At 59.7% G+C, this 56249-nt stretch carries 53 protein-coding genes, 2 tRNA genes and 1 pseudogene (2 of these 56 cut by a window edge); 21 read left to right on the plus strand and 35 right to left on the minus strand.

The genetic code is table 11. From position 1 onward, the window contains the following. A protein-coding gene (locus tag BSF44_RS03385) for a hypothetical protein (protein WP_095942280.1) crosses the window boundary here: on the minus strand, positions 1-38 show its 5' portion. 625 nt of this gene lie to the left of the window's left edge; 38 of the gene's 663 nt are visible here — the first part of the coding sequence; its start codon is at positions 36-38; its stop codon lies off the left edge, out of view. A gap of 34 nt (positions 39-72) precedes the next feature. Between BSF44_RS03385 and BSF44_RS03390 the strand changes: the two genes are divergently transcribed. Further along, positions 73-1107 (plus strand): phospholipase D family protein, encoded by a 1035-nt coding sequence (locus tag BSF44_RS03390; protein WP_095942281.1) that lies wholly within the window; start codon positions 73-75, stop codon positions 1105-1107. Between the two features lie 158 nt (positions 1108-1265). Here BSF44_RS03390 and BSF44_RS03395 read toward each other — a convergent pair whose 3' ends face one another. The 10 genes from BSF44_RS03395 to BSF44_RS03445 all read right to left on the minus strand — a co-directional run bounded on the left by BSF44_RS03395 (position 1266) and on the right by BSF44_RS03445 (position 10437). Then, entirely contained in the window at positions 1266-1541 is a 276-nt protein-coding gene (locus BSF44_RS03395; RefSeq protein ID WP_095942282.1) for a hypothetical protein, read from the minus strand. Then, entirely contained in the window at positions 1538-2518 is a 981-nt protein-coding gene (locus tag BSF44_RS03400; RefSeq protein WP_095942283.1) for an integrase domain-containing protein, read from the minus strand. Before BSF44_RS03400 ends, BSF44_RS03395 begins: the two co-directional genes overlap by 4 nt. Positions 2519-3424: 906 nt before the next feature. Further along, complete coding sequence (locus BSF44_RS03410; RefSeq protein ID WP_095942285.1) at positions 3425-4753, minus strand: integrase arm-type DNA-binding domain-containing protein; 1329 nt, start codon at positions 4751-4753, stop codon at positions 3425-3427. Positions 4754-4917: 164 nt separating this feature from the next. Next, positions 4918-4993: transfer RNA gene (locus tag BSF44_RS03415), tRNA-Thr, on the minus strand. 78 nt (positions 4994-5071) lie between these two features. After that, positions 5072-5896 (minus strand): FkbM family methyltransferase, encoded by an 825-nt coding sequence (locus BSF44_RS03420; RefSeq protein ID WP_095942286.1) that lies wholly within the window; start codon positions 5894-5896, stop codon positions 5072-5074. A gap of 343 nt (positions 5897-6239) precedes the next feature. Continuing rightward, the gene (locus tag BSF44_RS03425) at positions 6240-7469 is read right to left on the minus strand and encodes a methyltransferase (RefSeq protein ID WP_095942287.1); all 1230 of its coding nucleotides are present in this window, start codon (positions 7467-7469) and stop codon (positions 6240-6242) included. Beyond that, entirely contained in the window at positions 7450-8139 is a 690-nt protein-coding gene (locus tag BSF44_RS03430; RefSeq protein WP_056725836.1) for an ABC transporter permease, read from the minus strand. The genes BSF44_RS03425 and BSF44_RS03430 overlap by 20 nt, the downstream gene beginning before the upstream one ends. Further along, entirely contained in the window at positions 8136-8831 is a 696-nt protein-coding gene (locus BSF44_RS03435; RefSeq protein ID WP_057712425.1) for an ABC transporter permease, read from the minus strand. The genes BSF44_RS03430 and BSF44_RS03435 overlap by 4 nt, the downstream gene beginning before the upstream one ends. Before the next feature lie 72 nt (positions 8832-8903). Further along, the gene (locus tag BSF44_RS03440) at positions 8904-9650 is read right to left on the minus strand and encodes an ABC transporter substrate-binding protein (RefSeq protein WP_095942288.1); all 747 of its coding nucleotides are present in this window, start codon (positions 9648-9650) and stop codon (positions 8904-8906) included. Positions 9651-9663: 13 nt separating this feature from the next. Further along, entirely contained in the window at positions 9664-10437 is a 774-nt protein-coding gene (locus BSF44_RS03445) for an ABC transporter ATP-binding protein (protein WP_007972784.1), read from the minus strand. A 563-nt stretch (positions 10438-11000) separates the two neighbouring features. Here BSF44_RS03445 and gabP point away from each other — a divergent pair. Further along, positions 11001-12392: a GABA permease gene (gene gabP / locus BSF44_RS03450; RefSeq protein ID WP_057712424.1), complete on the plus strand. Its 1392-nt coding sequence runs from the start codon at positions 11001-11003 to the stop codon at positions 12390-12392. A gap of 77 nt (positions 12393-12469) precedes the next feature. On the opposite strand, the gene vapC is transcribed toward gabP, so the two are convergent. The 6 genes from vapC to BSF44_RS03480 form a co-directional block, all read right to left on the minus strand. After that, positions 12470-12877: a tRNA(fMet)-specific endonuclease VapC gene (gene vapC, locus BSF44_RS03455; RefSeq protein ID WP_095942289.1), complete on the minus strand. Its 408-nt coding sequence runs from the start codon at positions 12875-12877 to the stop codon at positions 12470-12472. Then, the gene (gene vapB, locus BSF44_RS03460) at positions 12877-13107 is read right to left on the minus strand and encodes a type II toxin-antitoxin system VapB family antitoxin (RefSeq protein WP_095942290.1); all 231 of its coding nucleotides are present in this window, start codon (positions 13105-13107) and stop codon (positions 12877-12879) included. The genes vapC and vapB overlap by 1 nt, the downstream gene beginning before the upstream one ends. Positions 13108-13277: 170 nt before the next feature. Continuing rightward, on the minus strand, positions 13278-13730 hold the full coding sequence (locus BSF44_RS03465; protein WP_095942291.1) for a hypothetical protein: 453 nt from the start codon (positions 13728-13730) through the stop codon (positions 13278-13280). Between the two features lie 6 nt (positions 13731-13736). Further along, a complete protein-coding gene (locus BSF44_RS03470; protein WP_095942292.1) occupies positions 13737-14153 on the minus strand; it encodes a hypothetical protein in 417 nt (138 codons plus the stop codon). Between the two features lie 36 nt (positions 14154-14189). Then, positions 14190-15164, minus strand: coding sequence for an alpha/beta fold hydrolase (locus BSF44_RS03475; protein WP_095942293.1), 975 nt, complete (start codon positions 15162-15164; stop codon positions 14190-14192). A gap of 68 nt (positions 15165-15232) precedes the next feature. Beyond that, positions 15233-16312, minus strand: a complete 1080-nt coding sequence (locus BSF44_RS03480; protein WP_371918214.1) for a YhcG family protein — start codon at positions 16310-16312, stop codon at positions 15233-15235. A 216-nt stretch (positions 16313-16528) separates the two neighbouring features. On the opposite strand from BSF44_RS03480, the gene BSF44_RS03485 reads away from it, so the two are divergent. Then, the gene (locus BSF44_RS03485) at positions 16529-16978 is read left to right on the plus strand and encodes a hypothetical protein (RefSeq protein WP_095942295.1); all 450 of its coding nucleotides are present in this window, start codon (positions 16529-16531) and stop codon (positions 16976-16978) included. Between the two features lie 140 nt (positions 16979-17118). Here the strand turns inward: BSF44_RS03485 and BSF44_RS03490 are convergent, their stop codons facing one another. From BSF44_RS03490 to BSF44_RS03515, 6 genes are all read right to left on the minus strand, one after another. Beyond that, positions 17119-17556, minus strand: a complete 438-nt coding sequence (locus BSF44_RS03490; RefSeq protein ID WP_095942296.1) for a hypothetical protein — start codon at positions 17554-17556, stop codon at positions 17119-17121. Positions 17557-17788: 232 nt separating this feature from the next. Then, positions 17789-17864, minus strand: a tRNA-Phe gene (locus BSF44_RS03495). Between the two features lie 103 nt (positions 17865-17967). Further along, positions 17968-18240 (minus strand): oxidative damage protection protein, encoded by a 273-nt coding sequence (locus BSF44_RS03500; RefSeq protein ID WP_007989188.1) that lies wholly within the window; start codon positions 18238-18240, stop codon positions 17968-17970. Next, the gene (gene mutY / locus BSF44_RS03505; protein ID WP_095942297.1) at positions 18237-19304 is read right to left on the minus strand and encodes an A/G-specific adenine glycosylase; all 1068 of its coding nucleotides are present in this window, start codon (positions 19302-19304) and stop codon (positions 18237-18239) included. Before mutY ends, BSF44_RS03500 begins: the two co-directional genes overlap by 4 nt. Next, complete coding sequence (locus BSF44_RS03510) at positions 19301-21532, minus strand: AsmA family protein (protein WP_095942298.1); 2232 nt, start codon at positions 21530-21532, stop codon at positions 19301-19303. The genes mutY and BSF44_RS03510 overlap by 4 nt, the downstream gene beginning before the upstream one ends. Positions 21533-21610: 78 nt before the next feature. Then, entirely contained in the window at positions 21611-22015 is a 405-nt protein-coding gene (locus tag BSF44_RS03515) for an acetyl-CoA sensor PanZ family protein (protein ID WP_095942299.1), read from the minus strand. Positions 22016-22246: 231 nt separating this feature from the next. Between BSF44_RS03515 and BSF44_RS03520 the strand changes: the two genes are divergently transcribed. From BSF44_RS03520 to BSF44_RS03550, 7 genes are all read left to right on the plus strand, one after another. Beyond that, on the plus strand, positions 22247-23911 hold the full coding sequence (locus BSF44_RS03520) for an OFA family MFS transporter (RefSeq protein ID WP_095942300.1): 1665 nt from the start codon (positions 22247-22249) through the stop codon (positions 23909-23911). 263 nt (positions 23912-24174) lie between these two features. Further along, positions 24175-24768: an imidazoleglycerol-phosphate dehydratase HisB gene (gene hisB, locus BSF44_RS03525; protein WP_003218037.1), complete on the plus strand. Its 594-nt coding sequence runs from the start codon at positions 24175-24177 to the stop codon at positions 24766-24768. After that, a complete protein-coding gene (gene hisH, locus BSF44_RS03530; RefSeq protein WP_008047713.1) occupies positions 24768-25406 on the plus strand; it encodes an imidazole glycerol phosphate synthase subunit HisH in 639 nt (212 codons plus the stop codon). Before hisB ends, hisH begins: the two co-directional genes overlap by 1 nt. After that, positions 25407-25667, plus strand: a complete 261-nt coding sequence (locus tag BSF44_RS03535) for a DUF2164 domain-containing protein (RefSeq protein ID WP_095942301.1) — start codon at positions 25407-25409, stop codon at positions 25665-25667. Between the two features lie 42 nt (positions 25668-25709). Further along, positions 25710-26447, plus strand: a complete 738-nt coding sequence (gene hisA / locus BSF44_RS03540) for a 1-(5-phosphoribosyl)-5-[(5-phosphoribosylamino)methylideneamino]imidazole-4-carboxamide isomerase (RefSeq protein ID WP_095942302.1) — start codon at positions 25710-25712, stop codon at positions 26445-26447. A 9-nt stretch (positions 26448-26456) separates the two neighbouring features. After that, a complete protein-coding gene (gene hisF / locus BSF44_RS03545; RefSeq protein ID WP_007972752.1) occupies positions 26457-27227 on the plus strand; it encodes an imidazole glycerol phosphate synthase subunit HisF in 771 nt (256 codons plus the stop codon). 71 nt (positions 27228-27298) lie between these two features. Continuing rightward, on the plus strand, positions 27299-28054 hold the full coding sequence (locus BSF44_RS03550; RefSeq protein WP_095942303.1) for an ABC transporter substrate-binding protein: 756 nt from the start codon (positions 27299-27301) through the stop codon (positions 28052-28054). A gap of 127 nt (positions 28055-28181) precedes the next feature. On the opposite strand, the gene BSF44_RS03555 is transcribed toward BSF44_RS03550, so the two are convergent. The 4 genes from BSF44_RS03555 to gpmI all read right to left on the minus strand — a co-directional run bounded on the left by BSF44_RS03555 (position 28182) and on the right by gpmI (position 33366). Further along, the gene (locus BSF44_RS03555) at positions 28182-28958 is read right to left on the minus strand and encodes a divergent polysaccharide deacetylase family protein (RefSeq protein ID WP_095942304.1); all 777 of its coding nucleotides are present in this window, start codon (positions 28956-28958) and stop codon (positions 28182-28184) included. 1 nt (position 28959) lies between these two features. Next, on the minus strand, positions 28960-30279 hold the full coding sequence (locus BSF44_RS03560) for a S41 family peptidase (protein WP_095942305.1): 1320 nt from the start codon (positions 30277-30279) through the stop codon (positions 28960-28962). Between the two features lie 31 nt (positions 30280-30310). After that, positions 30311-31606, minus strand: a complete 1296-nt coding sequence (locus tag BSF44_RS03565; RefSeq protein WP_095942306.1) for a murein hydrolase activator EnvC — start codon at positions 31604-31606, stop codon at positions 30311-30313. 230 nt (positions 31607-31836) lie between these two features. Then, positions 31837-33366, minus strand: coding sequence for a 2,3-bisphosphoglycerate-independent phosphoglycerate mutase (gene gpmI, locus BSF44_RS03570; protein ID WP_095942307.1), 1530 nt, complete (start codon positions 33364-33366; stop codon positions 31837-31839). Between the two features lie 152 nt (positions 33367-33518). On the opposite strand from gpmI, the gene BSF44_RS03575 reads away from it, so the two are divergent. Genes BSF44_RS03575 through secB form a run of 3 tightly spaced genes read left to right on the plus strand, consistent with a single transcriptional unit; the run spans position 33519 to position 34730 of the window. Beyond that, complete coding sequence (locus tag BSF44_RS03575; RefSeq protein ID WP_095942308.1) at positions 33519-33932, plus strand: rhodanese-like domain-containing protein; 414 nt, start codon at positions 33519-33521, stop codon at positions 33930-33932. Between the two features lies 1 nt (position 33933). Continuing rightward, positions 33934-34188 carry a glutaredoxin 3 gene (gene grxC, locus BSF44_RS03580; protein ID WP_008047737.1) on the plus strand — a complete coding sequence of 85 codons (255 nt, stop codon included), beginning with the start codon at positions 33934-33936 and terminating at the stop codon, positions 34186-34188. Positions 34189-34244: 56 nt separating this feature from the next. Then, positions 34245-34730, plus strand: a complete 486-nt coding sequence (gene secB, locus BSF44_RS03585; protein ID WP_008047739.1) for a protein-export chaperone SecB — start codon at positions 34245-34247, stop codon at positions 34728-34730. Positions 34731-34861: 131 nt separating this feature from the next. Here the strand turns inward: secB and trmL are convergent, their stop codons facing one another. Then, positions 34862-35317 carry a tRNA (uridine(34)/cytosine(34)/5-carboxymethylaminomethyluridine(34)-2'-O)-methyltransferase TrmL gene (trmL, locus tag BSF44_RS03590; RefSeq protein WP_095942309.1) on the minus strand — a complete coding sequence of 152 codons (456 nt, stop codon included), beginning with the start codon at positions 35315-35317 and terminating at the stop codon, positions 34862-34864. On the opposite strand from trmL, the gene BSF44_RS03595 reads away from it, so the two are divergent. Beyond that, on the plus strand, positions 35316-35756 hold the full coding sequence (locus BSF44_RS03595; protein ID WP_095942310.1) for a hypothetical protein: 441 nt from the start codon (positions 35316-35318) through the stop codon (positions 35754-35756). The genes trmL and BSF44_RS03595 overlap by 2 nt on opposite strands. Before the next feature lie 526 nt (positions 35757-36282). Here the strand turns inward: BSF44_RS03595 and ntrC are convergent. From ntrC to glnA, 4 genes are all read right to left on the minus strand, one after another. Next, on the minus strand, positions 36283-37719 hold the full coding sequence (gene ntrC, locus BSF44_RS03600; protein WP_046040882.1) for a nitrogen regulation protein NR(I): 1437 nt from the start codon (positions 37717-37719) through the stop codon (positions 36283-36285). Then, a complete protein-coding gene (gene glnL / locus BSF44_RS03605) occupies positions 37716-38801 on the minus strand; it encodes a nitrogen regulation protein NR(II) (RefSeq protein WP_056725787.1) in 1086 nt (361 codons plus the stop codon). Before glnL ends, ntrC begins: the two co-directional genes overlap by 4 nt. Positions 38802-39074: 273 nt before the next feature. Beyond that, entirely contained in the window at positions 39075-39590 is a 516-nt protein-coding gene (locus BSF44_RS03610; protein WP_095942311.1) for a DUF4124 domain-containing protein, read from the minus strand. Positions 39591-39733: 143 nt separating this feature from the next. Further along, the gene (glnA, locus tag BSF44_RS03615; protein ID WP_008002929.1) at positions 39734-41140 is read right to left on the minus strand and encodes a type I glutamate--ammonia ligase; all 1407 of its coding nucleotides are present in this window, start codon (positions 41138-41140) and stop codon (positions 39734-39736) included. A gap of 328 nt (positions 41141-41468) precedes the next feature. Here glnA and thiI point away from each other — a divergent pair, with 328 nt between their 5' ends. Both thiI and typA read left to right on the plus strand, forming a co-directional pair. Next, positions 41469-42923 (plus strand): tRNA uracil 4-sulfurtransferase ThiI, encoded by a 1455-nt coding sequence (gene thiI / locus BSF44_RS03625; protein WP_095942313.1) that lies wholly within the window; start codon positions 41469-41471, stop codon positions 42921-42923. Positions 42924-43062: 139 nt separating this feature from the next. Then, on the plus strand, positions 43063-44883 hold the full coding sequence (typA, locus tag BSF44_RS03630) for a translational GTPase TypA (RefSeq protein WP_095942314.1): 1821 nt from the start codon (positions 43063-43065) through the stop codon (positions 44881-44883). A gap of 201 nt (positions 44884-45084) precedes the next feature. Here typA and BSF44_RS03635 read toward each other — a convergent pair whose 3' ends face one another. Beyond that, positions 45085-45522: a YkgJ family cysteine cluster protein gene (locus BSF44_RS03635; protein WP_095942315.1), complete on the minus strand. Its 438-nt coding sequence runs from the start codon at positions 45520-45522 to the stop codon at positions 45085-45087. 256 nt (positions 45523-45778) lie between these two features. On the opposite strand from BSF44_RS03635, the gene BSF44_RS03640 reads away from it, so the two are divergent. The 5 genes from BSF44_RS03640 to BSF44_RS03660 all read left to right on the plus strand — a co-directional run bounded on the left by BSF44_RS03640 (position 45779) and on the right by BSF44_RS03660 (position 54860). Next, entirely contained in the window at positions 45779-48229 is a 2451-nt protein-coding gene (locus BSF44_RS03640) for a glycogen/starch/alpha-glucan phosphorylase (protein ID WP_095942316.1), read from the plus strand. Between the two features lie 165 nt (positions 48230-48394). Continuing rightward, positions 48395-51601 carry a DUF2339 domain-containing protein gene (locus BSF44_RS03645; RefSeq protein ID WP_095942317.1) on the plus strand — a complete coding sequence of 1069 codons (3207 nt, stop codon included), beginning with the start codon at positions 48395-48397 and terminating at the stop codon, positions 51599-51601. Next, on the plus strand, positions 51598-52971 hold the full coding sequence (locus BSF44_RS03650) for a DUF3999 domain-containing protein (RefSeq protein ID WP_095942318.1): 1374 nt from the start codon (positions 51598-51600) through the stop codon (positions 52969-52971). Before BSF44_RS03645 ends, BSF44_RS03650 begins: the two co-directional genes overlap by 4 nt. Positions 52972-53243: 272 nt before the next feature. Further along, on the plus strand, positions 53244-54254 hold the full coding sequence (locus BSF44_RS03655; RefSeq protein ID WP_095942319.1) for a class 1 fructose-bisphosphatase: 1011 nt from the start codon (positions 53244-53246) through the stop codon (positions 54252-54254). Positions 54255-54257: 3 nt separating this feature from the next. Then, positions 54258-54860 carry a DUF924 family protein gene (locus BSF44_RS03660; protein ID WP_095942320.1) on the plus strand — a complete coding sequence of 201 codons (603 nt, stop codon included), beginning with the start codon at positions 54258-54260 and terminating at the stop codon, positions 54858-54860. A 117-nt stretch (positions 54861-54977) separates the two neighbouring features. Here BSF44_RS03660 and BSF44_RS30970 read toward each other — a convergent pair whose 3' ends face one another. Continuing rightward, complete coding sequence (locus BSF44_RS30970; RefSeq protein WP_371918215.1) at positions 54978-55742, minus strand: methyl-accepting chemotaxis protein; 765 nt, start codon at positions 55740-55742, stop codon at positions 54978-54980. Positions 55743-55835: 93 nt separating this feature from the next. Further along, a pseudogene (locus BSF44_RS30975) lies at positions 55836-56249 on the minus strand (cache and HAMP domain-containing protein) (its annotated part continues 621 nt past the right edge of the window); the annotation flags it as partial.

The following is a 56249-nucleotide window of genomic DNA, read 5'->3' on the forward strand; positions in this document are numbered from 1 at the left end:
AGAGCGGAATCATCATGTGTCCGCCGCTCGATTCCCATGATGCACCTCTGACTGCTAGGAAAGGAGTACTTGATGTTCATTGGTCCGGAGCAGTACCCAAAGGCTCTTCGCGCGATCGTCGCCCAAGAAGCTTCGTTGGATGTGGCTGTAGCATTCTGGGGCGATGGCGCAGATGCAACCATCCATCCTGACGACGGAAAGCCGTTGAGAGTCATTTGCAATCTCAGAAGCGGGGGGACGAACCCTTCGGTGATCAAACTGCTAGTTGATCGAGCAAAGGCAATGGCTCATGTCCAGATCCGCCAGTGCGACCGGCTACACGCGAAACTGGTGGTAGGACCCACCTCAGCAATCATCGGCTCAGCAAACGTATCCGCGAATGGGTTGGGATTTGAAGGGGTTGAAGTTGCGCACTGGCTCGAAGCGGCAATTCAAACCGTCGACAGAGATGAAGTCGAGTCAGCACAGGAGTGGTTTAATCGGCTGTGGTTGTCGACCGACAGCAGGCCAATCACAGACCAAGACCTAGCCGACGCAACCGAGGCTTATGAGAAGAATCGGGATGGCCGCCCTGATTACAGCCGGAAGGGGCCGTTCGCTTTCGACAACTATTCAGTGGCCGATCTAGAAGGTCGGAACGCCTACGCCCTTCTATACACTTCAAGGCCTGGACCTGAGGCCGAAGCCCGGGCCAAGCAGCACGAAGACGAAGAGCTCATTGAGCATGGAAGCAACGGGCAGGGCGGTGAGGGCGTAGAGCGCTGGTCGTTTGAGACTTGGCCAGACTCTCTCGATACTACAGAGAAGAATGAATACCTCTGCATTATCTGGAACGAGAACGGTGGGGTCGCCGTTGACGGTGCATGTCGTATGACAGGTACAAAACTAAATTTCATTTATGAGGACAGCAATAAGGATGGTTGGGTGGATCTCGCCAAACCATTAACTACGCTGCTTGGTCGGCGGCTTCTCCAGGTGGATCGTCAGCGGATCGCGAAGTCAGTGAGGCCAAAGATCGAAGCGATTTGGAACGCTGCTGATGAACTTGATCCCGATGCCAGGCGCATCCACCTTTCCGAGCTTAGACGAATCCTTCAAGCGCCATAAACATTAGTTAAGCGGCGAGGCGGGCGGAGGCTGGATCCGATCATCGCCTTGCTTATTTAGGCAGGCAACGTCCTCCATGACTCCATTGAGGTCTCGCTGCATCTGGCCGATGGCTGCCCTCAGCGAGAGGCTACTTTTGGCCGTTTTCTGACCTTCGTCTAGCGGTTGAACTGCCAGGGTTTTCCTAAGCGATGAGTGAGTAATTGCATGGTCAGCAAATAGTAATAGCGCGTCGATTCAGTGTGCTGGTTTAGGTGGTGATTCAAAAACCACGCAAGGTGTTTTCTCTGCCAAGTCCATGGATTGTCGCGTTGCCAGCGCTCAGCGATTGCTGTTTGGATAGCCTTCGCCTGACGCAGGTGGCGTTGACGCGTGGTGTACGACCCGGTCAGGACGCTCACCAGGAACAGCTCCATATCGAATGGCTTGCTCATGCTCGGCCACCGATGTACGCCGATACCACGTCGATACGGCCGTGTCCGAGCTCATAGCTGATTTGTAAGCGTGCTTCTCGATCAAGGCGTGGATTGAGGCGCCAGCACCTGCCACCGTTGATGGGGGCGAGATGATGGGTGATTTGCTCATAGCGTTCGCAAGCATAGGCTGCCCGCAATTCGTGGAAGCCTTTGAGGTCGTGCTTATGGATGATGTCCCGTGCGGGGCTGACGATTCCCTGCAAGAAATCGAGGTAGCGTTCGTTCGGTGCAAGTAGGTTGCGGCTACCGTCGGGCGAGACCTGTTCGGCAAACCTCAGTGCGTCACGAATATGATCATTTACCGTAATCCAACGAGGTGCTGATGCGCCTGAACGGCCACCTTTGGTGCCGTCCTGGATGTTGATCTTTCCGAATTGCTTGGCTTCACGTTTTAGACGGGGAAGGTCGGCCAAAATCGCCTCGCGCAAGCGCATACCGGTGGCTCGCGCTAACTGAGCGATGGCCGCGGCGCGCGGCTGCTGGTTTTCGCAAAGCACCTCTACGATCCGCTTCACCTGTTCGCGGTCCTGGCCTTGCGGCACTGAACGACGAACACTGGTGCGCTGCATTCCCAGCGCCTTACTCGGGCTCGGCACTTTCACATACGGATCACCGCGAAGCGCGGCCATGGTCCGATTCACACTGCACAACCGGTTTTGCGCAGTCGCGATGGCCAGCTCATCTCGTTCAACTTGTTGGCGCAGATGTCCGGCGTAGTCCAGCAAGGTCTGCCAATTAATCTGCCGCGCATCGTTAAATCCTGGTCCATCCTCCGACCGACACCACCGAACAAACGCCTGCCAGCGATCACTGTGCGCTTTGACCGTCCCGTAATGCCCACCGCCAAACAGATCTTTCAGCGCTTGCGGCCCCGCATAGCTCAATTGCCGGCCATAGCCAAAATTGCGCCCATCCCGTCTACCGACCAATGCCATGATCGAACTCCTCTCGAAGCCAAAACTTTTAAAACCTTCCTCACGTCATCCCGCCAAGAATGTTGAGTGTTATCAGGGATCAAGGCCCCTGCGACCTGTGAGGGTTGTCCACTAACGCGGGACTGGCGGCTCTTTACGACCGGGAGCATGGGCATCTCATGATCTGGCCTCCTGAGCACTTCCGAGGAAGTGGGCGGGTGGAGACTGCGCTGGCTGACGAGACCGACGCCGCGAGATCCTGAGTCAGGTGAAGGCAGTGAGGCGATGACCGGGGCATACCTGACTGTCAGTCAGGTGCAGTCCATTCCGTGGGCTGCGGCACCATCATCTGCATCGCTGTTGCTGGTGACTTCGGTGTTTGTCACGCCGATTGTCACGAGGGGGAATGCCGCAAAGCCTTGTACGAGGTGGGCTGCAGCAGTGGTAGGAGCGCCCGTCTCTTTCCGGGAGAAAGAGACGGGCGCAGGTTGGCGCAAGGAAATAGCCAAGCGGATAGGTTGCTGCAGGGCAGCTATGAAAGGGTATGAGTTGCCGCAGTGGGCACACTGATAAAAGTAGGCATCCATCACATCGCGGTGACCGTGCGAGCCGCCGGATGCTAATCGCACTTTGGGAGAACCACCACGGTGTGGCGTAGCCTTAAAGGTTCTGGCTACCTGGGGTTGCTGTCAACGACAGCGCTTTGCCCGATCTTTTCTACGCCTGTGGATAATTCGGGTCAAGGCTCGAATTTTTGGGAGTTCTACGGCTGTGGATGAAATTATCCACCGGTGGAAATCAGTGGTTTTCCACAGACAGTTGCGTGGGCTTTAGATTTTTTAAATGAGGTCCATCCAAGCAGGGCGGCTTTGCAGCCCCGCTTGGATGGACCCGCATGGAAGGGCGGACTGCGGTGATTTCACACGTTTACCCACGTTTGAATGCGCCACGGCTTTTTTGCAGGGCAGTGATGTTGTCGCCGACCGGGTGAGCGAATTCGTGGGGCGTCACATGCCCATGGCGGTTAGCGTCGATGTAGTTGCTCCACCACGCCATGATCAGCCTGCGCTGTTCGAGGAATTCAGCCTTGTGGATATACGCGGCGCGCACGCGGTTGCGTTCCTTGTGGCTCATTTGTCTTTCGATGGCTGCGTCGGTCCATAACCCGGACTCCAGCAGAGCGCTACAGGCCATGGTCCTGAAGCCGTGGCCGCACACGTCCTTGCTGGTGTCATAGCCGACGTTGCGGAGCATGGTGTTCACCGTATTCTCGGACATGGGCTTCCAGTACTTGTGGTCGCCCGGTAGCACTAACTCTGAAAAGCGACTGAGGCTGCGCAGGCGCTCCAGTATTTCGATGACCTGCGGCGATAGCGGAACCATTTGAATGTCGCCGTTCATCTTGGTCCCGCGTGTGGAGTTGCGTACCCCTTCAATCGGTGCGCGCGTATCGGGGATTTCCCACATGGCGCGTTGGAAGTCGAACTCACTCCATCGAGCGAAGCGCAACTCGCTGGAGCGGACGAACACATGCAGAGTCAGCAGCACGGCAAGGCGCGTCAGCTCGCGGCCGTTGTAGTTGTCGATACGGTGTAGCAGTTCGGGTAGGCGGTTGAGGGAGAGGGCCGGGCGATGGACTGTGCGCGGCGCGTGAATCGAGCCTGCCAGATCCAGTGCAGGATTCATGGTGATCTGCCGAGCCCTTTTGGCCCCGCGCATGATGGTGGATAAGTAGTTCTGTACCCTTAACGCCACATCCATGGTGCCGCGTTCCTTGATGCGCTGGGTGATCTCTAGCAGGTCGTGGGTATCGAGTTCTGCGATAGGGCGTTGGCCGATCAGCGGGAAGACGTGGGTGCGCAGTCGGCTCATTACGGTTTTTGCGTGGCCTTCGGTCCAGCGGCGAGACATATCAGCGTGCCACTCCAGAGCAACGGTTTCGAAAAGCAGTGCCGCCCGCTGGGCTACGATCTTGGCCTTCTTCTTTTCTTCCATTGGGTCGAGGTTGTCGAGCAGCAACGCTTTGGCTTCGTCTCGCTTACGTCGTGCGACGGAAAGGGTAACGATGGGGTAATTGCCGATGATGAGCGTACCTTCCTTGCCGTTGGGCTTGGTGTACTTCAAGCGCCAGGTCTTCACGCCATTGGGTTTGACGAAAAGGTACATGCCGCCACCGTCGAACAGTTTGTAGGCGCGCTCGCGGGTTTTGGCCGTGCGGCATTGCAGGTCGCTGAGGGGGATCGCTAGACGTGGCATAGGGGTACGCGCTCCTGACCGGGAAATCGCAGTACCCCTAACATACCCTCGGGGAAGGGGGATTTTGTTGGATCCCGACGGAGGGTCCTGGAACGAAAAAACCCGCCAAATGGCGGGTTTTCGGGGCTTCCAGGGCATTCGGTGGAATGCAATGGAGCCTAATGTGGTGCCGGCACCAGGAATCGAACCCGGGACCTACTGATTACAAGTCAGTTGCTCTACCATCTGAGCTATACCGGCGTGTCAGGGCGACGATTATAGCGATTGGCTGGCTTCTGTAAACCCCTGAATTCTGACTATTTTTGCGCGGGCTTCAGGTCAGGCGCGCAGCAGGGTTTTCTTGAGTTTCTGAATGGCTTGCCAGGTTCGGCTGTTTTGCATTGCGCGCAGCTGTGCTTCGGCCTGTTCGGCGCGTTGCAGGGCGGCGGCGAGTTGGTTTTCGGCGTCGCTGACGGGGTGGCTGAAGTTGTGGCCTTTGCAGAACTGGAACTCGTCCAGGTTGCACGGCGGGATGTCGAAGGCGGGTTTGAGGTTCAGGTGTTCTTCGGCGAGGTAGTAGGTGTTGATGCCATCGAACAGGATGGATTGGTAGCCGGCGTCGGTGACGAGGCTTTCCCAGGTCTGGTCGCGGGCCCAGGGGGTTTCGATGAGGATCACCCAGGGCCGCCATTGGCTGAAGTCCATGCCGCGCAGGACGGTTTCTTCGTGGCCTTCGACATCGATTTTCAGGAAGTGAATGGCGCGGCCCTGGGCGTGTTCTTCGCAGATGGAGGTCAGGGTGCGGGACTGGATCGTTTGGCTGCGCACGTCCATGCCGGCGTCTATGTGCATTTGGGCCATGGCCGGGTCGAGGGTCGAGAGGCCGGTGCCGGCGATGCCGTAGAAGGTCAGGTCGTCAGCGCTTTCCCCGGCCGCGCATTGCAGGTTGGTGTCTTTGGGGCGTTGCTGGCACAAGGCTTCATAGTAGTTGGGCATCGGTTCGACGTTGATGCCGGTCCAGCCGTTGTCGTAGAACGCCTTGGTGACCGAATCATGGGTGGGATGGTTTGCCCCGACGTCGATGTAGAAGCCGTTCTCGACGGTTTTGAGGGCGCGCCACAGGCGTATGTCTTCGAAATTCTGTGCGTAGGAAATGAACGTCACTGGCGCATCCTGTCGGAGAAATGTTCTTGTTTGTGGCCGCGCTGCCGGCGCCCTTGCGTGTGTGTATATCAAGAGTAATGAAAGGGTGCAATTTCCCCTGTCTGCGATCCGGGATTAGGCATTTATGTCGTTTTGATTAAATGCTTATGCACAATGCCGTTGGCAACGCACTGGGTTTAGGCCGAATTTGTGGATCTGTTCTCATTTGTCCGCAAATACCTGTTTTTTCGATTTTTTATGCGGGTGTATAAAAAATGAACAGTATGGATTTTGCCCTGAAACCGGCGTGGATATTGGATCCACGATAATTCCATCAACAGAGTTATCCACAGGTCGGGTGTGTTTAAGCGCGTTCGGCCAGGAGCAGGAAATTGCGTGGCGTGAGCGGGGTTTCGCAGAAGGTGCCGACGCGGACACTGTAGCCCTGCTCGGCGAGGAAAAGTGCCCGGTCAAGAACTAGCCAAAGTTCTAGCGGGCGTCGGAAAAGTCCACGTAGTAGTTCAAGGTTGCGCACTTCGGCCAGTCGCTGCCAGCCGGCGGCTTCGAGGGCTCGCCAATCTTGCGGGCCGATTGTGGATAACTCTTTGAGTGCGGCCAGGTGTTGGCAGTAATCGGCGAAGGGTTTGTCCAGCCAGGCGCTGGGCAGGGAAGGGGTTGGCAGGTACTCGTCCAGGCCGCGCAGTTGCCGTTGCAGCAAGTCGAAGCCCAGGCGCCGGGCCATGGAGGTGTCGCGTTGACGTCGCACGCGGGCGCCGGCAGTAACGGTTTCACTCATGGGCAATGCGAGGTCGTCGAGGGAAAGCTGTAAGTCGGAGCCTTTGGCCGCCGAGGAAATCGGCGAGTATTGGGCAAGACTGATCCGGTTGTAGCAGCACGGCGCAATGGCGAGTTGTTTACAGCCTGTGGCGCTGGCGAGTTGAATCAGCCGCACATGCAAATCACCGCAGGCGTGAAGCGCGACAGGTGTGTGATGCGCGCTCAATAAACTAGCTGCGTCTGCCGCAAGCACATCCTGTTCGATATGCAGCGCATGCAGGTGATGGCGCTGGCTGAGCGCCTGGCCGCTGGATACCAGTGCCGGGTCGTATTCCAGGCATGTCAGTTGTTGGCCTGGTTGCAACAGGCGGCGGCCCAAATGCCCTTTGCCTGAGCACCAGTCCAGCCAATGCTGCGGTGCCTCGGAAAACTGCAATCGGCTGGCGAACGCTTCGATCTGCTGCCATTTACGCCCCGGTACATCGACGTTCAGTCGATGGCCGGCCGCTTCGAGCGTGTGTGCGGGCAATTCATCCACGGCACTCAAGGCCACGGACATTGTTGCCAAGGAAGCAAAGGGTTCCGGTGCATTCAGGAGGGCGGGTTGGTTGTGAGTGTTTTCCGCGTCTTCCAGCGTTCGCTCACGTAGCCATGTGGCCAGCTCCGGGTAGGACGCTTCCCAGGGTAGCTGTAGGTGAGTGAACGGCCGGGGTTTCCACAGTGCTTGATGCGCTGTCAGAAAAGCATCCAGCGCGGTGAAACGGGCGAGCAGGGCCTCGCCCGTCAATACGCAATCCTCAACGCCCTTGGCAGGCATCGACGCGCAACCAGCGCTCCAGCAGCTTGAAACCGCGCACCAGCACGTAAGCCATTACCAGGTAGAACATGCCCGCGGCGAAGAAGATCTCCACTGGCAGGTAGGTCCGGGCAATGATGGTGCGGGCCATGCCGGTCAGTTCCAGCAGGGTCACGGTGCTGGCCAGGGCGCTGGCCTTGAGCATCAGGATCACTTCGTTGCTGTAGGCCGGCAGGCCGATGCGCGCGGCGCGCGGCAGGATGATGTAGAACAGGGCTTTGGGTCTGGACATGCCCAGCGCCCGTGCCGCCTCGATCTCGCCCGGTGGAATCGCCTGAATGGCGCCCCGCAGGATTTCCGCAATGTAGGCCGCGGTGTGCAGGGTCATGGTCGCCGTGGCGCACCAGAACGGATCGCGCAGGTACGGCCACATCGAACTGTTACGAACCGCGTCGAACTGCGCTAGGCCGTAGTAGACCAGGAACAGTTGAACCAGCAACGGCGTACCACGGAAAAAGAAGATGTAGCCGTAGGGAAATGCCCGTACCCACCACAGGCGCGACGAGCGGGCGATGCCCAGTGGAATGGCCAGTAGCAAACCGGCGATCACGGCGATGGCCACCAGTTCCAGGGTCAGGGTTGCGCCCTGGGCCAGTTTCGGCAGCCACTTGATGATGACTTCCCAGTTCATTGGGTGCTCCTCGCGAAGCCGCGAGCGGCGCGTTTTTCCAGGAAATGCATGCCGGTCATCGCCAGTACCGTCAGGCTCAGGTACATGAACGCGGCCACCATATAGAAGGTGAACGGTTGCTTGGAGACGGTCACGCCGATTTGCGCATGACGCATGATTTCTTCCAGGCCGATCACCGACACCAGCGCGGTGTCTTTCATCAGGATCATGAACAGGTTGCCAAGGCCGGGCAGGGCGATGCGCCACATCTGCGGCATGATCAGCTTGGTGAAAATCCGCCATTTCGACAGGCCCAGGGCCACGCCGGCTTCGCGATGGCCTTTGGGAATGGCGAGGATCGCGCCGCGAAACACTTCCGTGGCGTAGGCGCCGAAACACAGGCCCAGTGCAATCACACCGGCGGCGAAGGCGTTGAGTTCAAGGTCGGGGTTGCCGAAGAACTCGCCCAGGGCGCGCATCAGGTTGACCGTGCCGAAGTAGATCAACAACACCCAGAGCAATTCCGGGATGCCGCGAACCAGGGTCGAATAAGTACCGCCAAGCCATTGCAGCGGCTTGTACGGGGAAGTCTTGGCCAAGGCGCCGAGCAGACCGAGCACCAGCCCCAGGCACAGGGCCGAGAGTGCCAGTTTCACAGTCATCAGCGCGCCAGCGGCGAGCGCCGGGCCGAATCCGTAGAGGTCGATAATCATGGATTTCTTTTCAAATCGCGGCAGGCAAGGCCGAGAACCGGCGCCATCAGGCGCCGGTCAGGCAGGTCAGTATCAATAGATGCTGAACGGGAAGTACTTGTCGTTGATCTTTTTATAGGTGCCGTCAGCGACGATTTCTTTCAGGGCGGTGTTCAGCTTCACGCGGATCGGGTCGTTCTTGCGAACGGCGATACCGATCTTGTCGCTTTCTTCCACCGGGTCGCCCTTAAAGTCGTACGCACGGCCGGCGTCGCTTTTCAGCCACTCGTAGTTGACGTACTTGTCGGCCAGGATGCCATCCAGGCGACCCGAAATCAGGTCCAGGTAAGCGTTTTCCTGGGTGTCATAGAGTTTGACTTCGACGCCGTCCATGTTGTCTTCCAGCCATGTGCCGGCCAGGGTCGCGCGTTGGGCGCCGATCACCTTGCCTTGCAACGAAGCCTTGTCGGTTTTGAAGTCGACGTTTTTCGGCGCGATGAACTGCAGCTTGTTGGAGTAGTACGGGTCGGTGAAGTCCACCGCTTGTTTGCGCTCGTCGGTGATCGACATCGAGGAGATCAGGAAGTCGAACTTCTTGGCGTTCAGGGCCGGGATGATGCCGTCCCAGTCGGAGGTCACGACGGTGCACTCGACTTTCATCTTGGCGCACAGGGCGTCGCCGATCTCTTTGTCGAAGCCGACGACATTGCCACTGGCATCTTTATTGTTGAACGGTGGGTAAGCCGCTTCGATGCCCATCTTCAGGGTTTCTGCCATGGCACCGGCGCTGAACGCCAGGGTGACGGCGGCAGCCAGGAAGACCTTTTTGTAGTTCTGCATGTGGATAGCTCCGTTAGCGGTTGCTGGACATGAATTGTTTGCAGCGCGCCGAAAGCGGGTTTTCGAACACCTGCTGTGGCGATCCTTGCTCTTCTACCAGGCCCTGGTGGAGGAACACCACTTCGCTGGAGACCTGACGGGCGAAGCCCATTTCGTGGGTCACGAGCAGCATGGTGCGGCCTTCTTCGGCCAGCGCGCGGATGACATTAAGTACTTCCTGGACCATTTCCGGGTCAAGCGCCGAGGTGGGCTCGTCGAACAGGATGACCTTGGGCTGCATGGCCAGGGTGCGGGCAATGGCCGCGCGTTGTTGCTGGCCGCCGGACAACTGTGCCGGGTAGGCATGGCGCTTGTCGGCGATGCCGACCTTGGCCAGCAGGGCTTCGGCCACTTCGATGGCTTCGGCCTTGCTCTGGCCGAGCACGCGGCGCGGGGCTTCGATGATGTTGTCGAGCACGCTCATGTGCGGCCACAGATTAAAGTTTTGAAACACAAAACCGATTTCGCTGCGCAGGCGGTTGATCTGCTTGCCGTCGGCGGCCACCAGTTCACCGTTCTTCGCGGCCTTGAGCTTGAGTTCTTCGCCGGCGACCAGGATCTGGCCCTGGTGCGGGTTTTCCAGCAGGTTGATGCACCGCAGGAACGTGGACTTGCCGGAGCCGGAGGAACCCAGGATCGAGATCACATCGCCGTCGCGGGCGGTCAGCGAGATGCCTTTGAGCACCTCCAGCGAACCGTAGCGTTTGTGCAAGTTGCGGATTTCAAGCGCGGGCGTGGCCTCAGCCATGTGCGTTCCTCATAAATGTTGCGCTCCTGCTGTTGGCGGCCTTCCTGGCGAGGCGGCCAACCTAGCATAGCGTTTCAATGGCAGCCAACAGCGCTACGGACAGTAAACGGCTGGTGTGTGGCAGGTTGTCGCATCGGCGCAGCAGACTGTCGCCCCATCAACAACCGAACAGCCGTTTGAACCTTGCCTGTCGATGAAAAGCGCGGTGGCTGCCGCAAAAAAAGGCGCGATGTTGCCAGCTTTGACAGGGTGTTGGAAGCGCTATCCGGCCAAATGCACCGCTTGTGCACTTTTAATGTGCGCGGAGCCATTTTCAGGTGTGTTTCCAGTGCGCGGATTCACCCCGAAAAGTGGGTGGCAGGGTAACGTTCTGGCGAAGTGCCATTAAATTCAATGGGTTGCGATGACTGTCCGGTCTGTTGGAATCGCCGGGATAGAAGGATTTGAAATATTTTGGCGCAATTATTGCGTGCAGAATCCAGAACGCCCTGTTGGCTTCTTTTTACGAGAAGGTTCGCCGAACGGGATGCACGCATTCGCTTCTCCTTACAAAGGTAGTTTTAATGAGCAGTACCCAAAGCTCTAATGGCCTCGAACAGGGGCTCAAACCGCGCCACGTGACCATGCTGTCGATTGCCGGGGTTATCGGCGCCGGCTTGTTCGTTGGCTCGGGTCACGCCATCGCCGCTGCAGGTCCGGCTGTTCTGTTGGCTTACGCCGCCGCCGGCATGTTGGTGGTGCTGGTGATGCGCATGCTCGGCGAAATGGCCGTTGCCTCGCCGGACACCGGTTCATTTTCGACTTACGCCGACCGCGCAATCGGTCACTGGGCCGGTTTCACCATCGGCTGGCTCTACTGGTGGTTCTGGGTGCTGGTGATTCCGCTGGAAGCCAACGCCGCCGCGACCATCCTGCATGCCTGGTTCCCTGGCGTGGACATCTGGGCTTTCGCCCTGGTCATCACGATGCTGTTGACCGTAACCAACCTGTTCAGCGTAAAGAACTACGGTGAGTTCGAGTTCTGGTTCGCCCTGATCAAAGTGCTGGCCATCATCGGTTTCATCGTGCTGGGTCTCATGGCGATCTTCGGCTTCCTGCCGGGCAGCCAGGTCAGCGGCGTTTCCCATCTGTTCGACACCCAGGGCTTCCTGCCAAACGGTATGGGCGCGGTGTTGGGCGCGATTCTGACCACCATGTTCTCCTTCATGGGCACCGAGATCGTGACCATCGCGGCCGCGGAATCGAAGAACCCTGGCAAGCAAATATCCAAGGCCACCAATTCGGTCATCTGGCGGATCGGCTTGTTCTACCTCGTGTCGATCTTCATCGTTGTGGCCCTGGTGCCCTGGAACGATCCGGTACTGGCAAGCCTCGGTTCCTACCAGACTGTGCTTGAGCGCATGGGCATCCCGAATGCCAAGATGATCGTCGACATCGTGGTACTGGTTGCTGTGACCAGCTGCCTGAACTCGGCGCTCTACACGTCGTCGCGGATGTTGTTCTCCCTGGGCAAGCGCGGCGATGCGCCGGCGATGTCCACGCGCACCAACAAAAGTGGCACGCCTTACTGGGCTGTGATGTTGTCCACTGGCGCCGCGTTCCTGGCAACCTTCGCCAACTACGTAGCCCCGGCTGCGGTGTTCGAATTCCTGCTGGCCAGCTCCGGCGCGATCGCGCTGCTGGTGTACCTGGTGATTGCGATTTCGCAACTGCGCATGCGTAAGCAGCGTATAGCGCGCGGCGAGAAAATCGCCTTCAGCATGTGGCTGTTCCCGGGCCTGACCTACGCGGTGATCGTCTTCATCGTCGCGGCCCTGACCATCATGCTGTTCCAGGAAGCCCATCGCGTGGAAATTCTTGCGACCGGCTTGCTCAGTGCTCTGGTGGTAGCGGCCGGTTTGCTGGTGGCTCGCCGTCGCAAACTGGAAAAGCGTGGCGCGGTGGTGCTGAACTGATTCACACCGCGTAATGCAAAACGGCCGCTGTCAGTGATGACAAGCGGCCGTTTTTGTTTCTGTCGATTGCTCGGTGTTCATTCGACATGAACCCAGTCTTCTACGCGTAACCCCGGAACGTGCTCGAATTCCCGCAGGTTGTTGGTGACCACGATAAACCCGCGTGAGCGTGCGTGCCCGGCAATCATCTGGTCGTACGGGCCTATGGGTGTGCCTGCCTTTGCCAGTTCGGATCGGATCATGCCGGTGTGTGCTGCTGCTTCGTTGTCGAAAGGCAGGACTTCAAGTCGGGCGGCGAAACCCTCGATGACCTCCAGGTTTTTTTCGGGGGCTGCTGATTTTTCCGCGCCGTAAATCAGTTCCATCAGCGTGACCGCACTGATGCACAGTTGACCGTGATGACGGTTGAATGCCTCCCGTACCATCTGTGGTTTGTTCTTGATGGTGAAGATGCAGATGTTGGTATCGAGCATGTACTTGATCATCAGAACGACTCACGCTCCTGATCGGCAGGTTGCTCGCGATCGGTCATGAAGTCTGCCGTGATGCTTGCGCCATCGAACCAGCTGTCCCAGGTTTCACCGGCGGGCGTGATGATTCGGCTTCGACCGACGGCGACGACGTCGACTCGTTTCACGTCGCTTGGCATGGCTACAGCTTTCGGCAGGCGAACGGCCTGGCTTCGATTGCTCATGAAAAGGGTTGTCTGTTCCATTTGGACCTCCTGCGCTTTTACTGGCGCGATGAGTCCAAAGGATAGGTTTTGTGTTGGATATGTCAATGGGATATACGTGGTGCCTGACGGAAGGAAAGTGCTCGATTCAGATCCAAAAAAAGGCCGCTGTCAGTGATAACAAGCGACCGTTTTTGTTTGCGTCGTAACCCTTACTCGGCTTTTTCTTCCGATACTTCCAGCGACTCGCGGTAGACATCCAGTGCAGCGCTGAAATCGGCAATGAACTGCGGCTCGCTCAGCCATGCCTGGGCGGCGTCGCGGTCCATGCCGTCGGCCCACATGCGGTAGTCGATCAGCATGTCCGCGGCCAGGTGGGTGGCGGCCATGCCTTCGTCGTCGGCGTTTTCCATGTCCAGCAGTTCTGGATGGTCGATGATGATAAAGGCCAGGTTCGTCAGCAGTACCGAGAGCATTTCGCTGCGGCTGACAGCTTCCGCATCGCGCATTTTACTGAACATCGCCAGGGTGTATTCCGGGATCGGCTCGTCGAGGTGGCCAAGGTCATCGTCCAGCGCGGCGGGTTTGCGACCGTGGATATTGATCTGCTTGGCTTTTGCTTTTGCGCGCTTGGCGCGTTTCTGTTGCTTGTTCAGGGAGGCCATGGGAGCTCAGTTCGGTTTCTGTTGGGTTTGCGCGGCAATGGCGTCGGACGCCGCCACGTAGTCGGCCTGAAAGGCCGGTGATTCGATCCACGCCAGGGCGCCGGCTTCGTCGGTTTCGGTCGACCATTGGCGATATTCGATCAGGGCAGCGATGATGAAGTCTGTCGCTGTTTCCTCACCTTCCTGCTCCAGTACCAGTGCGATGAGCGGATGTTCCAGAAAGGCCGCGCACATGGCCTGCTGGCTGATCTTTTGTGCGTCGATCATCTCTTTGAACATGTCGGTCAGGTCCACCGACTCGAAGTCGATGCGATCGTCGTTCGGGTCCAGTTCCACCGGCGCGGCAGCCCGCTGGGTGCGGTTCTGCTTGGCCTTGGCCTTGGCACGGGAGGCGCGTTTTTGCTGCTTGTTGGCGGAGGCCATGGGCGTCGTTCCGTATTCGTTGAAAGGGCAATTGACTTAGCTGCGTGGTACTCGCCGCCCGGGGGTATCAGGGGGCAGTTCGCCGTTTTGCAGCCAGGCCAATGCAATGGGCCATAGTGTGGCTTGGTATGCGCTGCGAAAAAAGGCGAAATGTCCGACTTCTTCTTCGCCGATGTCTTCGGGATGGATACGCAGGTGTGAATTTGTGCTGCCGGTGAAGTAGCCGAGCAGGCGTTCGATGGCCGGAATTGTGCCGTAGGGATCGTCGCTGATGCTGATGGCCAGGGTTTGCGCGGTGACACCGGCAAAGGGCAGTTGCCCGGCGGTTTTGCTGATTGTGCGGCTGCTGGAGCGCTTCTCGAAGCGGGCAGTGGAGAAGCTCCAGTCACGGACCACGCCGGCGGGTGTGTCTTCCAGCCAGCCAAGGCGTTTGCCCGGGAAGTAGCCGTAGATCATCGTCACCAGTGGCATCAGCACATGCCACTTGGCGAACATGCGCCAGCGATGGGCCGGCGCATAGTCGCGCCAGTAGGCGAATTGCGCACCCACCGTCACCAGGCGCCGGATCAGGTGCCCGGACGCTCCCAGGCCCGCGGCACAGCCGCCAAAGCTGTGGCCGACCACATCGACAGGCTGCCCGGGGAACTCACGCTGGGCGCGCTTGAGCATCGCCTCGAAATCCAGCGTTCCCCAATCGGTCCACGAGGCTCGAAGCCCCTTGAGCGATGCCGGCCGCGATTCGCCGATGCCGCGGTAGTCATAGGTGATGACGTCGAAGCCGTGGGCGAACAGGTAGTCGGCGAAGCGCGAGTAATGGCGGCAACGGACCGAGGTGGCGGCATTGATGATCACCACCGGACGAGTGGCGTCCTGAGAGGCGTGTCGCCAGGTGAAGCCACCGAGGATGAAACCGTCCGAGGCGGTTTCCTTGAACGATTTGCCGGGGGTGGTATCCGGCAGCGGCGACTCGATGCGAGTGGGGGCCAGTGGAGGCGTGTCCTGCAAATTCATCAGCGTCAGTCCTTTGCGGGTAGCTGCCAACGATAGTCCTGATGCCGTTGATGAACAATCCGTTCGCCTCAACGCGGTTGTTGATCGAGCAGTCGTTCTTCAAGTGCCGCACGCTCCCGATCCAGCTCATTGCGGAGTTCCTCCTCACTCGGCAGGACAAGCCTGTACTTGCTGGCGAACAGTTGCTCGTTTCCTTCGAGCACCGAGTAACGCACCACGGATTCATCCTTTTGCGCACAGAGTATGATGCCGACAGTGGGGCCGTCTTCCACGCCGCGTTTCAGGTCGTCGTACATGCGCACGTACATGTCCATCTGCCCCACATCCTGATGGGTCAGTTCACCGCGCTTGATATCGAAGATGACGAAGCACTTGAGCAAGTAGTTGTAGAACACCAGGTCGATGTAGAAGTCTTTGCTGTCGGTACTGATGCGTTGCTGGCGGGCAATGAATGCGAAGCCCTTTCCCAGCTCCAGCAAGAAGCCCTGCAATTGTTCGATCAGCGCTTGTTCGATCTCGCTTTCCTGAAGCTTGCCGGCATTGGGTAAGCCAAGAAACTCCAGTACCACCGGATCACGGATGAAATCCCGAGGGCTGGCCTTGATGTTCTGAATGTGGGTGGCAGCCTCCTGTTTGACGGCGCCACGATCGCGGCTCGCCAGCAGGCGTTCGTAGTACAGCGTATTGATCTGGCGTTCCAGGGCGCGGCTTGACCAGTTTTGGGTGGCTGATTCGTTCATGTACCAGAGACGAGCGCTGTCGTTGTCGACCCGAAGCAGGCGGCGGTAGTGTGTCCAGCTCAATTCGTGACGCAGTGCGTCACGAATTGGAAAGGCTTGATAGAACAGACGCATATACCGAAGGTTGGAAGCGTCAAATCCCTTTCCGAACTCCGCAGTTAGCACTTTGGCCAAGGTCGACAGTAACTCTTTGCCATACCTGGCCCGCCGAGCCCCTTCCTGCTCGAACTCGACAATATGTCGTCCGATCTGCCAACAGGTCTGCACTTGAACGGTATCGACCGCCCGAAGCACCTTCTGACGTGCCTGATGGATCAATTTGCCAAGGTTGCCAAGCAGTGATGCCAGATGTGGGGGGTGAGGGTTGTCATGAAGTCTTCCGCAGCAGGTTGAACAGCGAAAGAGAATGACAAGTGAGCCCCCTTCGAAGATGCCGGGTGTTACTGAGAAACAGGCAGGAAATACCGGGTTCTCAGGCAGGACGGGTCTAAATCCGGGCGAGGGCTGAGGAACAAATGGCGTAGTACGTTTCGTACTCAGGCCAAATCAATCTAAACCCCTCCCTCCGGCTGGAAATCCAAAGAGTGTAACGATTGGGTTCTGCAGAACCCGGGAGTCGTCATCATGAAATACCTCCATACACTCCTGTTGCCCCTCACCGCTGTAGGCGTGCTGATGTTTTCTGCGATGTCACCTGCCGCCAGCCTTGAGCCCATCGACGGCCAGGGGGTGCAGGTGCAAAGCCAGGAACAAAACGGCATCACCTACCTGTCGGGCGGTATCGGCGAGGATGAGTCCAAGGCCATCCAGCAGACCACCGGCTATAACCTGCACATGACGTTCTCTGTCGGGACGGGAAATGAATACACCTCTGACGTGAATGTAGTTATTCAGAAGGCCCCGGGGCAGACCGTGCTGACGCTCGATGACGCCGGTCCGCTGGTTTACGTGAAACTGCCTGCCGGTAAATACACGGTCATTGCCACGCGTAACGGCGAAACGCGGAAGGATGTTGCCGATATTGGCAGTGGCGCAGCCCGTAATCTGGTATTCCACTGGAATGATGCGAGCTAGCGAAAGGCTGCATTCAGTCAGTCGTCAAGTCCGCAAGCAGCCGTTTTTCAATGGCTGCTTGTGGAACGCACTGCGCTAGGTATTTCGGTTTGCCAAAGCGCGGTGGATGGTTTGCTGAACAATCACCTGGGGGGGAGGAGTTAGCGGATGCTACGGATGTTGCCTTTGTTACCTTTTACCGTGACGGAAACTTTTTTGAAGATGAAGTAGTTTTCTTCGTTCACTTCGTAGCGAGGGGCGACGATCAGGTCGGCGCCGGAAGACTTGACCGCTTTATAGGCTGCTGCCGACTTGACTGCGCTGACGGGATCCAGGCCCAGGCTGCCCAGGCCGCCACTCTGACCACCGTAGCTGACGCCGTCCGCAAACTGGGAGTCGCCACCAAACTTGAAGACGCCGAACAGGACGTTGACCGAAGACTGGCCGGAGATGGTGTCACCGACAGCGATGTCCGCTTTCAGGTCGGCTTTGACGGTGCTGTCGATCGGCGAAGAAGGCTGGCTGTTGTTGTAGCTGACGCAGCCGCTTGCTGTGGCGATGATTGTCGACAGGGCGAGAAACTTCAAAAGCGTATTCAAGAAATGCTTCCTTACTTTGAAACGTTGAATGCAGGCAGATTTGCTGCTGCATAAGTTTCACCTTGTAAGGGAGGGCACTCGATCAGGCGTGTCCCAAAGTGACGTAAGAAGAGGGGGGGACGATTGGTAGGACCCTGGCGTAGCGTATGTAGGAATTTTCAGTGGCGATAGGCTTGGACAAATCGCGGGCATAAAAAAACCCTGAATCTTGCGATTCAGGGTTTTCGGTATTTGGTGCCCAGAGACGGAATCGAACCGCCGACACGGGGATTTTCAATCCCCTGCTCTACCGACTGAGCTATCTGGGCAACGGGGCGCATTAAACGGGTTTTTCAGGGGGTCGTCAAGCAAGTTTTCAAAAAAAATTTAATTATTACCGTCGCTTACGTTCCGACCCCCGATAAATCGGGGTTATTCCGACGGCGGCACGTAGCCTTCGGCCTTGGCGTAATCCTCGCCGGAGAAGTACTTGTCCATCTCGCCCTGAAGATATTTGCGATCTTCGGCGTTCATCATGTTCAGGCGTTTTTCGTTGATCAGCAGGGTCTGGTGCTTCTGCCAGTCGGCCCAGGCCTTTTGCGAGACGTGGTCAAAAATGTCCTGGCCTTTGGCGCCCGGGAAGGGAGCGCGCTCCAGGCCTGGCAATTCTTCTTTGTACTTGCGGCACATGATGGTGCGGGTCATGACGACTCTCCTGCGTTCAATACGGCGGCCGCGCGTTCGAGCAAGGTTTTGACCGGGGCGGCAAGGCCCAGGCGCGGCGGGGTGGCGAGGTTATACCAGAGCCAGTCGGCCTCGGCCACGTGATGGCCGGACTCCTGGACCTGAACCAGCCAGGGTTCGATGGATAACTGAAAATGGCTGAAGGTGTGCACCAGGCTTGGCAATGCCTGTTGAGTGCCCAGTTCCAGCGAGTGCTGCGATGCCAGGTGCGGCAGGTCGTCGAGGTCGTCGAGTTCCGGCAGGCTCCACAAACCGCCCCACAGGCCCGTGGACGGGCGACGGTAAAGCAGGATCGCGCCGTCGTTGTTGGCGAGCATCGGCATCAACGTGCGTTTCTGCGGGATGGCCTTGCGTGGCTTGGGGATCGGATAGCGGGTTTCCAGGCCGAGCATGTGCGCTTCACAGCCCTTTTCCAGCGGGCACAGCAGGCAACTCGGCTTGCTGCGGGTGCAGAGCGTGGCGCCCAGGTCCATCATTGCCTGGGTGTAGGCGTTGACCCGATCGTGCGGCGTAAAACGCTCAGCGTTCGCCCAGAGCTGTTTGGCGACCTTGGGCTCGCCGGGGTAGCCCTCTTGTGCGGTAAATCGCGCCAGCACCCGTTTGACGTTGCCGTCGAGGATCGGCGCGCGCAGGCCCATGCTGATGCTGGCAATGGCGCCGGCGGTGGACAGGCCGATCCCCGGCAGATCAGTGAGTTTTTCCACGTCTCGGGGGAATTGGCCGCCGTACTGCTCGACGACGATCTTCGCGGTCTTCTGCAAATTGCGTGCGCGGGTGTAGTAACCCAGGCCCGTCCACAGGTGCAGCACTTCGTCTTCCGGTGCCGCCGCCAGGGCTTCGACCGTCGGCAACGAGGCCATGAAACGGTCGAAGTAATTCAGCACGGTGCTGACCTGGGTCTGCTGCAGCATGATTTCCGAGACCCACACCCGATACGGGTTGATGTCTTGCTGCCAGGGTAAATCGTGTCGGCCGTGGCGGTCGAACCAGTCCAGCACCGCCATTGAAAACTGCTCGGCTCTCATCGCTTGAACAGCTCCTTGAGCGCGTCTTTCAGTTTCGGGTCGACCTTGTCGCCCCATTTCTCGTCGATTTTTTCGCTGATCCTGTCGCCAGCCAGTTTGGACGCGACCTGGCTCATGCGGTCGTTATCCAAACGGCAAGCCTTGGCGCCCAGCTCCAAAGGGCCGCGGCAGCGCAGTGGCCACTCGATGCCGACAAACTTGTCGCCGACCTGACAGGCCGGGTCCGGCATGGCGCTGGTGTCGCCTTCGACGATGATGCCGACGCGGTAGTCCATGCCCAGCACTCGCAGATCGATGTCACCGTCACCGTTGACGGTCATGCCCGGGATGCGCGCTTTCAGGTCCGGATTGCTGGCCACGCCGTTACGCAAGGTCAGGTTGCCCTTGAGCTCCTGGAACGGTGTGTCCTTGCCCCGCGGCTCACCGTTGAGGGTTTTTCGGTTGAGCGTGGCGATGCCTTTGCACAGCTGTTGCTCGAGGTTGGCGTTGAGCAGCACGCCATTGTTGATGACGAAACTGGCGTTGCCGTTGAGGGTTTCGATCAACGCTTTCTGGCTGTTGCCGTTGCCGGTCAGGCTGCTGTTGAGCGTGACCAGACCTTTGACTGGCGGGTTCTTGCCCTGGCTTTCGAGAATTTTTTCTGCCGGTACACCGCTGATCTTCGTCTGCAGATTCAGTGCCGGCACGGGTTGGCGCACATCGAGCGTGCCGGTAGTCTCGAAGTTGCCCTCGTACAGGTCGCCACGCAGGTTGGCCAGCGTCAGCAGGCCGCCCTGGCCGGTGGCCTTGAGCGCCGCGTTATGGATCGGCAATTTTTTCAGGGTCAACTGGCCGAAGGTCAGGTCGGCGTCCACATCGAGCTTGCTCAAGCGTTCCACGGGCAACAGGCGCTCGCTGCTCCAGGCGTCCTTGGTCGGCGCGGGTGGCAACGGAGTGCTGCCGGCGCCAGCCATGGCATCGGCTTCGGTGCTGGCGACTTCGGCCTGACGCACTTGTGTTGCGCTATTGGCTTCGGCGGACTTCGGCGGCAGGTAACGGTCGACGTTGAAGGTGTCGGCCTTGAGCGCTGCACGTAGCGATTGTTTTGCGAAGTCTTCGACGGCAATGCGGCCGCTGAAGGTGCTGTCGTCGACTTTCAGGTTGATGTCGTCGAGCGTCAGGCTGGTGGGTGTTGCCGCCAGACGGCTGACAAGCTCGACCTTGCTCAGGCTGCCTTCGGCCATGGCCGGGAGTTTCTGGCCGATACTGTCGACGAATTTCGCCAGGTCGAACTGGGCGATCGAGATGCCGCCGCTGACTTGCGGGGTCTTGTCGAGGTCGTTGACCTTCAGTTCACCCAGTGCCCGCAACTGGTTGGCGGAGATCTTGATGCCGGTCCATTCGGCGACATTGGCGGCCTTGTCCAGCACCAACTGGCCCTGGGCGGAGAAGGTCATGGTCTTGCCTTGCAACGGGTCGCCGGTCACTTCACCGGACAGCTTCATGTCTTCTAGCTGATAGCGCTGCAGTGCGCGTGCGATGCGCACCTCACCGTTGAGCTCGGTACGCACTCGCAGTGCCGGCTGGTTGGCTGACAGGAATGCCGTGAGCTTGAGTGGAATGTTGACGGAGTCGTGAACCGCACCGGTGCTCAACTGGATGCTTTCGGCGCTGAAGCTCTTGCCGGTTTTTTCGTCGCTGTATTCGACCCGTGCGTTGTTCACGGTCAGGCTGTCGATGTCCAGGCGGATCGGCTGCGGCGGTTTTTCGGCCGCGACGCTGGTCGCGGGTGCAGGTTCACTCTCCGCGGGCGCAGTACTTGTCGTGTCGGTGCTGGCCGCTGCCGGCACCTTGCCGACGTCTTGCCAATTGCCGTGGCCGTCCTTGTCGCGGTTCAGGCGCAGGTTCAGGCCTTCGACGCGCACATCGCTCATTTGCACTTCACGGCGCAGCAGCGGCAGTACGCGCACCGACAGACCCAGCATTTGCAGGTCGGCGAACGGTTCGGCCGGCTTGACCAGGGTCGCCACACTGGCGTCGTGCAGCTCCAGGCCCAGCCACGGGAACAGGCTCCAGCCGATATCGCCATTGAGCGTCAGCTCGATGTGGGCCTTGTCGCGGGCAATCTGGCGAATCTCGTCTTTGTAGTCGTTGGGATCGAAGAGGTGGGTCAGGGCAAAGCCCAGCGCCACAATGATCAGCAACAGCCCGAGAAGTACCAGACCCAGGATTTTGCCGAACGCTTTCATGGGCGAGTCCTTGTAGTTAATCGAATTCAAAATTTAGCCGAGGAGTATAGCGCCCCCGAACAGACGACCGGTCAGTGATCACGCCGGCAATACGTCCAGCGGCAGTTTCAGCTTCGCGGCCAGCGCCTGAGCCTCCAGATGCCCGGCGGGCGCCAGCAGGCGCAGGGGCATGCCCGATTGCGCGGCCATTTTCCGGGCTTCGGCGACCAGTCGCTCGGCAACACCACGGCGGCGGGTAATTTTTCGCACACATATTTGGGACAAGTGCCAGGCGTCTTGGTGCCTTTGCAAGCGGGCCGCGCCCAGCAGGCGATCATTGAAGCGTCCGGCGATCAGTGTGCCGTCGCGCAAACAGTCTTCGATCAACTGCGCGGCCCCGGAAAAAGGGGCGAACAGCCAGTCCGGGGCGTCGCAGTAGATCTTCTGCAGATCCTGCCGATCCTGGGCAGTGGCTTGGTTCAACGGCTCGACAATGATCGGCATGGTGATTCCTGTGGGGTCATGAGGCGATAGAGATCAGTTGACGTACAAAAGGTGATGTCAGTTTGGTTTTTCTGTCACTTGCAAATGGTAACCTTTGCCCGTTCGTCCGTCCTTCTGCGACCTGTTGTCGCACAACAAGGTGCTCCACCGATAAAACGGTCATGTCTGCGTGCATAGAGGCCGGGAGTGGGCTGTGGCTGGCGAACCATACTGACAATTGGGGGATACACAATGACCACGAGCATCACGGCGGACGGCTTCAGCGCCGACCAGCCTGCGTTCCTGTCCAAGGAGCGGATCATCGCCAAGCCCGGTTTCAACCGTTGGCTGGTGCCACCGGCCGCGCTGGCCATCCACCTGTGCATCGGCATGGCCTATGGCTTTTCGGTGTTCTGGTTGCCGCTGTCCAAGGCGCTGGGCATCACCGCTCCAGTGGCCTGCGCACCGGACATGGGTTTTATCGCACAAGTCTTTTCGTCCCAGTGTGACTGGCCGATCTCGATGCTCGGCTGGATCTACACCCTGTTCTTCATCTTCCTCGGTTGCTCGGCCGCCATCTGGGGTGGCTGGCTGGAACATGCCGGACCGCGCAAGGCCGGGGTCGTATCGGCGCTGTGCTGGTGCGGCGGCCTGCTGATTTCGGCGCTGGGGGTGTATACCCACCAGATCTGGCTGATGTGGATCGGCTCCGGGGTCATTGGCGGTATCGGCCTGGGCCTGGGCTACATTTCGCCGGTGTCGACCCTGATCAAATGGTTCCCGGACAAGCGCGGCATGGCGACCGGCATGGCAATCATGGGCTTCGGCGGCGGCGCAATGGTCGGCGCTCCACTGGCGGCGGCGCTGATGGGGCATTTCGCTTCGCCAACCAGCGTCGGCGTGTGGCAGAGCTTCCTGGTGATGGCCGCGATCTACTTCGTGTTCATGATCGGTGGCGCGCTGTCCTACCGCGTTCCGCCAACCGGCTGGAAGCCTGAAGGCTGGACGGCCCCGGCGAAAAAAGCCTCGAACGCGATGATCACTCATCGCCATGTTCACGTGAATGTGGCCTGGAAGACGCCGCAGTTCCGTCTGGTATGGCTGGTGCTGTGCCTGAACGTATCGGCCGGTATCGGCATCCTCGGCATGGCGTCGCCGCTGTTGCAGGAAGTGTTCGCTGGCAAGTTGCTGGGCAATGACCTGGCCTTCGGTCAACTGGACGCCTCGCAACTGGCTTCGATCGCCGCCATTGCTGCCGGTTTCACCGGTTTGCTCAGTCTGTTCAACATCGGCGGGCGCTTCTTCTGGGCTTCGTTCTCGGACTACCTGGGCCGCAAAAACACTTACTTCGTGTTCTTCGCCCTGGGCTTTGCCCTGTACGGACTGATTCCGAACCTGGGTCACCTGGGCAGCATCGCGCTGTTCGTGGCGGCGTTCTGCATCATCCTGTCGATGTATGGCGGTGGTTTCGCGACTGTTCCGGCGTATCTGGCGGACCTGTTCGGTACGCAAATGGTCGGTGCGATTCACGGTCGTCTGCTGACGGCGTGGGCTGCTGCCGGTGTGCTCGGTCCGGTGCTGGTGAACTACCTGCGTGAGTATCAGTTGAGCATCGGCGTCGAGCGTGCGGCGGCTTACGACATCACCCTGTACATCCTCGCCGGCCTGCTGGTGCTGGGCTTCCTGTGCAACCTGCTGGTGCGTCCGGTGGCGGACAAGTACTTCATGACCGACGCCGAACTGGCCGCCGAACAGGCGCTGGGCCATGACAAAGGCGCTGACAGCAGCACCGTGCTGGAGTGGAAAGCCGCGCCGGGCACCAAGCCGCTGGCGATTGCGGCGTGGCTGGTGGTGGGTATTCCGCTGGCGTGGGGTGTGTGGGTGACCCTGCAGAAGACGGCGGTGCTGTTTCACTAAGTAAAACGCACTATCCCTGTAGGAGCGAGCCTGCTCGCGATAGCGGTCTGACAGTCGACAGAAATGTTGAATGAACGACCCTCATCGCGAGCAGGCTCGCTCCTACAGTTGTTTTGGGGTGTCTGAAATGGCTTGTATGGACATGTCTATCGCCGACACCTCCGAATTCACTCCGTCAGGGATATCACCTCGCGTGTTTCTGTTTGGCGCCCGCACGCCTATAATGGCTGCCTTTTTCGCCCAATGATTTTGCGGAGCTGGTGATGGCCGAACGTAAGGCGTCTGTCGAGCGCGACACTCTGGAAACCCAGATCAAAGCCTCGATCAACCTCGATGGCACCGGAAAGGCCCGATTCGATATCGGTGTTCCTTTTCTTGAGCACATGCTGGACCAGATCGCCCGTCACGGGTTGATCGACCTGGATATTGTCAGCAAGGGCGACCTGCATATCGATGACCACCACACGGTGGAAGACGTCGGTATCACCCTCGGCCAGGCGTTTGCCAAAGCCATCGGCGACAAGAAAGGCATCCGTCGCTACGGCCACGCCTACGTGCCGCTCGATGAAGCGCTGTCGCGCGTGGTGATCGACTTCTCCGGCCGTCCAGGCCTGCAGATGCACGTGCCGTACACCCGCGCCACCGTTGGCGGCTTCGACGTTGACCTGTTCCAGGAATTCTTCCAGGGCTTCGTCAACCATGCATTGGTCAGCCTGCACATCGACAACCTGCGTGGCACCAACACCCACCACCAGATCGAAACCGTGTTCAAGGCTTTCGGCCGCGCCCTGCGCATGGCCGTGGAGCTCGATGACCGCATGGCCGGGCAAATGCCTTCGACCAAGGGCGTCCTGTAATGCAGACAGTCGCGGTTATCGATTACGGCATGGGCAACCTGCACTCGGTGGCCAAAGCCCTCGAACACGTGGGTGCAGGCAAGGTGCTGATCACCAGCGATGCCAACGTGATTCGCGAAGCCGACCGGGTGGTTTTCCCCGGCGTCGGCGCGATTCGCGATTGCATGGCGGAGATCCGTCGCCTCGGTTTCGATTCGCTGGTGCGTGAAGTCAGCCAGGACCGTCCGTTCCTTGGCATCTGCGTGGGCATGCAAGCCTTGCTCGATACCAGCGAAGAGAACGACGGTGTCGACTGCATCGGCCTGTTCCCGGGCGCGGTGAAGTTCTTCGGCAAGGATCTGGTCGAAGACGGCGAACACCTGAAAGTCCCGCACATGGGCTGGAACGAAGTGAAGCAGAAGGTCAGTCACCCGCTGTGGCACGACATTCCGGACATGGCGCGGTTCTACTTCGTGCACAGCTACTACATCGCTGCCGCCAACGCGCGGCAAGTGGTGGGTGGCGGTCACTACGGTGTCGATTTCGCCGCTGCGCTGGCCGAAGGCTCGCGTTTCGCCGTGCAGTTCCACCCGGAGAAAAGCCATACCCATGGCCTGCAATTGCTGCAGAACTTCGCTGCGTGGGACGGTCGCTGGTAAATGGCAACCAAGAAATCCAAGCCGCCGATTCTGACCCTCACTCCCGAGCAGGAGAGCGAGGCCAATCGCAAGATCAAGCGTTTCATGGAAGACCGCTTCGAACTCGACCTCGGCTCGTTCGAGGCGGCGGAGATTCTTGAGCTGTTTACCCGTGAAATTGCTCCGCACTATTACAACAGGGCGATTTTCGATGTGCAGGCGCATCTCAAAGAGAGGTTCGAAAGCATCGAAAGCGACCTGTGGGCGCTCGAGAAAAACTGATTTCCGAGCCAAGCTGATCATTCAAATTTGAAGGTTTGCCAGATGCTGATTATTCCCGCTATCGATCTTAAAGACGGTGCCTGTGTTCGTCTGCGCCAGGGCCGTATGGAAGATTCCACGGTGTTCTCCGATGACCCGGTGAGCATGGCTGCCAAGTGGGTGGAGGGCGGTTGCCGCCGTCTGCATCTGGTCGACCTGAACGGCGCCTTCGAAGGCCAGCCAGTCAACGGCGAGGTGGTCACCGCCATCGCCAAGCGTTATCCGAACCTGCCGATCCAGATCGGCGGCGGTATCCGCTCCCTGGAAACCATCGAGCACTACGTGAAAGCGGGCGTGAGCTACGTGATCATCGGCACCAAGGCTGTGAAAGATCCGGCCTTCGTCGCCGAGGCCTGCCGCGCGTTCCCGGGCAAAATCATCGTGGGTCTGGATGCCAAGGACGGTTTTGTCGCCACTGACGGCTGGGCTGAAATCAGCACTATCCAGGTGATCGACCTGGCCAAGCAGTTTGAAGCCGACGGCGTGTCTTCGATCGTTTATACCGATATCGCCAAAGACGGCATGATGCAGGGCTGCAACGTACCGTTCACCGCCGCACTGGCTGCTGCCACGAAGATCCCGGTGATCGCTTCCGGCGGTATCCACAACCTGGGTGACATCAAGACCCTGCTCGACGCCAAGGCGCCAGGCATCATCGGTGCGATCACGGGCCGAGCGATCTACGAAGGCACTCTCGACGTCGCTCAAGCGCAAGCTTTCTGCGATTCGTACAAAGGCTGAGGACTGATCATGGCGCTGGCCAAACGCATCATCCCTTGCCTGGACGTGGACAACGGCCGGGTGGTCAAGGGTGTGAAATTCGAAAACATCCGCGACGCCGGTGACCCGGTGGAAATCGCCCGTCGCTACGACGAGCAGGGTGCCGACGAGATTACCTTTCTCGACATCACCGCCAGCGTCGACGGCCGCGACACCACGTTGCACACCGTCGAGCGCATGGCCAGCCAGGTGTTCATCCCGCTGACCGTGGGCGGTGGCGTGCGTACCGTGCAGGACATCCGCAACCTGCTCAATGCCGGTGCGGACAAGGTTTCGATCAACACCGCAGCAGTGTTCAACCCGGAGTTTGTCGGTGAAGCCGCGCAGCATTTCGGTTCGCAATGCATCGTGGTGGCCATCGACGCGAAGAAGGTTTCCGGGCCGGGCGAAACCCCGCGCTGGGAAATTTTCACCCATGGCGGTCGCAAGCCAACCGGCCTCGACGCCGTTGAGTGGGCGAAGAAAATGGAAGGCCTGGGTGCCGGCGAAATCCTGCTGACCAGCATGGACCAGGACGGCATGAAAAACGGTTTCGACCTGGGTGTCACCCGCGCGATCAGCGATGCGCTGGGCATTCCGGTGATCGCCTCCGGCGGTGTCGGCAACCTGCAACACCTGGCCGACGGCATTATCGAAGGCCACGCCAGCGCGGTACTGGCGGCGAGTATTTTCCACTTCGGCGAATACACGGTGCAGGAAGCCAAGGCCTATATGGCCCATCGCGGAATCGTGATGCGTTAAACAACAGGCCAGTGGACACCATGGCGTACCCAAGGCACTCTTGGGTACGCCATGGATTTCGGTAGCCAGACATGCTTAAACGCTTTCTTCTCGTCCTCGCCAGCGCATCTCTGTTGTTGATCAACGGAGCAAACGCTAAAGACAGCCCCGATACCGACCTGGTGTTGCTGACGGAGAACTTCCCGCCGTACAACATGGCGAAGAACGGCAAGAACTTCGCTCAGGACGAGAACATCAATGGCATTGCCGTGGACATCGTCCGCGAGATGTTCAAGCGCGCCGACATTACCTACAGCCTGACGCTGCGTTTCCCTTGGGAGCGGGTGTACAAACTGGCTCTGGAAAACCCCGGTTACGGTGCCTTTGTGATGGCGCGTCTGCCCGATCGTGAAAAACTCTTCAAATGGGTCGGCCCGATTGGCCCGGACGACTGGATCATGTTGGCCAGGGCCGATAGCAAGATCACTCTCGAAACTCTCAATGACGCGCGCAAATACAAGATCGGCGCCTACAAGGGCGATGCGATTGCCGAGACGCTGGCCAAGCAGGGGCTCAATCCTATTGTTGTGCTGCGTGATCAAGACAACGCGAAAAAACTGGTCAACGGCCAGATCGACCTGTGGGCCACCGGTGATCCGGCCGGGCGCTATCTGGCGCGCCAGGACGGGGTCAGCGGGTTGAAAACCGTATTGCGTTTCAACAGTGCTGAACTGTACCTGGCGCTGAACAAGGATGTGCCGGACGAGACGGTGGCCAAGCTCCAGGCGGCGCTGGACCAGATGCGCAAGGAAGGCCGGGTGGACGAGATCATGGCGCAGTATCTGTAGAGCCCTGCACATATCAATGTGGGAGCGAGCCTGCTCGCGAAAGCGGTTTTACAGTCGACATTTGCAATGACTGTCATGACCCCATCGCGAGCAGGCTCGCACACAGTTGTTTGGTGGTGCCCGCGGATTAGCGGTACACCCCATCCTTCCCATGCGCAGCCGTCGCCCGGTTACCGCGCACACTGATCATTTGCTTGATATCGATCCACTCGATTCCCTGGGCTTTCAGCTTGGGCAGTTCGCGCTCCAGCACCGCAAGTGTCTGCGGATACGGATGCCCGATCATCACCGCCGAACCCTGCTTGTGCGCGAGGCTGATCGCGGTCTGCAACTGGGTCAGGATCGCCGCTTCAGTACGCTCATCGTCGAGAAACACATCCCGCGAAACGCTCGCCAAACCGATCTTCTGCGCTTGGGCAGCGGCCACGGTCTGGGCGCTGGTGCGGCTGTCGACGAAGAGTTTATGCCGGCGCTGCAAATCCGCCATCAACCACGCCATGGCGGCTGGCTGTGCGGTCATGCGGCTGCCCATGTGGTTGTTGATGCCGCTGGTGTACGGGACCCTTTTGAACGCGGCATCCAGGCGTTTTTCCAGCTCTTCGATGGGCAGCTCGGGGTGCCAGGCAAACGGTCCGGTGGCCGGGTCCATGGGCATGTGCAGGATGACGATCTTACCGGCGCGATGGGCTTCGCGGGCGAATTCGGTGGCGTGGGGCGTGTCGGGCATGATCGCTGTGGCCACAGGGCCAGGCAGGGCGAGCACGCGGCGATCCCGGGGCAGGTTCTGCCCCAGGTCATCGATGATCAGGCTCAGGTAGGCTTTGTGGGGCGTCGATCCGACGGGTTCTGCGTGAGCAACACCCGCCAGACAAAACAATAGACCGATCAGTAACCGTAGAAGCATCTCAACGGCCGGACGTGATGCTCAGCCCTTTGAGCAGGCTCAGGGCCTGGGCCAATTGGTAATCATCGTCCTGCGGCATCGGCTTGGCTTTGCCGCTGGAACCGGTCGGTTTGTCGGCGCCGCCATTGCCATTGCCCAGGTGACCCTGCAAGTCAGCTTCCTTGAAGTAATCGCTGTCTTGCTCGCTGGTGATCTTGGCCTTGCGTACTTCGATGTCCGGCACGATGCCCTGGGCCTGGATGGAGCGACCGTTCGGCGTGTAATACAGCGCCGTGGTGATCTTCAATGCGCGCTCGTTGTTCAGCGGCAGCACGGTTTGTACCGAGCCTTTGCCGAAGCTGGTGGTGCCCATGACGACTGCGCGTTTCTGGTCCTGCAGGGCACCGGCGACGATTTCCGAAGCCGAGGCACTGCCACCGTTGATCAATACGACCATCGGCACGGCTTCGCTTTCGTCCTTGCCGGTGGCAGAGAAACGCAGCTCGGAGTTGGCGATGCGGCCCTTGGTGTAAACGATCAGGCCCTTGGTGATGAAGTGGTCGACCACTTCCACCGCCGCCTGCAACACGCCGCCCGGGTTGTTGCGCAAGTCGAGAATGATGCCCTTGAGCTTCTTGCCGTTTTCCTTGCGCATTTTGGCCAGGGCCTTGGAGACTTCTTCGCCGGTCTTGACCTGGAACTGGGTGATGCGGATGTAGCCGTAGCCCGATTCCAGCAACTGGCTCTTCACGCTCTTCACTTGAATGACGGCGCGGGTCAGGGTCACGTCGAACGGCGTGCCACCGTCGCGGACCAGGGTCAGGGTGATTTTCTGGCCGATCTTGCCGCGCATCTTGTCCACGGCTTCGGTCATGCTCTGGCCGCGGGTCGGCTGGCCGTTGATCTTGACGATGAAGTCGCCGGCCTGAATGCCGGCCTTGGAGGCCGGAGTGTCGTCAATGGGCGACACCACCTTGATGAAGCCGTCTTCGGCACCGACTTCAATGCCCAGGCCGCCGAATTCACCGCTGGTGCTTTCCTGCAACTCGGCGAAATCTTCAGGGCCCAGGTAGGCCGAATGCGGATCGAGGTTGCTGAGCATGCCCTTGATGGCGTTTTCCAGCAGGGTCTTGTCGTCCACCGGTTCGACATAAGCGGCCTTGATCCGGTCCATCACCTCGGCAAAGGTGCGCAACTCATCCAGCGGCAATGGCGCCTTGGTGGTCGCGGCAGTGCCCGCAGGCGCAACCGCCGGCGCTGGTTGAGCGGCAAACGCCAGAGGCGCGCCGATCACCAGGGCGATCGTCAGGGCCAGCGAGGTAAGGCGGGACAAATGCAGCATGTCTAACAAACTCCTGAATTAGGTAACGCACTTATCCTTGCGCGCGGCACCATTGCGCCGGATCACTCGGGTGACCCTGCTGACGAATAGCAAAATACAGCGCTGGCGTGTCTTGCCCGCCACTGCTGCCGACAGTGGAGATGGACTCACCGGCTTTAACCACATCACCCGCAGACTTGAGCAGCGTCTGGTTGTGACCATAAAGACTCAAGAAACCGTTGCCGTGGTCGAGGATCACCAGCAACCCGGCGCCTCGCAGCCAGTCGGCAAACACTACGCGACCACCATGCACCGCATGCACGGTGCTGCCGGCAGACGCGCTGATCATCACGCCATCCCACTTGGTCCGGGCATCGTCGCCACGGCTTTCACCGTAGCGCGCCAGCAGTCGACCATCGACAGGCCAGGGAAGTTTGCCGCGGGTTGACGCAAACGGACCGCCAAAGGTCTCGCCGGAACTGGAAACCAGTGCGCCGGGTGACGATCTGACTGGCTTGCGTGGGGCGTCATCGCTGGCATCTGCCTGCGCCTGGGCCTCACGTAAACGCTTTTTTTCGGCTTCCTGCTGGGCAATCAGCGCTTTTTGCCGCGCTTCTTCTGCCTCACGAGCCTGGCGTGCCAGGGTTTCTTCAATGGTTTTAAGGACTTTAGACAGGTCTGCCTGATCCTGCTCGCGCGCCGCCAGTTTCTGATCGCGAGCCTTTACGTCGTCATTGAGCTTGGCCAGGACTTGCTGGCGCTCCTTGCGGACTTTCTCGAGCTCGTCACGCTGGGTGTCGAGGCTGCTTTGCTGCACCAGCAATTGCGCCTGCTGCATGGCGATGTCTTTCTCGACATTGGACAGTTGGCGCAGGGTTTCGTTGAAATTCTTCAACTGTTCCAGGCGAGCCTGGCTCAGGTAGTCGTAATAGGTGAGGGTACGGGCGAATCTTTCCGGATTCTGCTGGTTGAGCAGCAGCTTGAGGTATTCCTGGCGACCGTTCTGGTAGGCCGCCCGGGCCTGAATGGCGATCAGTCGTTGCTGTTCAATGCGCGCGCTCTGGAGTTTTTTTTTCTCCGCATCGAGTCGCTGCAGCTCGGCTTCGCTTTTCTTCAGCTCTTTTTGCAGGGCGTCGACCTGCTTTTCGAGCTTGCCCATTTCGGTTTCGGTGCCCTTGAGCTCTTTCTGTACACCGGACTTTTCTTCCTGCAACTTGCCCAGCAGCTTCTTCAGCTCGGCAATGTCCTGACGCGTGGCGTCCAACTGTTGTTGGGTATCTGCGCGCTCGTCAGCGAAAGCCGGTTGGAGCAGGCATGTCAGGGCTAGGGCAGTCAGGATGCGGAGCATAGGGGCGGGCGGCACCAGGGAAAGGGACGGCCTAGTATGCCCGCCATGGGCGGCAAAAAAAATGCCCATTTCTGACTGTGTGATAACTGGATCGAAAAACACCGCAAACCCACTGTAGGAGCGAGCCTGCTCGCGATGGCGTCCTAACATTCAATATCGATATTGACTGTCAGATTGCTATCGCGAGCAGGCTCGCTCCTACAGGGTTTTGTGGCGTTTTGGAGAACCAATCAGACCAGAATCGAAGTCCCGGTCATTTCCGCCGGTTGCTCAAGGCCCAGCAACTTGAGCATGGTTGGCGCCACGTCTGCCAGCACTCCGCCCTCGCGAACCTTCAGGTCGCGCTTGCCGACATAGATGAACGGTACCGGCTCGGTGGTGTGGGCGGTGTGTGCCTGGCCGGTGGTTTCATCGGACATTTGCTCGACGTTGCCATGGTCGGCGGTGATCAAGGCTTCGCCGCCGACCTTTTCCAGGGCATCGACGATGCGGCCCACGCACAGGTCCAGGCATTCGACGGCCTTGACCGCTGCTTCGAACACGCCGCTGTGACCGACCATGTCGCCGTTGGCGTAGTTGACCACGATCACGTCGTAACGCTGGTTTTCGATGGCGTCGACGATGCGGTCGGTGACTTCAGGTGCGCTCATTTCCGGCTGCAAGTCATAGGTGGCGACTTTCGGCGACGGAATCAGGATGCGTTCTTCGCCCGGGAACGGTTCTTCGCGGCCGCCGGAGAAGAAGAAGGTCACGTGGGCATATTTTTCGGTTTCGGCGATGCGCAGCTGAGTCTTGCCGTTTTTCGCCAGATAGTCGCCCAGCACGTTTTCCAGGCTGCCGGCCGCGAAAGCCGACGGCGCAGGGATGCTGGCGGCGTATTGGGTCAGCATGACGAAACCGGCCAGTTTCGGCTGGCGGGCACGCTCGAACTCACTGAAATTGTCTTCGACGAACACGCGGGTCAGCTCGCGGGCACGGTCGGCGCGGAAGTTCATGAACACCACGGCATCGCCGTCTTCGACTTTTACCGGCTCGCCGATGGAGGTGGCTTTGACGAATTCGTCGCTCTCGCCACGTTCGTAGGCCGCTTGCAGGCCTTCCTGAGCGGTGGTGGCGTTGAATTCGCCCTGGCCATCGACAATCAGGTTGTAGGCCTGGGACACGCGGTCCCAGCGGTTGTCGCGGTCCATGGCGTAGTAGCGGCCAATGATGCTGGCGATCCGGCCTTTGCCCAGGGCCTGGAAGGTCGCGTCGAGCAGTTCGATCGACGACTGCGCGCTTTTCGGCGGAGTGTCGCGACCGTCGAGGAAGGCGTGCAGGTAGATGTTTTGTGCGCCGCGCTTGAAGGCCAGTTCGGCCATGGCGACCAGGTGATCCTGGTGGCTATGCACGCCGCCATCGGACAGCAGGCCCATGAAGTGCACGGCTTTGCCGGCGGCGACGGCCTTGTCCACGGCGGCGCAGATGGTCGGGTTCTCGAAGAACTCGCCGTCGCGGATCGATTTGGTCACGCGAGTGAAGTCCTGATACACCACGCGGCCGGCGCCCAGGTTCATGTGGCCGACTTCGGAGTTGCCCATCTGGCCATCCGGCAGGCCGACGTCCATGCCGCTGCCCGAGATCAGGCCGTTCGGCACGGTGGCCCACAGACGATCCAGTACAGGCTTGTTCGCCGCGAAAATGGCGTTGGATTCGGGATTGTCGCTGTGACCGAAGCCGTCGAGAATCATCAGGACCAAAGGTTTAGGCGTGGTAGTCATGGAATCCGCTCTGGCTTAAGTAAAAAGGGGCGATGGAAAAGGGAGTCGCAGTTTAAAGCGAAGTTCCGGCCGCGTCACCGCCGGACGGGGTTTGGCCCACCATAGTGGCTGTGTATACTGGCCGACATTTTAACGCCCTGGAACCTCCTTCGATGGTTGCTAACCTGATTCAATTTGCCACTAACCACTACATTCTCGTCGGTATCTTCGTCGTACTGCTGGCGTTGCTGATTGCCTATCAAATGCAGGGCGGCGGCCGTAGCCTGAGCACCGGCGAACTGACCGGGCTGGTCAACAAGGACGCAGGCGTGGTGATCGACATTCGTCCAGCCAAGGATTTCGCCGCCGGTCACATTGTCGGTGCGTTGAACATTCCCCAGGACAAACTGACCGCCCGCGTTGGCGAGCTGGAAAAGCACAAGGCCAAGACCATCATCCTGGTCGACGCCATGGGCCAGACCGCTGGCACCCACGCCCGCGAATTGATGAAGTCCGGCTTCACCGCCGCCAAGCTGTCCGGCGGTATCTCCAGCTGGAAAGCCGACAATCTGCCGCTGGTGAAGTGATATGAGTAGCGTCGTCGTCTATTCCAGCGATTACTGCCCTTACTGCTCGCGAGCCAAGTACCTGCTCGAGAACAAAGGCGTGGCCTTCGAAGAGATCAAGGTCGATGGCAAGCCGCAGGTGCGCGCTGCGATGGCCCAGAAAGCCGGGCGTACGTCCGTGCCGCAAATCTGGATCGGCAGCACCCACGTGGGCGGTTGTGATGATCTGTTCGCCCTGGAGCGCGCCGGCAAGCTCGACGCGTTGCTCAGGGCCTGACGGCAATACCCGAAACAAGCAAACCTAAAAGAACCCTGGATCAAGAAGGATCTGCGATGACTGACCAACAGAACACTGCTGCGAACGAAGAAGAAACTGCACCGCAATTCTCCTTGCAGCGCATTTATGTGCGTGACCTGTCCTTCGAAGCTCCAAAAAGCCCGGCGATCTTCCGCCAGCAGTGGGAGCCGAGCGTCGGTCTGGATCTGAACACCCGTCAGAAGACGCTGGAAGCCGACTTCCACGAAGTCGTGCTGACCCTGTCGGTTACCGTGAAAAACGGTGACGAAGTGGCGTTCATCGCTGAAGTGCAACAGGCCGGGATCTTCCTGATCAAGAATCTGGATGACGCTTCGATGAGCCACACCCTGGGTGCGTTCTGCCCGAACATCCTGTTCCCGTACGCTCGCGAAACCCTGGACAGCCTGGTGACCCGCGGTTCGTTCCCGGCACTGATGCTGGCTCCGGTGAACTTCGATGCACTGTACGCTCAAGAGCTGCAACGCATGCAGGCTGCTGGCGAGACTCCGACCGTTCAGTAAACGGTTTCAATCGCCACAGTAATTCAATGTGGGAGCGAGCCTGCTCGCGAAGAGGGCGTATCAGATGACATCAATGTCGCCTGGCACACCGCTTTCGCGAGCAGGCTCGCTCCCACATTTGCTTTGCGGTGTTACTTGAAGTCGTTCTGACGCCAGGCTTCGTAAACGGCCACCGCCACGGTATTGGACAGGTTCAGGCTGCGGCAGCCCTCGCGCATCGGCAGACGCAGGCGTTGTTCGCTGGGCAGGGCGTCCAGTACGTCGGCGGGCAAACCACGGCTTTCCGGGCCGAACAGGAATGCGTCGCCCGGGACGAAGCTGGCATCGTGGAACGGCCGCGAGCCCTTGGTGGTGAAGGCGAACAGTCGTGGATGGCCGAGGCTCTCCAGGCAGCTGGCGAGGTCCGCGTGGCGTTGCAGGGTGGCATACTCATGGTAATCGAGGCCGGCCCGGCGCAGGCGCTTGTCGTCCATCTCGAAGCCCAGCGGTTCGATCAAATGCAGGTGGCAGCCACTGTTGGCGCACAGCCTGATAACGTTGCCGGTATTCGGCGGAATTTCTGGTTGGAAAAGGATGACGTGAAACATGCACGGCTCCGAAGGCAAAGATGACGCGCATTCTACGCCGCCAGAAGGCGTGCGTTCGAAACTATTCCTGCGGGTAATGGGCTCGCTGGCGATTGTCGGGGTGATGGTCGGGATGATGATCGGTCGCCTGACCACGCCGGACCCCAGTCAGTTGCAGCAGGTGGAAGTGACGAATGACGGGCTGGTGGTGTGGTTCAACAATGAGCCCAAGACCCACGGCGAGATGGTTGATGGCACTGTCGCGCTGCTGTTTGACGCCGAGGGCAAGGCGCAGAAAGGCCAACTCAAGTTCGGCGGCAGGGACGTGAACTGGCGGGTACGTTTGAGCGATGGGGGGGTGTTGCTGACGCTGGTGGCGGCCAGACCCCTGCAGGGTGAATGGTCCGGTAGCGAGGTCGAAGACCGCTGGCGGCTGGAGATCCATCTCCGGGAGCAATAAAAGAGGGGAATCCCCGGCCTGCCTGTACCAAGGTCCCCAAAACGGGAGGCTCGTCGCGAATGCGGTTTGAGCCTGGTGTAAAGAAGGAACCCCTGACCTGCCTGTATCAAGGGCCCCAAAACGGCTGGGCTCGTCGCGGTTGCGGTGTGAGCCCGATGTAAAGAGGGGAATCCCCGGCCTGCCTGTACCAAGGTCCCCGAAAGGGTTGGTGAATCGAATCACCTGTAAGAGGTACTGCAGGGGGCGTGCCAGGTTTTCATCTGTTGAAACAAAAAAGCGGATCAGAAACGCGAAAGCCCCGTAAACCGGGGCTTTCGTGTTTTTAAAGACTTGGATTTTTGACGTTTTCAGGCGGAATTTTGAAAGGCGGGATGTGCCCGATCACGGGTCATCGTGCATTGATGCGGTGCATGCTGGCCCTAAAAGCATCGCGAGCAGGCTCACTCCTACAGTTGGAATGCGTTCCCCTGTAGGAGTGAGCCTGCTCGCGATTGGATGTAACTGTCAGCGAAGATCGGAAGACCGATTAACCCTCATCCCCCTCATCATCATCCCCGCCATCAACCTTCATGCCCAATTCCTTGATCTTGCGGGTCAGGGTATTACGCCCCCAGCCCAGCAAGACGGCGGCATCGCGGCGGCGACCGGCGGTGTGCTTGAGGGCAGTCTCGATCATGATTCGCTCGAAGGCCGGCACGGCGCTGTCGAGCAGGCTCGATTGACCACGGGCCAGGGCCTGGTCAGCCCACTGGCGCAGGGCCTGTTCCCAGTTGGTGACCGGTGCCGAGTCCTGCGGCAGGCTCAACAACTCCGGCGGCAGGTCGCCGATGTGCACTTCGCGACCCGAAGCCATCACCGTGATCCAGCGGCAGGTGTTCTCCAGCTGACGCACGTTGCCCGGCCACGGCAGGTTCTTCAGGTATTCCTCGGTTTCGCTTTTCAGCAGCTTCGGCTCGACTGCCAGCTCCTGGGCGGCGCGGCCGAGGAAGTGCTTGGCCAGGGTCGGGATGTCTTCGCGGCGATCCGACAGACGCGGGATATGGATGCGGATCACGTTGAGGCGATGGAACAAGTCCTCTCGGAATTTCCCGGCGTGCACCAGGGTTTCCAGATTCTGGTGAGTCGCGGCGATGATGCGCACATCGACCTTCACCGGCACATGACCGCCGACGCGGTAGAACTCGCCATCGGCCAGTACCCGTAGCAGGCGAGTCTGGGTGTCGGCGGGCATGTCACCGATTTCGTCGAGGAACAGCGTACCGCCATCAGCTTGCTCGAAACGCCCGCGACGCAGGTTGGCGGCGCCCGTGAACGCGCCTTTCTCGTGGCCGAACAGTTCGGATTCCATCAGGTCTTTGGGGATCGCCGCCATGTTCAGCGCAATGAACGGCGAAGCGGCACGCGGGCTGTGACGATGCAACGCATGGGCCACCAGTTCTTTACCGGTACCCGATTCACCGTTGATCAGCACAGTGATGTTGGAATGGCTCAAGCGCCCGATGGCGCGAAACACTTCCTGCATCGCCGGCGCTTCGCCGATGATTTCCGGGGTGCGGGTCAGGGTCGGGGCAACTTCCAGGCCCTGTTGTTCCTGGGCGTGCTGGTTGGCGCGCTTGACCAGGGAAACCGCCTCGTCGACATCGAACGGCTTGGGCAAGTATTCGAAAGCGCCGCCCTGATAGGACGCGACAGCGCTGTCCAGATCGGAGTGCGCGGTCATGATGATCACTGGCAGCCGTGGGTGCTGTTCGCGAATCCGCGCCAGAAGCTCCAGGCCACTGGCACCCGGCATGCGGATGTCGGAGATGATCACGTCCGGCTGCTGGCGCGCCAGACGGCTCATCACGCCATCGGCGCTGTCGAAGCTTTGCGTGGTCATGCCTTCCTGTTGCAAGGCTTTTTCCAGGACCCAACGGATAGAACGGTCGTCATCGACGATCCACACGGTTTCACTACGGCTCATGTCGATGTGGCTCCTTGTTCCAGTGGCAGAAAGATCGAGAAGGTGGTGTGGCCGGGGTGGCTGTCACATTCGATCAGGCCCTGGTGCTGGCTGATGATGTTCTGGGTAATGGCCAGGCCCAGCCCGGTACCGTCCGGACGACCGCTGACCATGGGGAAGAAAATGGTTTCCTGAAGCTCTGCCGGGATGCCCGGACCGTTATCGATGATCTCGATCTTGGTCACCAGGCGATGGCGCACATGACCGATGGTGAACTGGCGCATGGCGCGGGTGCGCAGGCTGATGCGGCCCAGGCGCAGTTCATTCTGGCTGCTGATGGCCTGCATGGCGTTGCGCACGATGTTCAGCACGGCCTGAATCATTTGTTCGCGATCGATCAGGACGTCGGGGATGCTTGGATCGTAGTCGCGCACCAAGGTGATGCAGCCCTGGCTTTCGGCCTCCACCAGATGGCAGACACGCTCCAGCACTTCGTGGATGTTGCACATGGCCAGCGACGGCAGCTTGTTGGAGCCGAGCATGCGGTCCACCAGATTACGCAGGCGGTCGGCTTCTTCGATGATGACGTTGGTGTAGTCGCGCAGGCTTTCTTCCGGCAGTTCCCGGGCCAGCAATTGTGCCGCGCCGCGAATCCCGCCCAAGGGGTTCTTGATTTCATGGGCAAGGCCGCGCACCAGCATCTTGCTGGTTTCCTGTTTCGACAGCTGTGCTTCTTCCTTGGTGATCCGCAGCAGGCGGTCACGGGGGTGGACTTCGAGCAGCAGCATCGTATCGCCATTGCTCAGAATCGGCGTTACCGCGTAGTCGACGGTCAGGGTCTGGCCGGTGAGGGCGGTGAGCATGGCTTCGCGCTTGGTGAACGGATGCGCCTGTTCGACGGCCTGGCGCAACGAGTTCAGCGCCTCGGTCGATTCGGTGAACAACTCACTGATGAACTGCCCATGGCTGCGCTGACCGCTGATTGCCAGCAGCATCTCCGCCGCCGGGTTCATGTACTCGAGGCGCAGTTCGGCGTCGAGCAGGATCGTGGCAGTGGTGAGGTTGTCGAGTAGCAAACGGTGGAGCGCGTCGCTAATGGTCATCGGGACCTCTTTTAGGGCAGAGCATGCGCAAAAAAAGCGCTGGTACGGGCAAAATGCAAAAACCAAACCAAGGCTCCGAAAAGAAGCGCTCGAGGCCTGAAACAGGCGTTTGACGCTCGTTTGCGTGGCGTTCTGCCAGCTTTCGCGGGTACTTTCGAACCAAAATGGGTTGGAATGTGAGTACGGTGCAAGCAATCGCACCAATATAGTGCGCAAACCTGAACAAGGTTAAAAAGTCTTGGGCATGCCGGCAGGCACTCGGCAGTCAGGTCTTCAGCGCGTGTGCACTCGTTGCACGGTGAGGGTCGTGGTGGGGCTCTGCTGGACAACGTTTTCGCCATCGACTACTTGCACGGCGAGGCTGTGTTCGCCGCGATCGATGTTCACCAGTTGCAGGGTCGGCACGTTGCCTGGCTCGCCGTACGGCTGACCGTCCAGCAGCAGGCGCAGCAGGTGAGGGGCTTGCAGGCGCGGCTTGATCAGTACGGTTACGGTGAACGTGCCGTTGTTGGCGCGCAGGGCTTCGTTGGCAGGCAGGCCGGTCAGCTCCAGCACTTCATAGGTCTTGAGGGGTTGTTCACTATGGGCGGCCCGCGCAGCAGGCGCGGGTTCGCCCGGAGGCTGGCGCTCGATGCTGTTGAGGGGCGGCAAGTGGACCGGTTGGGCGCTGACACCGTCAGGCGGTTGATTGCTGTACGCGGTGGCGCCGTTGGCGTCCGTGTACTTGTAGATCTGCGCCAGGGCGGGCAGAGCGATCAGCAGCAGGATGAAAAGAAAACCACGACCCATAAAAACAACCGGAAACGAAAGCGTAGGGTTGCAGCATAGGTCAGGGTTGGTGGTTATCCCAAGTCGCTGAACATCCTGACAATAAAAAAGGCCTCCCGAAGGAGGCCTCTTTTTGTCACGCCGCGTGTCGCGACGCTACCGGATCAGCAGCTGTAGTACAGCTCGTATTCCAGTGGGTGTACGAAGGTACGTACCTTGATTTCTTCTTCGCTTTTAAGGGCGATGTAAGCGTCGATGAAGTCGTCGCTGAAAACGCCGCCTTTGGTCAGGAACGCACGACCTTTGTCCAGCTCTTCCAGGGCTTCTTTCAGGCTGCCGCAAACTTGTGGGATCTCTTTGGCCTCTTCAGGCGGCAGGTCGTACAGGTTTTTGTCAGCGGCATCGCCAGGGTGGATCTTGTTCTGGATGCCGTCCAGGCCGGCCATCAGCAGTGCGGCGAAGCACAGGTACGGGTTGGCAGCCGGATCCGGGAAACGTGCTTCAATACGGCGGGCTTTCGGGCTCGACACGTAAGGAATACGGATCGAAGCGGAGCGGTTGCGAGCCGAGTAGGCCAGCATCACTGGGGCTTCGAAGCCTGGAACCAGACGCTTGTAGGAGTTGGTCGCCGGGTTGGTGAAGCCGTTCAGGGCCTTACCGTGCTTGATGATGCCGCCGATGAAGTACAGGGCAGTGTCGGACAGGCCGGCATAGCCTTCGCCAGCGAAGGTGTTCTTGCCATCTTTCCAGATGGACATGTGTACGTGCATACCCGAGCCATTGTCGCCGTACAGAGGCTTAGGCATGAAGGTCGCGGTGCGACCGTAGGCATCGGCTACGTTGTGCACGACGTACTTCAGGGTTTGGGTTTCGTCGGCTTTTTTCACCAGGGTGTTGAACTTGACGCCGATTTCGTTCTGGCCGGCAGTTGCCACTTCGTGGTGGTGAACTTCGACGGTCAGGCCCATTTCTTCCAGTGCGTTGCACATGGAGGTACGGATTTCGTGGTCGTGGTCGAACGGCGGAACCGGGAAGTAGCCGCCTTTGACGCCTGGACGGTGGCCTTTGTTGCCGCCTTCGATGTCCTGGTCGGACATCCACGAACCCTGTTCAGAGTAGATCTTGAACATGGAACCGGAAATGTCGGACTTGAACTTCACCTGGTCGAAGATGAAGAACTCTGGCTCTGGACCGGCGTATACGGTGTCGCCGATAGCGGTGGCTTTCAGGTGCTCTTCGGCGCGCTTGGCGATCGCACGTGGGTCGCGGTCGTAGCCTTGCATGCTCGAAGGTTCGATGATGTCGCAGACCAGAATCAGGGTCGGCTCTTCGGTGAACGGATCCAGGACGGCGGTGGAGTCGTCCGGCATCAGGATCATGTCGGAGGCTTCGATGCCTTTCCAGCCAGCGATGGAGGAACCGTCGAACATTTTGCCGACTTCGAAGAAGTCGTCATCCAGCGCATCGCGAGCCGGCATGGTCACGTGGTGCTGAGTGCCTTTGGTGTCCGTGAAGCGCAGATCAATCCACTTGACGTCATGATCTTTGATGAGTTGAACCGACTTCGACATAGTGTCCTCCGGGTGGCTTCGGGCTAGTAATGGATGCCCTTAAATGTGGGTGATGCCGGCGCGAATACTCTGCCAAGGCAACCTGCCTCACAAGGGAGCAAATTGCATGCCAGTGCCCCAGCATGGGTTTTTTGCCCCAAAAACACGCTTGCGAAGGCATATTGCGCTTTAAAGCAGAAAATCTCGCCCTGTAATGTGGCGTCAGATTCAATAAATGACCTGTTTTGGTGCGCGCAAAACCTTCTGCACATTAACTGGTTAAACCTTGAGCAATTTCCGCTATAATCCGCGCCCCCCTTTTTCGGCAGGCCATGCGCGCGCTGTTTCCATGAAATTAATCGTAAAAGTCTTCCCCGAGATCACCATCAAGAGTCGACCTGTCCGGACGAAATTTATCCGCCAGTTGGCCAAAAACATCCGCGCCGTGCTCCGCGATCTGGACCCGGCCGTGGTGGTGAACGGCGTGTGGGACAATCTCGAGCTGGAAACCCGCGTTACCGACCCGAAAGCCTTGAAAGAGATGGGTGAGCGTCTGACCTGCATGCCGGGCATCGCGCACTTTCTGCAGATCGACGAGTACCCGCTGGGCGACTTCGACGACATCACCGAAAAGTGCAGGCAGCACTACGGCGATGCGCTGGCCGGCAAGATCTTTTCGGTGCGTTGCAAACGCGCCGGCAAGCACCCGTTCAGCTCGATCGATATCGAAAAATATGTCGGCAGCAAGCTGCGACGTGAGTGCGGCGCCGCCGGGATCGACCTGAAAAAGCCTGAAGTCGAAGTCCGGATCGAAGTTCGCGACCAACGGTTGTTCGTGATCCACAGCCAGCACAACGGCATCGGCGGATATCCGCTGGGTGCCCTGGAGCAGACTCTGGTGCTGATGTCCGGTGGCTTCGACTCCACCGTGGCGGCCTACCAGATCATGCGCCGCGGGCTGATGGCGCATTTCTGCTTCTTCAATCTGGGCGGACGTGCCCACGAGCTGGGCGTCATGGAAGTCGCGCATTTCATCTGGAAGAAGTACGGCAGCTCCCAACGCGTGCTATTTGTCAGTGTGCCGTTCGAAGAAGTGCTGGGCGAAATCCTCGGCAAAGTCGATAACAGTCATATGGGCGTAGTATTGAAGCGTATGATGTTGCGCGCTTCGTCCCAAATTGCCGATCGACTGCACATCGACGCACTGGTCACCGGTGAGGCGATCTCCCAGGTGTCGAGCCAGACGCTGCCGAACCTGTCAGTGATCGACTGTGTGACCGACAAGCTTGTCCTGCGCCCACTGATCGTCGCGCACAAGCAGGACATCATCGACACGGCCAACGAAATCGGCACCGCCGATTTTGCCCGGCACATGCCGGAATACTGCGGCGTCATCTCGGTCAATCCGAAGACCGCGGCCAAGCGCCATCGCGTCGAGCATGAAGAGAAAGAATTCGATATGGCGGTACTCGAGCGTGCGCTCGAAAACGCCAAGCTGGTGCCGATCGATCGCGTGATCGATGAACTGGGCCAGGATTTGCAGATTGAAGAAGTCAGCGAAGCGCTGGCCGGTCAGATCGTCATCGACATCCGCCACCCGGATGCCGCTGAAGACGACCCGCTGGAACTCGCTGGCATCGAGGTACAAACGATGCCGTTTTATGCAGTGAACGCTCGTTTCAAGGAACTGGACCCTACTCGCCAGTACCTGCTGTATTGCGACAAAGGCGTGATGAGTCGCCTGCATGCCCACCATTTGCTCAGTGAGGGGCATGCCAATGTGCGCGTTTATCGACCGAGCTAAGTGCCCGGGGCTGTTTGCCTGTGGCCTGCGTCACCGGCCCCCCGATGCCACCGTCAAGCTGTAACGGCTTTCACGGACGCTACTGTTAATCGCTGCCAAGACTTGTCAGCACACCGAATCCTCTGATCGAGATACACAAGTGATCGAAAATCTACGCAACATCGCCATCATTGCCCACGTTGACCATGGTAAGACCACCCTGGTAGACAAACTCCTGCGTCAATCCGGCACCCTGGAGCGCAACGAGCTCAACGACGAGCGCGTGATGGACTCCAACGACCAGGAAAAAGAGCGCGGTATTACCATTCTGGCGAAAAACACCGCCATCAACTGGAACGGCTACCACATCAACATCGTGGACACCCCGGGCCACGCCGACTTCGGCGGCGAAGTTGAACGCGTAATGTCGATGGTCGACTCCGTTCTGCTGCTGGTTGACGCTCAAGACGGCCCTATGCCGCAAACCCGTTTCGTGACCAAGAAGGCTTTCGAAGCCGGCCTGCGTCCGATCGTGTGCATCAACAAGGTTGACCGTCCAGGCGCGCGTCCGGACTGGGTTCTGGACCAGATCTTCGACCTGTTCGACAACCTGGGTGCCACCGAAGAACAGCTGGACTTCAAAGTCGTCTACGCCTCGGCCCTGAACGGTATTGCCGGTCTGGACCACAACGAAATGGCTGAAGACATGACCCCGCTGTACCAGTCGATCGTCGACAACGTACCGGCGCCGGCTGTTGACCGTGAAGGTCCGTTCCAGATGCAGATCTCCGCACTGGACTACAACAGCTTCCTGGGTGTTATCGGTGTTGGCCGTATCGCTCGTGGTCGCGTCAAGCCGAACACCCCGGTTGTGGCTATCGGCGCCGACGGCAAGAAGCGTAACGGTCGTATCCTGAAGCTGATGGGTCACCACGGTCTGCACCGTGTAGACGTTGAAGAAGCTGCCGCAGGCGACATCGTGTGCATCAGCGGTATGGACTCGCTGTTCATCTCCGACACCCTGTGCCACCCGGACACCGTTGAAGCGATGAAGCCGTTGACCGTCGACGAGCCAACCGTTTCCATGACCTTCCAGGTAAACGACTCGCCATTCTGCGGTAAAGAAGGCAAGTTCGTGACTTCCCGTAACATCAAGGAACGTCTGGACAAAGAGCTGCTGTACAACGTTGCACTGCGCGTTGAAGAAGGCGACTCGGCTGACAAGTTCAAGGTTTCCGGCCGTGGCGAACTGCACCTCTCGGTACTGATCGAAACCATGCGTCGCGAAGGCTTCGAAATGGCTGTAGGCCGTCCGGAAGTGATCATCCGTCTGGTTGACGGCGTGAAGCACGAACCATTCGAAAACGTCACCATCGACACCCCTGAAGAATCCCAGGGCAAGGTGATGGAAGAGATGGGCCTGCGTAAGGGCGACCTGACCAACATGGTGCCGGATGGCAAGGGCCGTGTACGTCTGGAATACAACATCCCTGCTCGTGGTCTGATCGGTTTCCGTAACCAGTTCCTGACCCTGACCAACGGTGCTGGCATCCTGACCTCGATCTTCGACCGTTACGACGTGATGAAGTCCGGCGACATGTCCGGCCGTCAGAACGGCGTTCTGGTTTCGGTTGAAACCGGCAAGGCACTGACCTACTCCCTGGAAACCCTGCAGGCGCGTGGCAAGCTGTTCGTAGAACACGGTCAGGAAATCTACAACGGTCAGATCGTGGGTCTGAACAGCCGTGACAACGACCTGGGCGTCAACCCTACCAAGGGCAAGAAGCTCGACAACATGCGTGCTTCGGGTAAAGACGAAACCATCGCCCTGGTTCCACCTGTTCGCTTCACCCTGGAACAGGCTCTGGAATTCATCCAGGACGACGAGCTGTGTGAAGTGACTCCTAAGTCCATCCGTCTTCGCAAGAAGATCCTGGACGAAAGCGAGCGTACCCGCGCTGCCAAGAAAGCCAAGGCATAAGATTTAGCCCGGCTTAACGAAAACGCCCCCGGTCGAAAGGCCGGGGGCGTTTTTGTTTGTCTGGGGTTTGTGCAGTGTTTGTTCGGGCCCCATCGCTAGCAGGCTAGCTCCCACACTTGACCTGTGATCGACACAAATCCCCTGTGGGAGCTAGCCTGCTAGCGATGGCGGCCAATCAGCCACAGAAGATTTCAGGATGGATCAGAACCGCTCAATCGCCCGTGAACTCCGCTCGCGCTCCACTTCCTTGGGCTTGTATGCGCAATACCCCGGCCGCGGGCCGATTTTCGGGTGATTGCGGCAGGTATCCGGGCGCTTTTCATAAATAGTGCACAGACGGCTCTTACGATCCAGGTAGTAGCAATCGTTGTTGCTCATGCGCTGGAGGGTGAAGATTCCTGACTTCTGGTTGAAGCGTTCAACCAAGCCTTCTTTTTGCAAGCGCTTGGCGATGTTCTTCGGCGGATCACCCAGCTCGAATTCATCGACCACGCCGATGCGGACCAGATCCTTGATCTTGACCTCGACGGGCAGGGTGCAGCAGCTGGACATGCATGAGCCGCACATCGGGGCAGAGTACTTGGCCCAGGTATCGAGGCGGTCGATCTCTGCGGCAGCGATCAGGTTCGGCTTCATCATCGGTTGTTACCAGCGTGTGCATCAGGGCGCGCGATCATACCGGGACTGGTGGATTTTTGAACAACCTTTCGCCAGTTTTTTTCACAGACAGCGCAAACAACCGGAAAATAGGCACGAGCCCTGCATTGATTCAGGCACAAGACAACGCAATGTCGATCCAGCTTGCATTCAAAGGAAAAACTGCCGAACCAGAGCCTCTACCGCCTGTCAGACCGACTAGGCTCAGACAACTCCAAGCTCGCTCGAGGTCCTATCGATGACTCAAGAACCACTTGTTCGCGAAGCAGAGGTGGCCGCATTCCGCGACGCCGTCTTGACCAAACTCACTTATGCAGTGGGTAAAGACCCGGATCACGCCTTCGACCATGACTGGTTCGAAGCCATTGCCCTGGCCGCGCGGGATCACATGGTCGAGCACTGGATGGACCACACGCGGCAGATCTACCGCAAAGGTCAGAAGCGCGTCTATTACCTCTCCCTTGAATTCCTCATCGGCCGGCTGCTCTACGACAGCCTGAGCAACCTCGGCCTGCTCGACGTGGCCCGCGAAGCCCTGACCGAACTCGGCGTCGACCTTGAGCGCATCCGCCTGCTGGAACCCGATGCCGCGCTGGGCAACGGCGGCCTCGGACGTCTGGCGGCGTGTTTCATGGAAAGCATGTCGACCCTCGGCATCGCCGGTCATGGCTACGGTATTCGTTACGAACACGGCTTGTTCCGCCAGGCCATCGTCGACGGCTGGCAACAGGAGCAGACCGAACACTGGCTGGATTTCGGCAACCCCTGGGAGTTCGAACGCCCGGAGGTGGTTTACCCGATCGGTTTCGGCGGCAGTGTCGAGACAGTGACCGATGAAAACGGCAAGTCCAGGCAGGTCTGGCACCCGGTGGAAACCGTACGGGCCATTGCGTATGACACGCCGGTGGTCGGTTGGCGCGGGGCAAGCGTCAACACGCTGCGTTTGTGGCGCGCCCGGGCCATGGAAGAACTGCATCTGGAGCGTTTCAACGCTGGCGACCATCTGGGCGCCGTGGCCGAAGTGGCCCGGGCCGAAAGTATCTCCAGAGTGTTGTACCCGGCGGACAGCACCGAGGCCGGCCAGGAATTGCGCCTGCGCCAGGAGTATTTCTTCGTCGCCGCCTCGTTGCAGGATCTGCTGCGCCGCCATCGCAACATGCACACCTCGGTACTGACCCTGGGCGACCACGCGGCGATTCAGCTCAACGACACCCACCCTTCGATTGCCGTGGCTGAACTGATGCGGCAACTGGTCGACGTGTACGACGTGGCATGGGACGCTGCGTGGCAGGTCACCGTCGATACGTTGTCTTACACCAACCATACGTTGCTGCCGGAAGCGCTGGAAACCTGGCCGGTGGGCCTGATGGAGCGCATGCTGCCACGGCACATGCAGATCATTTACCTGATCAACGCCCAGCACATCGACTCCCTGCGGGCCAAAGGCATTCACGACTTCGACGTGCTGCGCGCGGTGTCGCTGATCGAGGAAGACAACGGACGCCGGGTGCGCATGGGCAACCTGGCGTTTCTCGGTTCCCACAGCATCAACGGTGTGTCCGGGCTGCACACGCAACTGATGCGTCAAACGGTGTTCTCCGAACTGCACAAGCTCTACCCGGAGCGGATCAACAACAAAACCAACGGCATCACCTTCCGCCGCTGGCTGTATCAGGCCAACCCCGAGCTGACCTCGATGCTGGTCGATGCCCTCGGGCCCGAAGTGCTGGATAACCCGGAACAGCGTTTGCTCGCCCTCGAGCCGTTCGCCGAGAAAAGTGCATTCCGCAAGGCGTTTGCCGAGCAACGCCTGCACAGCAAGAAAGCCCTGGCGTACCTGATTCATGAGCGGCTGGGCGTGGCGGTCAACCCGGCGGCGATGTTCGATGTGCAGGTCAAGCGGATCCACGAATACAAACGCCAGTTGCTCAACCTGATGCACACCGTGGCGTTGTACCAGGCGATTCGCGCGGAACCTGAAATCGATTGGGTGCCACGGGTGAAAATCTTCGCCGGCAAGGCGGCCGCGAGTTATCACCAGGCCAAACTGATCATTAAGCTGACCAACGACATCGCCCGGGTGGTGAATAACGACCCGACCGTGCGCGGCTTGCTCAAAGTGGTGTTCCTGCCCAATTACAACGTCAGCCTGGCGGAGAGCATCATTCCGGCGGCGGATTTGTCCGAGCAGATCTCCACCGCCGGGTTCGAAGCGTCAGGCACCAGCAATATGAAATTCGGCCTGAACGGCGCGCTGACCATCGGCACCCTGGACGGGGCCAACGTGGAAATGTGCGACCTCATCGGTGCCGAGCACATGTTCATCTTCGGCCTCAGCGCGCAGCAGGTGGAAGCGCGCAAGCAGAACCATGAGTTCAGCGCGGTGCCGGATATTGCCGCGTCCCATCGTCTGAACGATGTGCTGCAAGCGATTCGTGGCGGGGTGTTCTCACCGGATGATCCGTCCCGTTACACCGGGTTGATCGATTCGCTGGTGGACTACGACCGCTTCCTGGTCTGCGCCGACTTCGATTCCTACTGGCACGCCCAGATGCGCGTCGAAGCCCATTGGCACGATTCTAAGGAGTGGTGGCGTTCAGCGGTGTTGAGCACGGCACGGATGGGCTGGTTCTCGTCGGATCGGACCATTCGCGAGTACGCAACGGAAATCTGGAAGGCACTGGAGTAGTTTTCAGCCAGAACTGCGAGCAAGGCCCGGTTGTTGCCGGGCCGGATCGATATACTAGGCGCCGGATTGCCGAGCGGCAGGGTTTGTGGTGTTTTCACACTAGACTGATCAGACACTGTACCGCTTGGACTTGCCCCACGATGGGGCCGCTTAGGGATATCGACCATGCAATGGATGTTCATGCTGATAGGGCTGGTGCTCGGCTGGATACTCGACGAGTCATTCAGTGATGCACTGTTGGGCGCATTACTCGGATTGGGTATCGGCCAGGCCCTTCGCCTGACTCGCATGGACTCGCAGGCCGTCGAACAGCAGCGCTTGCTGGAACAGGCGCAGGTAGCGCTGCACGCGGTCGAGCAACGGCTGGCGCTGCTCGAAGCATCGGGCGTCAAGGCGCCGGAAACCCGCGAACCACTGGTCTCACCTGAAACCATCCTTGATGAAGCGCCTGCAGCGGCCCCGGATTTGCTCTGGGAGCTGCCGCCCGAACTCGAACCGATAGCCGTCGCGGCCACCGAAACCAACCGTTCGCAGCCTGCCGATGCCTGGAAGGCCGAGACGATCGCTCGCCAGGCACAACCACCTGCCCCCCCGCGTGGTCCGAACCTCATCGACCGCGCCATCAGTCGCGCCCGGGCCTGGTTGTTCGGCGGCAATACCGTGTTGCGGGTCGGCGTGGTGCTGCTGTTCCTCGGTCTGGCCTTCCTGCTGCGCTATGCCACCGAAGGCGTGGTGGTGCCGGTTGAATTGCGTTATGCAGGCGTTGCGGCGGCAGCCTTGGGGTTGCTCGGGCTGGGGTGGTGGTTGCGAGCGCGCAACAGCAGTTATGCGTTGATCCTGCAAGGCGCCGGGATCGCCGTGTTGTATCTGACAGTGTTTGCCGCGATGCGCCTGCATCCACTGCTCGATCCCTCGGCGGGGTTCGGCCTGCTGGTGGCGGTGACTGTCTGTTCGGCGATTCTCGCCATCACCCAGGACTCCCTGGGGCTGGCCGCCGCAGCCGCACTGGGCGGGTTCGCCGCGCCGCTACTGGCCTCCACCGGCGCCGGCAACCACGTCGCGCTGTTCAGCTACTTCGCCCTGCTCAACGCCGGCATCTTCGTCATTGCCTGGTTCAAGGCCTGGCGGCTGTTGAATGTCATCGGGTTCACCGGCACCTTCGGCATCGGTTTCGCCTGGGGCCTGCGCTCCTACTCGCCGGAACTACTGTGGAGTACCGAGCCGTTTCTGATTTTGTTTTTCCTGATGTACCTGGCCATTGGTCTGCTGTTCGCCCGACGCAAGCTGCTGGAGATGAGCGATGCACCGGCAGAGGGCAGTCGCGAATCGCTGTTGCAGTGGTCGGCGCGCAAGGGCAACTACGTCGACGGCACTCTGTTGTTCGGCCCGCCGCTGGCGGGTTTCGGTTTGCAGTTCGCACTGGTACAGCATCTGGAGTTCGCGGCGGCGTTCAGTGCCTTGGCGCTGGGCATTATTTATATGGGGCTTGCCCGTTGGCTGATGGCCGGGCGCACGCTGTTGCTGGGGGAAACCTGTCTGGCTTTGGGCGTGATCTTCACCAGCCTGGCGATTCCGCTGGGGCTCGATGCACGCTGGACGACAGCGGCGTGGGCGGTGGAGGGCGCGGGGATCTTCTGGCTCGGCCTGCGCCAGCAAAGGCCCTTGGGTCGGGCGTTTGCCTTGCTCCTGCAACTGGGTTCGGCGCTGGCGTTTCTCAGCGAGCTGCACGACAGCGAGGGCAGCCTGCTCGGCGGCGAGCCGCTAGGCGCGTTGTTACTGGGCATCGCGTTGCTGTTCAGCTTCCACCAGTTGCGTAAAGCCTTGCCGGAACAGATCAGGCCTTGGGAACTGAAAGGCCTGCCAGTCCTGGCATGCCTCGGGCTGGCGTTTCTCTATTTGCTGGCGCCGTTGTTTTTCTTCAGCCACGGCACGGTGATCAGTTGGGCCCTGGCCGGGGCGCTGACGTTGTTGGTTGGCGTGCACCTGCCATCGCGCACCTTCGTGTTCACCGCGCTCGCTGTGCAACTGTTGGGTGGCGCGCTGTTCCTGGCGATGGGGCCGCTGTTCAGTGAAGGGCTGAATCCCTTGGCTCATGCCGGATTCTGGGCGCCGCTGGTGTTGGGGCTGGCGGCGATGGTCGGGGCCTGGCGTTTGCAGATTGGTCATTCGCTTGGAACATTCGAAGGGCTGAGCCTGTTGCGATTGTCCCAAGCGTTGCTGGTGTGGGGCGCAGGTTGGTGGGCGTTGGCCTGGATCATCGAAGTGCTGCATTTTGCGCCGTTGCCGGTGCGGGCGACTTTGTTGTTGAGCATCGCTGCCGTGAGTGTGGCGCTGTGGACGGTGTTGGCGCTGCGCCTGAAATGGCCGTCACTGGGTGTGCTCTGCACGGCGTTGATTCCCGCGGCGGCACTGGTGCTGCTCGCGGCCTGGCACTCGCGTTATCACCCGGCGTCCAACGTCGGCTGGCTGGCGTGGGCCGCGGTGTTCGTCGTGCATTTCATGTCCCTGAGGCGCCTGGCGCTCATGCTGGCGGCGCGCGTGACGAGCGTGGCCCATGTGCTCGGCTGTTGGCTATTGATGGGTGTATTGGCTCTGGAGCTGCGTTACGGCTTGCTGGTGTTGTCCGAGCAATACAACGCCTGGCGCTGGTTGGGTTGGGCGATTCTGCCCAGTCTGTATCTGGTGCTGATGGCGGCACCTCGCGCGTGGCCTTGGCCAGTGTCGGCGTATCCACGCGAATACCGCGTATACGCCGCCGCGCCGCTGGCGTTGTTGATGCTCGGCTGGTTCTGGCTGGCGAATGTCGCCAGCGACGGCAACGCCGAGCCACTGCCCTACGTGCCATTGATCAACCCGCTGGAGCTGGGCTTGCTGTTCGCGTTGTTCGGCGTCTATGCCTGGTCCCGCAGCGCCATGACACAACTGGCAGTCCGCGAGGATTACGCCGCCATCGCCACGCAAGGGGTCGCGGGTGCCTCGCTGTTCGTGTTCTTTACGGCATTGGTGATGCGTACGGCGCACCATTGGAGCGGGGTGCCGTTCGAGCTGGACCTGTTGCTGGCGTCGATGCAGGTGCAAGCCGGGTTGTCCATCGTCTGGACCTTGATGGCCCTGAGCCTGATGATCGGCGGCCATTTGCGTCGTCGCCGGGAAGTCTGGTTGATCGGCGCCGCCTTGATCGGCGTGGTCGTGACCAAACTGTTTTTTGTCGAATTGAGTAACCGCGGCGGGCTGGCGCGGATCGTGTCGTTTATCGGTGTCGGCGTGTTGCTGCTGGTGGTGGGTTATTTCGCCCCACTGCCGCCCAAGCGTGCCGAAGCTGTGCCGGATATCGAGAAACCGGTCCCGGAATCCGAAGGAGTGTCGTCTTGAGTCAGAAGCTGAACCTGGGTTGGTTGGGCGCGGTTGCCATGGGCGTGGTGTTGTCGGCGGTTGCCCAGGAAAAACCGGCGGACTTCACTACCCAAGTGCCCCTGTCGGTGACGGGCGAAGGCCCCTGGTATCGCATTGAACTGCCCCTGAGCGTACAACTGAATGCACGGCAGGCCGACCTGAGCGACGTGCGTGTGTTCAACGCGGTGGGCGATGTTCAGGCTTACGCCTTGGCTCGGGAATCGGCGCGCAGCAATGAAACGCGGACTTTGAACGAGGTGAAATGGTTTGCGCTGTACAGCTCGGTGGACGCCACTGAAACCGCGCCGAGCGTGCGGGTGCAATCGAGTACCAACGGCACATTGGTCGAGGTGCAGCCCTCCAGTCAGTTGGAGGCGGGTGAGGAGGAGTTGCGCGGCTGGTTGCTCGACGCTTCGGCGATCAAGGCGCCGTTGCAGCAGTTGATTCTCGACTGGACCAGCGAGCGCGACGGCTTCCAGCGTTTCACCGTCGAAGCCAGCGATGATTTGCAGCATTGGCAGTCCTGGGGTGAAGGGCAGGTGGCGCGCCTGACCTTTTCCGACGAGCGGGTCGAGCAGCATGAAGTCAACCTGCCGGGCCAGCCGGCGCGCTACCTGCGGTTGCTGTGGATCACCCCGCATTCGGCGCCGACACTGACGTCGGCGCAACTGCAGAGCGCCAATATCCGCAGCCTGCCGCTGCCGTTGGTCTGGTCCCAGGCATTGGCCGGCAGCAGCGTGAAGGCGGGTGAATACACCTGGCAGTTGCCGATGGGGCTGAATGTCGAGCGGGTGCAGGTCGAGTTGAGCCAGCCCAACAGCCTGGCGCCAGTGAGCCTGGCCGGGCGGCGTGACAGCAGCCTGCCATGGCAGTCGTTGGGCAACGGTTTGCTCTATCGCCTGACCCAGAACGGTCAGGACGTGGTCCAAAACGAATTGCAGCTGTCAGGACAAATCGTGCAGCAATTGAAACTGACCGTGGACGAACGCGGCGGCGGCCTGGGTGATCAGGCACCGACGTTGAAGTTTGCCGTGCGTGCCACGCAACTGGTGTTCCTGGCGCGCGGGCCTGGGCCTTACACGCTGGCCGTGGGGAGTTCGACGGCGAAGGCGGCGAACTTGTCGCTGTCGACGCTGATTCCGGATTACAGCCCGACGAAGCTCGCGACCCTGGGCCGGGCCATGGTGGATGTCGGGGCGGTGGTCTCGAATGCATCGACAGAGAAAACGCCGGCGACGACGGACACTCAGTGGAAGAGGTTCGGCTTGTGGGCGGTGTTGTTGCTCAGTGTCTTGTTCCTGGCGGCGATGGCGTTCAGTTTGTTGCGCAAGCCCTCTGTCAAATCCTGACAGTGGGTGCTGCGCCCCCAATCGCGAGCAGGCTCGCTCCACAGTTGGAATGCGTACCCCTGTGGGAGCGAGCCTGCTCGCGAAAGCGTTAGTTCATTCAACAAAAATACCGGATTTGCCTCTTTCCCCGAGCTCACACCCAGCCCTTTTCCAACTACGCTCATCCCCGCGCATGAACTCTCTTCGGCCGATCACGTCTGATAGGAGGAAATGCGCCCCGACTCGCGTTAAACTGCGCGGGTTTTTAGCCCCCCATTCCTCCGGAGCCTTCCATGTCCCGCGTTACCTTGAGTCGCTATTTGATTGAGCAGACCCGCAGCAACAACACTCCTGCCGATCTGCGCTTCCTGATCGAAGTGGTGGCGCGTGCCTGCAAGGAGATCAACCACGCCGTGTCCAAAGGCGCCCTCGGTGGCGTTCTGGGCAGCATGGGCACTGAAAACGTCCAGGGCGAAGTGCAGAAGAAGCTCGACGTGATCTCCAACGAGATTCTGCTCGAAGCCAACGAATGGGGCGGTCACCTGGCCGGCATGGCGTCCGAAGAAATGGACAATGCCTACCAGATCCCGGGCAAATACCCGAAAGGCGCGTACCTGCTGGTATTCGACCCGCTGGACGGTTCGTCGAACATCGACATCAACGCCCCGGTCGGTACCATCTTCTCGGTACTGCGTTGCCCGAACGAATACCTGAGCCAGAACGAGCCCTTGAATGAAAAGGCCTTCCTGCAGCCAGGTACCCAGCAAGTGGCCGCCGGTTACGCGATCTACGGTCCGCAGACCATGCTGATCCTGACCCTGGGCGACGGCGTGAAAGGCTTCACCCTGGACCGTGAAATGGGCAGCTTCGTGTTGACCCACGAAAACATCACCATTCCTGAAGCCACCCAGGAATTTGCCATCAACGCGTCCAACCAGCGTCACTGGGAAGCACCGGTACAGCGCTACGTCGGCGAATTGCTGGCAGGCGATGAAGGCCCGCTGAAAAAGAACTACAACATGCGTTGGGTTGCCGCGATGGTCGCGGACGTGCATCGCATCCTGACCCGTGGTGGCCTGTTCATGTACCCACGCGACAGCCGCGAGCCGTCGAAGCCGGGCAAACTGCGCCTGATGTACGAAGCCAACCCGATGTCGTTCCTGGTGGAACAGGCGGGCGGCGCGTCCACCAACGGCCACCAGCGCATCCTCGACATCCAGCCGGAAGGCCTGCACCAGCGTGTTGCGGTGTTCCTCGGCTCGAAAGAAGAAGTTGCCCGTGTCACGGCTTACCACAAGGAATAAACCATGACCGCGCCCTGGCAGCCGTTGCTTGATTGGTGGTTCGGAAGTTCCGGATCAGCGAGGGAAGTGGCGGCGCAGAAGGGCAGGTTATGGTTTGGCAAGCGCGACAGCCAGGACCTCGAAGCGCGTGAGCGTTTCGGGGACTTGGCCGAGCAGGCACTGGCCGGCGGATTGACCGAGTGGATGCAATGTCCCGAAGGTTGGCTGGCCCTGGTGCTGTTGCTCGATCAAATCCCGCGAATGATTTTTCGCGATACTCCCAAAGCCTTTGCAGGCGATCTGCGGGCGCAAAAGCTGGTGGCCCAAGGCATTGCCGCGGATTTCGATCGGCAGTTGCAGCCGATTCAGCGGGTGTTCATCTACCTGGTGTTCGAGCACAGCGAAAACCTCGCGGTGCAGAACGAAGGCGTCTCGCGTTATATCGGATTGGTGGCGCAGCAGCCTGAAGGTGATCAAGCGCTGTTTGCTGATTACCTGGATTACGCCGAGCGGCATCAGAGGGTGATTGCGCAGTTTGGGCGCTTTCCGCATCGCAATGCGGTGTTGGGACGGGAGTCTACGGCTGAGGAACTCGAGTTTCTGTCGAAACCGGGCTCTCGGTTTTAGTTTTGCGGTGTTGCTGATGCTGCTATCGCCAGCAGGCTGGCTCCCACATTGATCTATGTTGCACTGGAGATCTACTGTGGGAGCCAGCCTGCTGGCGATTGTGCCGGTAGCAGCGCCTCAGATCCTGAAGCTACCCACCAACTGCTTCAACCGCGCCGCCTGTTGCTCTAGATCGGCACACGCACGCAAGGTCGACTGCAGGTTCTCCACGCCTTCCTGGTTCAGCGTGTTGATCTCGGTGATGTCGACGTTGATCGACTCCACTACGGCCGTCTGCTCTTCCGTGGCGGTGGCGACCGACTGGTTCATGCCATCGATCTCTCCGATGCGCTGGGTCACGCTGCCCAGGCGTTCCCCCGCCTGATTGGCGATGCCGACGCTGCTTTCGCTCTGGCGCTGGCTGTCGGTCATGATGCCCACCGCTGCCCGGGCGCCGACTTGCAGCTCTTCGATCATCGTCTGCACTTGCTGCGCCGAGTCCTGGGTGCGGTGAGCGAGGTTGCGCACTTCGTCGGCAACCACCGCGAAACCACGACCGGCCTCACCGGCGCGCGCCGCTTCAATGGCGGCGTTAAGCGCCAACAGGTTGGTCTGCTGGGAGATGCTGGTAATCACTTCCAGGATCTGCCCGATGTTGACCGTGTTGTTGTTGAGGTTTTCGATGTTGCCGCACGAATCGCTGATCTTGGCCGACAGTTGCTGCATCGCCGCGATGGTTTTATCCACCACCTGTTGGCCGTCTTCGGCCAGGCTGCGGGCATCGCTGGAATGTTGCGAGGCGAGGGCGGCATTCTGGGCGATTTCCTGGGCGGCGGCACCGAGCTGGTTGATCGCCGCGGCCACGCTGCTGGTGCGCGAGGCTTGCTGGTCTGAGTTGAACATCGACGAGTTCGAGGCGGCGACTACCCGCAGTGCCACCTCGTTGACCTGGCCGGTGGCCGAGGAGACTTCGATGATCGAGGTGTGAATGCGCTCGACGAAGCGGTTGAACGACAGCCCCAGCGCGCCGAATTCGTCGTGGCCGTGAATGGTCAGGCGTTTGGTCAGGTCACCTTCGCCTTCGGCGATGTCGTGCATGGCGCGGCCCATGGTCAGCAGCGGCTGCATCAGCAGCCTGATCAGCATGCCCAGCAGCACAATGATGATCACCACGGCAATCACCATGGCGATGATCGCCGAGGTGCGGAATTCACTGAGCATCGAGAACGCCGTTTCCTGGTCGAGCACCAGCGCCACGTACCAGTCCGCCGATGGCACGCCGTTGACGTGGGTGAAGGAGATGAACTGGCGCTTGCCGTCGATCTCGACTTCTTTCATGCCCGGGCTGACTTTCGGCGCACCGTTGGGGTAGGCCTCGGTCAGGTTCTTGAGTACCAGCTTGCTGTCCGG

This window comes from Pseudomonas sp. ACN8, from assembly GCF_002303925.1.
Lineage (GTDB): Bacteria > Pseudomonadota > Gammaproteobacteria > Pseudomonadales > Pseudomonadaceae > Aquipseudomonas.

Coding starts and splice junctions, on each gene's coding strand:
- BSF44_RS03440 (WP_095942288.1), bottom strand. CDS start 9,650: ATGCAGAACTACAAAAAGGTCTTCCTGGCTGCCGCCGTCACCCTGGCG.
- hisH (WP_008047713.1), top strand. CDS start 24,768: ATGCAGACAGTCGCGGTTATCGATTACGGCATGGGCAACCTGCACTCG.
- BSF44_RS03430 (WP_056725836.1), bottom strand. CDS start 8,139: ATGAACTGGGAAGTCATCATCAAGTGGCTGCCGAAACTGGCCCAGGGC.
- vapB (WP_095942290.1), bottom strand. CDS start 13,107: ATGGAACAGACAACCCTTTTCATGAGCAATCGAAGCCAGGCCGTTCGC.
- BSF44_RS03555 (WP_095942304.1), bottom strand. CDS start 28,958: ATGCTTCTACGGTTACTGATCGGTCTATTGTTTTGTCTGGCGGGTGTT.
- secB (WP_008047739.1), top strand. CDS start 34,245: ATGACTGACCAACAGAACACTGCTGCGAACGAAGAAGAAACTGCACCG.
- thiI (WP_095942313.1), top strand. CDS start 41,469: ATGAAATTAATCGTAAAAGTCTTCCCCGAGATCACCATCAAGAGTCGA.
- BSF44_RS03500 (WP_007989188.1), bottom strand. CDS start 18,240: ATGACCCGCACCATCATGTGCCGCAAGTACAAAGAAGAATTGCCAGGC.
- BSF44_RS03435 (WP_057712425.1), bottom strand. CDS start 8,831: ATGATTATCGACCTCTACGGATTCGGCCCGGCGCTCGCCGCTGGCGCG.
- BSF44_RS03425 (WP_095942287.1), bottom strand. CDS start 7,469: ATGCCTGCCAAGGGCGTTGAGGATTGCGTATTGACGGGCGAGGCCCTG.
- BSF44_RS03560 (WP_095942305.1), bottom strand. CDS start 30,279: ATGCTGCATTTGTCCCGCCTTACCTCGCTGGCCCTGACGATCGCCCTG.
- BSF44_RS03565 (WP_095942306.1), bottom strand. CDS start 31,606: ATGCTCCGCATCCTGACTGCCCTAGCCCTGACATGCCTGCTCCAACCG.
- BSF44_RS03485 (WP_095942295.1), top strand. CDS start 16,529: ATGAAATACCTCCATACACTCCTGTTGCCCCTCACCGCTGTAGGCGTG.
- BSF44_RS03520 (WP_095942300.1), top strand. CDS start 22,247: ATGACCACGAGCATCACGGCGGACGGCTTCAGCGCCGACCAGCCTGCG.
- BSF44_RS03470 (WP_095942292.1), bottom strand. CDS start 14,153: ATGGCCTCCGCCAACAAGCAGCAAAAACGCGCCTCCCGTGCCAAGGCC.
- BSF44_RS03410 (WP_095942285.1), bottom strand. CDS start 4,753: ATGCCACGTCTAGCGATCCCCCTCAGCGACCTGCAATGCCGCACGGCC.
- BSF44_RS03390 (WP_095942281.1), top strand. CDS start 73: ATGTTCATTGGTCCGGAGCAGTACCCAAAGGCTCTTCGCGCGATCGTC.
- BSF44_RS30970 (WP_371918215.1), bottom strand. CDS start 55,742: ATGTTCAACTCAGACCAGCAAGCCTCGCGCACCAGCAGCGTGGCCGCG.
- BSF44_RS03400 (WP_095942283.1), bottom strand. CDS start 2,518: ATGGCATTGGTCGGTAGACGGGATGGGCGCAATTTTGGCTATGGCCGG.
- BSF44_RS03395 (WP_095942282.1), bottom strand. CDS start 1,541: ATGAGCAAGCCATTCGATATGGAGCTGTTCCTGGTGAGCGTCCTGACC.
- BSF44_RS03610 (WP_095942311.1), bottom strand. CDS start 39,590: ATGGGTCGTGGTTTTCTTTTCATCCTGCTGCTGATCGCTCTGCCCGCC.
- mutY (WP_095942297.1), bottom strand. CDS start 19,304: ATGAGAGCCGAGCAGTTTTCAATGGCGGTGCTGGACTGGTTCGACCGC.
- glnA (WP_008002929.1), bottom strand. CDS start 41,140: ATGTCGAAGTCGGTTCAACTCATCAAAGATCATGACGTCAAGTGGATT.
- BSF44_RS03640 (WP_095942316.1), top strand. CDS start 45,779: ATGACTCAAGAACCACTTGTTCGCGAAGCAGAGGTGGCCGCATTCCGC.
- BSF44_RS03660 (WP_095942320.1), top strand. CDS start 54,258: ATGACCGCGCCCTGGCAGCCGTTGCTTGATTGGTGGTTCGGAAGTTCC.
- grxC (WP_008047737.1), top strand. CDS start 33,934: ATGAGTAGCGTCGTCGTCTATTCCAGCGATTACTGCCCTTACTGCTCG.
- ntrC (WP_046040882.1), bottom strand. CDS start 37,719: ATGAGCCGTAGTGAAACCGTGTGGATCGTCGATGACGACCGTTCTATC.
- hisA (WP_095942302.1), top strand. CDS start 25,710: ATGCTGATTATTCCCGCTATCGATCTTAAAGACGGTGCCTGTGTTCGT.
- BSF44_RS03550 (WP_095942303.1), top strand. CDS start 27,299: ATGCTTAAACGCTTTCTTCTCGTCCTCGCCAGCGCATCTCTGTTGTTG.
- gabP (WP_057712424.1), top strand. CDS start 11,001: ATGAGCAGTACCCAAAGCTCTAATGGCCTCGAACAGGGGCTCAAACCG.
- BSF44_RS03465 (WP_095942291.1), bottom strand. CDS start 13,730: ATGGCCTCCCTGAACAAGCAACAGAAACGCGCCAAGCGCGCAAAAGCA.
- BSF44_RS03515 (WP_095942299.1), bottom strand. CDS start 22,015: ATGCCGATCATTGTCGAGCCGTTGAACCAAGCCACTGCCCAGGATCGG.
- hisF (WP_007972752.1), top strand. CDS start 26,457: ATGGCGCTGGCCAAACGCATCATCCCTTGCCTGGACGTGGACAACGGC.
- BSF44_RS03635 (WP_095942315.1), bottom strand. CDS start 45,522: ATGATGAAGCCGAACCTGATCGCTGCCGCAGAGATCGACCGCCTCGAT.
- vapC (WP_095942289.1), bottom strand. CDS start 12,877: ATGATCAAGTACATGCTCGATACCAACATCTGCATCTTCACCATCAAG.
- glnL (WP_056725787.1), bottom strand. CDS start 38,801: ATGACCATTAGCGACGCGCTCCACCGTTTGCTACTCGACAACCTCACC.
- BSF44_RS03535 (WP_095942301.1), top strand. CDS start 25,407: ATGGCAACCAAGAAATCCAAGCCGCCGATTCTGACCCTCACTCCCGAG.
- BSF44_RS03445 (WP_007972784.1), bottom strand. CDS start 10,437: ATGGCTGAGGCCACGCCCGCGCTTGAAATCCGCAACTTGCACAAACGC.
- BSF44_RS03655 (WP_095942319.1), top strand. CDS start 53,244: ATGTCCCGCGTTACCTTGAGTCGCTATTTGATTGAGCAGACCCGCAGC.
- BSF44_RS03645 (WP_095942317.1), top strand. CDS start 48,395: ATGCAATGGATGTTCATGCTGATAGGGCTGGTGCTCGGCTGGATACTC.
- BSF44_RS03510 (WP_095942298.1), bottom strand. CDS start 21,532: ATGAAAGCGTTCGGCAAAATCCTGGGTCTGGTACTTCTCGGGCTGTTG.
- BSF44_RS03475 (WP_095942293.1), bottom strand. CDS start 15,164: ATGAATTTGCAGGACACGCCTCCACTGGCCCCCACTCGCATCGAGTCG.
- BSF44_RS03575 (WP_095942308.1), top strand. CDS start 33,519: ATGGTTGCTAACCTGATTCAATTTGCCACTAACCACTACATTCTCGTC.
- trmL (WP_095942309.1), bottom strand. CDS start 35,317: ATGTTTCACGTCATCCTTTTCCAACCAGAAATTCCGCCGAATACCGGC.
- BSF44_RS03595 (WP_095942310.1), top strand. CDS start 35,316: ATGCACGGCTCCGAAGGCAAAGATGACGCGCATTCTACGCCGCCAGAA.
- hisB (WP_003218037.1), top strand. CDS start 24,175: ATGGCCGAACGTAAGGCGTCTGTCGAGCGCGACACTCTGGAAACCCAG.
- gpmI (WP_095942307.1), bottom strand. CDS start 33,366: ATGACTACCACGCCTAAACCTTTGGTCCTGATGATTCTCGACGGCTTC.